Genomic DNA, 43423 nt, shown 5'->3' with positions numbered 1-43423 from the left:
CACTCAGCTGCGCATCGCTCAAGCGGAGTAAATCAGGATAGCTCGTCCCGGTTGCTTTCAGCTGTCGGACATAGTAATTTACCGTATTGCGGTGTATGGCTAAACTTGAAGAACAGCTGCGGTTGCTTTCTCCTTTGATTTTTAACTGAATTAATTGTCGTACATCCATGATATCTATCTTCTTTGCGGCCATATCCCTGATTTAAGTTTCAGCGATAAGATAGAAATCATTCCTTTCAAGAGCCTAAATGCACCTAAAAAAGTGGCACAACTTCGACCGAAACGCCTGGCACAACTTGAACCGAAATGGGTGGCACAACTTCGACCGTTTTATCTACGTAATGATCCTATTGCTCCGGCTCCCTTAATGGGAGCTTTTTTTATGCCCTTATAAATACCTGCGCGGAGGCAGAAAATTGGGCAGTTTTGAGTTGGGTGGACAGTTGGGCGAACAGTTGGGCGAACACTAGAGGGTATCTAGGCACCGCATTCAACCCCCAATACGTTACATAAAAGCGGTAAATAGTGCCTTGATTTGCTTATTCGCTACCCTTTAATACACGAAAGCGAAATTATAAAGCAAACGCGCAACAACTGTATATCAGCGTTATGCATGAGTTTAGCGTAAATTGGATGGGGGAAAACTAATGTTGGAACTATCTATGCTTCTCTTTGCTTAATTGAGATGTTGGAGTAGCACAATGCCGAGCACTCGGATTATCTTTTTTTAATTGATCTATTGTGGATTCCAGTCGACCAATCTCTTTGTATGCCTCCCTCAATTCTGCTTCTTTTTCCTCTATTTTTTTCTCTCTATCAGCTAGTAACTCTTTGTATACAATATTCTGTTTATTACTAGACTCATTAGTATTGACGCTGCTTTCCGATGCAACAATTCCAAACAACATTTTGCCTTCGCCAGTAAGAAGCCATCTAGGATCAATATTCGCATTAGCGAATATGATTTTTTGAATCACTTCAAAGGAAGGATTCCCCTTGCGACTTCCTACTACGTTCTCAATAACAGTTGCGGCAACGCCAATCGACTTTGCAAATGCTCTTTTATTACCAGAGTATAGATCGTTTATTATCAGCCTAAATCTATCCTGTATCGTCATCGCCAGTAAATAAATGTTCGCATATGCGAATTATTCTTTTGAAATATTTTGTAATGTTCGCAAAAGCGTATATGTTTGCATCATGTTTCAGTATGCAAACAACGCAATAAAGATAGGTTAAAATTTAAATACCAACATAATGGGGACAATAATTACAAAACACGGTGAGAAAAAGGACTTGGCAGCGCTGTTTGAGGTAAGCCTTGTGACAATAAGGCGTGCGCTGAATGATGTTAGCAAATCGGAATTGGCTAAGCGTATTCGGAAGGCTGCGATTGAGCGCGGGGGTGCAGAGCAGCCAGATAAGGGTAAGGCGTCACCCCCCCAATGCCAACAGAAATGAGTAGGCGGAAAGTAGTAATACCGTGGCGAAAAAACAGATGTATCCTAACCATTCGCAAAATACGAATAGCCTACGAACGGATGCTGATACGGAGTTCATTTCGCGGTGTTCATGAAGTGCGCTTATCGCTTCTTCAGTGTAATCTTTCCGAGTCCGACTTATTGCATCTATATGGCTATACAGCGCAATGGCTGTTAGCAGGATTCCAAATCCGAGTGCAACAACTGCCAGAGCAAAGCACAAGCGGGTTGGTAGCGTACCAGAGCTTTTACCTTGAAGGTAAATTAAAATACCGAAGAGGGTTGACGCTAGTAACAAGATGTGTTGAGACCAAGCAGATCGCTTTTCAGCAAGAAGATTTGTAAGGTCGGAAAGTGGCTTAAGTATATTATAAGATTCTTTATTCATACTGCTTAACATTTAAGATTAGACACCCTAAAGTTAAGCAAAAACCCAGACTCCCTGATCTCACCACGGAGTAGTAAGCGGCCACACCGGAACCCGCCTGGGAGCAATAGGTCAGTTAAAATTAAACTTGGTATGCCTCACTTCTTTAATAACAACATACTAGTAGTAACCGAACTGGAGTTAATTCCAGCGCATTTCAGCACTTATGATGCGCTAAGAATGGCCATTAAGCGTGCTGAAAAAAGAGGCTACGGGATTACTAGGGTACAAAGTGGAGGGAACGGAAGGCAGCTGCTCATTGACTTTGACAGCCTCCCAATGAGCATCAGGGATGCAATAGGTGACCCGCGCAAGGGTAAGCACGTGCTGGAGCAGTTCTACAAAACCGACAAGGCTACCGTTGATTTCTACACCACCTATAAATTTTCCGATCAGACGACCATTGAGGCGGAGGCCCAAATACGATACATAACCAACGCCAGTGTGCTGAACGCACTCGCGCTGCTAAAAGAGGCACGGGAAGTCAAAATTTCGAGCCTAACTCCAAACAAATCAACGCGCGGAATATGGCATAGCCTTACCTCCGATGTGGCAAGCTTTAATCCGGTGCTGCAGCAGAAGTTTGGCGTTCAGCACACCCTCCCCGAAAGTAAGCGGATGGCACCCCTATTCAAAAAGTTTATGGAGCAGGGATACCCCTCCATTATCAACGGCAACCACGGCAACCGGAACGCTGCCAAGATAACTCCCGAAGTGGTTCATCTGCTCAATAACCTCTTTGGAACCCAGCGCAAAAAACCAACCTACGCCGAAATTTCACGCCAGTACAGCGGATTCCTCGACGGGTATGTGGAGCTAATCAACAACGAAACGGGGGAGCAGTATAACCCCAAGGAATTTAAGACGCTCAGCCGCTCCACCATTTACGAGTATCTCAGCGAGTGGGAGAGCCGCATAGGAACGGTTGCCAAGCGCAGCGGTGATCGCCAGAAGCTGCTATCGGAATTCAGCCCTTACCATAGCCTTGCCCATCCAACGTATGCCGGGAGTATCGTATCGGTAGATGACCGGCAACCCCCGTTTGAATATGCAAAGGGTGAGCGCATGTGGTTTTACCTTGCACAGGATGTGGCCAGCGAGGCCATCACCACGTGGGTATGGGGAAAAACAAAAGCGGAAATGATTCTTGATTTCTACCGCCAAATGGTGCGCAACTATGCCGAGTGGGGGCTATCGCTCCCGGCCGAGCTGGAGGCAGAGAGCAACCTAAACAGCAGCTTTAAGAATACATTTCTGAAGGAAGGGTACATGTTCCAGCACGTGCATATAGAGGCGAACAACGCGCGCGCCAAGTATATTGAATCCGGATTCAACCGGCGCATGCGCTACGGGATAGAAAAGGAAAGCCTGGGCTGGATAGCCCGGCCCTTTGCCAAGGATGAGAGCAACCAAGCAGGCGGCTATACGGTGCCAATTGTACCCTACACCGAGCTGGTAGAATCCCGTCTCCGGGACATTCAAACCTGGAACAATATGCCGAGCCCGCTGGATCCAGCAAAAACCCGCTGGGAGTATCTCCTCGAAAACCAGCACCCGGCTCTAAAACCAACGAACTACAAGGCAATTCTCCCCCACCTTGGGTATAAAGAAGAAACCAGCTGCCATACCGGTATGGTGCAGCTCCAAAACAAGCAATGGCTTCTCGGCGATAACGGCTCGATGCATACGGGAGAACCGCTGCTGGCAATTATGCGCCAGGCAGAGGGAATGGACCTCGATGTTTACTGGCTCGATACGAACGACGGTAAGGTGCTAAAGGCGATGGTATACCTCCGCGGGGGAAGCCAGCTGGTATGCGAGCTGGTGCCAAAGCCGATAGGTGCTAGGGCAACCATTGAGCAAACACCCGAAAGCCTCAAGGCTAGGGAGGATATGGCCCGCTACAAGGCAACCATCGACGGGTATATGCAGCGGCAGAAAAGAGCGCTTGATCCGGTTACGGTTATTGACTCCACCCCAATTACGCTCAACGCAAAGTTTCAAATACCAGGTATTAATAGGCTCATTACTCACGCCGGCCCAACGGAGGTATTGGCAACCCCACAGGATGAGTTTGAACTCGCCGATTTTGAAAATGAAAGGGTGTATAACCACTCTTTAAAGGACAGATACTAACCATAACTAAATACTACCATCATGCTAAACCTAACGAGTGATTTTAAGGAAAAGGTGATTGAGGCCTTGCTGGAAGGCAGGAAGAACTACGATGGCTCCGATGCCGCCTTTGCCCGAAAAAACGGAGTAAGCGCCGCCGTTTACAGCCGCTTGAAGAATGGAGAGCGCGAGCGCCTGCTCAGCGATACGCAGTGGCTTACGGTGGGCCGAAACCTAGGAGTAACCATGAATACGCGCAAGTGGGTTATGGCCCGCACCGACGTATTTACGGTGATTGAGGAGGACATCCTCTTTTGCAAGGAGTTTAGCAAGGGTAAAATATGCGTGGACGATTGCGGAATCGGTAAAACATTTGCGGCTAAGTATCTATCGCGCACCCTTAAGAACGTATTCTATGTGGATGCAAAGCAGGCGAAAACGAAGCAGCGGTTTATTCGGTTGATCGCAAAAACCATAGGCATTGAGGAGCATGGCCGCTATACCGATGTAAAGGATAACCTAAAGTACTACCTACAGATACTTGAAAAGCCCCTAATCATTCTTGATGATGTTGGATACGTGGAGTATGCTGCTTACATGGAGGTACTGGAGCTGGTTGATTCCACAGAAGGCATTTGCGGATGGTACCAGATTGGAGATGACTCGCTACAGGAGAAAATAGAGCGCGGCATCAACAGCAAGAAGGTTGGATTTAGGGCTATGTTCAGCCGCTTTTCAAAGCGCTACACCACCGTGATACCCTTTGAAAACAGCGAGAAAATTCGCTTTTATAAAAAGTTGTTGCGCGATGTAATTTCCGTAAACGCGACCAAGGATGTAGATATTGACAGGCTGGTTGTAAAGTGCCTCCGCTCCGATAACGGAAGCGTAATGGGCGACCTACGCCGGGCGGAAGGCTTACTCATCCTAAACCAGTAGCGCCATGCGGTCACTAAGCATCAGGAATATTTACGACAAGAAGTATATAACCATGCCTTTTACCGGCATATGGGCCGATGCCATGGGGCAGCCTGAACACAATGGCCTATGGATTATTTACGGTCCTGAAAAGAATGGCAAAACAACATTTGCCCTTCAGTTGGCCAACTACCTCACCGCCTTCGATAAGGTGCTCTACGTATCGGCCGAGGAGGGAGCGAGCATGGCGCTGAAGGATGCCTGCCTTCGGGTTGGTGTGGACGCCAACAACAAGCGGATAAACGTGCAGGAGTATATCCCCATTGCCGATTTGGATGAGAAGCTATGCAAGCGGAAGGCTCCCCGGGTTGTATTCCTGGACAACGCCACCATCTATGCCGATGAGCTAAAGGGCGGAATACTCCTACAGCTGGTGGCAAAGCACCCTACCAAGCTCTTTGTGATCGTGGCGCACGAAGAGCGCGGCGAACCCTACACCGCAGTAGCCAAGATAGCCAAGAAGCTGTCCAAGGTAATCGTGAGGGTTAGTGGGATGGCCTGCCTTGTATCCGGCCGCTGCCCAGGAGGAACCATCATGATTGACGAAAACACGGCCACCCTTTACTGGGGGATGAAAATAGCTAGCAATACTTAACTAAACCAAACATGAAAACAAAAAGAAGGAACTACAGCGCGTTTTGGGCCTTGCTAGGCAAGATGTCCGGGAATGATGGTAATTTGAAGGAGCAGCTGGTATCAACGGTAACCGACGGTCGCACCACCAGTCTTCAGGAGCTTAGCGATAAAGAGTATAGCGAACTCGTGCGCTGGATGGCTAATCAAGTTGGTCGTTTCAACAAAACCAAACCAATAACAGAAGCGGAGCGTGAGCAGCGCAGCCTAGTGCTAAAACTCCTTAATAAGCTCGGTGTACACACCATAAACGATGACTGGAGCGCAGTGAACATCTTTCTGCTTGACCCAAAAATAGCAGGGCGGCTTCTTTACGAGCTCGACGAGCAGGATCTCGGGGTGCTGATCCGGAAGCTCAACAGCATTATCGATAAAAACAAACAGGCAGGGCAGCTCTCCTACGGAATAAACAAGATAAGCCTAAACTAAGCGCTATGGACCCTATAAAAGTAACGGTAACCTTCGAGCAGGAAGGCAAAATGGCCACGGTTACCATAAATCAGGTTGGCGATGTAGCCGAAATTACAATGAACTCCACCCCAACCCTGACCGATAGCAGCGATTACGCTCGGCTTGCCTATCTATTCATTGATTTCATTAAAAAACTATAGCCATGATAACTGCACATGAACTCGCTGCAAAGGTTGACGAAATGCTCAACGAACAGCAAAAGTATTTCAAAACAAAGGACATTCTCCAGCTGCAAAAGTGCAAGCGCGTTGAAAAGGAGGTAAGGACCATGGTTCAAACCATTAAATCATTTCAGCATCCCCAAACCCTTAACCTATTTGATAATGAAACCCACCGTTAAGAATTTTTCGAGCACAACCACCCAGCTTTGTGGCGAGTGCAACGGCGAAGGTAAGGTTTGGAAAGCAGGGACTAAGACGCACGGCGAAGACCATAGCCGTTATGTTGAATGCACGCTTTGCTCCGGAACGGGAATGCTAGTAGTAACCAAGGACACTACTGTAACTATTACGCCGCACAAGCCAAAGCCGGTGCCACCGGAAGTGTAACCAACCACCAAACGCTACGCTATGACTACAGAAGCCACGAAACTAAAGGAGATGGATTGCTTAGTAAGAATCATTTATCAAAGAAAAATATGGCTAAACAATCCGGATAATAAGGCCCGAAAAACCTACAACGAGGTTGTAAGGGACACCAACGATATACAGGCCCAGCTGCAGGAGCTGCAGGAGGAACAAAAGAGCAATGAATAACCAATTAAACACAAAATAAGCTATGAAACAAAAGGGAAAAACTTGGACAGATGCAACCGGACGAAGCGTGGACACATGGGCCATTAACCCGGTTCTTAAGGTAGAGGAAAAACATGCACAGCGCATTGCAGACCTTGGGCTAAAGGCAGAGAAGGCGTTGAAGTCGCTCAATAAGGCTGTGGATGATGCCCAGCAGGAAGTTTACCAGATGAAGTTGAAAGATGCACATATAAAGGACTACAGCCGAATGCCTACGCCCAACAGCCTAACCTTCTCCACCTTCGATAAAACCGCTACGGTAGATATTATCACTACCAAGCGGTTGGTGTTCGACAAAACCTACGTGAACATTATAAAGGCCAAGTTTGAGGAGTTCTTTGCCGTATTCGACAAGGACGAAATAGCCAGCAAGCGGTTTTCATTTCTTCGTGAAATGATAAACTCCCTGCTATTCAAGAGCAGTGGGGACCTTGATCAAACGAGCGTAAACGAGATACGCGCGCACAAGGCCACCGCCGAACGAACCAAGGTTCCGGGCTGGGAGCTGTTTGTGGAGGCCGTAGAGCTGTTCGATAAGGCCATTAGAACCGAGACAGGGAACAGGCTATTCTACGTGGAGGTGGCCGAGGGTGGACGAATGCGCCGCGTGGCGCTAAAGTATACCGACGCATAGTATTAACCAGCCCTCATGGAGCAATGTTTCGTGAGGGCACAAAATAGGAAGCCATGAAAAGGAGCATAGAACGAGACCTTAACAATAACCCAATGGAAATGCCCACCGAGGATGATTTCCGGATGAATCGAGTAAGCCAGGCGGAGGATAACCTCCGGATGAAGATCAACAACGAGTACGTTCAATTCGTGCAGGAGCGCCTACACAGAAAAAGGATGTTGCGCCGGGAGTTAGCTGGTATCGCTATAGTAGGAGTTATGCTGGGGGTATTGGTATGGTGCGGTCTCGCATTTGGACTTTTTAACAACTAAAAACCTATGGAATATTTCAACGAGGCCTACGAGGCCATAGTGGAAACCGACAGCAAGCTGTCCGCTGACGAAATTGATGCTTTTTTGAAGCCATACCCAAAGGCAAAGCTAATGCTTTCCTCCTTGATTCAGCTTATTGAGCTAGAGGCGCAGGGGATCGCATGTGTAGACGACTGGGAGTACGATCTCAGCAACGTAGTGTGGCCGGAAGCGCTGGAGGTTAGCAAGGGGAAGAAAAAGCGCAAACCTTCAAAAAAAGCCTAGCATGACGTGCTACACGCTAACTTCAGATAAGTGGGAAGGCGATATAACCCTAGTTTTCCATGATAACGGTTTTCTTGCCACAGCCGAACTGCCAGAGGTATTTGATCTGAAAGCCGCGGAGTTCTTTGCCATACACTTCCCTATGCACGAGTCGGTGCTTAAATTTTACCGGGAGCATAGTAGGGCAAAGATAACCCTACTACAGGCAGATACCTCATTTGATGGCTTTTGGGATACCTACGGTAAAAAGGCTGGAAGTAAGGAGCTGGCGAGGCTCTATTGGGATGGCGATAAAAAGACGATCAACCGTCGCCCAATAACCCTAACCGATCGCGAGGCCATTATGGGAATGGTGGCGCGCTACTCGCGCCGCTACCAAGGGGAGAAAAAGGAGTATCAGCCCTTGGCTACATCTTTTTTGCATGGGCGAATGTGGGAGGCTGAGCTGGAATCAAATCCACGTAAGCAGGAAGTTGATTTGTCAGTGCTCTGGAATAAACGCGAAACGAAAATTTAAACCCAAAACTATGGATTCTATATTTGACGAAATAAAAATGGAAGTTGGAGAGGTTAGCAAGGAAGCGCTTGAGAATCACTTTAGCGGATACTACAAAAATGCGGGCAGGCTCACTAACTATAGGAAGGAATTAGTCCAGGTGGCTGCTGTGGCCGTTGCCATGATAGAGTGCTTGGATAGAAACGATAATGATGGATTTCCTGAAAAGCCTAATATCCGGTCATAAAAAAAGGCCCCGCGCTGACGCTACGAGACCCCCACCCAAGGGCAAATATAATAAAAGTTTCAGCGCGTGGGCTATAATCGAAAAAATATGCTTAGCAGGATAATCGACATTCAGGGCTTAACCCTGGAGCATACCCGTCGCGGCGTATCACAGGAGTGGGTATACAACAATCTCGTGCTTCCGCAGTACCGAATAAGTAAGCGGACATTCTACAACTACCTTGCCTGCTCCGCCAAGCGCGAGCTGGGCAAATTAGAATCATCATTACTAAAACAAGCTACACTCTTTTAGTCATGGATAAATTATTAACCAAAGTGGGGGTGTCATTTGCCCTATTCCTCATGGTATGCGAGCTTTCCTACGTGAACGCGAAAAGCTTACTATACATTGTTGCCGAGTTTGGCTTTGTCGACAAGCTCTTTGCCGTGGTTGGCGCCATGGCCTTCAGCATGGTTACGGTGCTGGTGATGCGCAAGGGCACCCGCCCCTGGATGAAGCTGGTATTCCCCATCTTCGACACGCTGCTCGTTTTTGGCGGGTTTAACCTCAAGTTTGCCGATAACATGCTGGGAAACCCGGTGGCCTTCGGGCTGACCATCTTCATGGCCCTTTTTACCGGATTTATAACCTACTCTCTTGGTCAGATCAACTACACCGACCACGCTGTTGATTCGGAGGCAACCAAGGTCGAAACAAAACGAATCGTCGCGGATCTCGAATCGAAACAGTTTGAGTCGAATCGAATGGTAGAGGTATTGCGGCGGGAGCTAAACGATTCAAGAGGAAACGAGGAGCAGCTAGAAGTAATCATAACAAACCTACATCGAATCAACAACGAATTAACCGAGCGGGTTGCTGATTCGAGCCGTAACGTGGACGAATTAAACCTGTCATTGACCAATACGCTGGCCTCCTTGGATGAATCAAAGCGAATCAGCGCTGAGCTAGAAGCATCGTTGAAAGAAGTGCGCACGGCAGCAACAACGTTTCTGCAGAGCCATATCCTTTACGAAAACTGGATAGGCAAGAAGAAGAGCGCCGGAAACCGTAACGGGAAGGAGGCGCTACTAGGTAAAATGGCGGAGGAGATAAAGGCCGGGAAGGTAATACCGGTTCAGGTATTTCTTGAAAAGGTAAGCGCATGAGCCTACCAAAAACGATGAAGGCAACGGAGTTGACCTGTCCATACTGTAGGCACAAGCATACCTTTAGCGGATACCCGGAAGGGAAAAATAAGGTTAGCTGTCCGGAGTGCCGCAAGATTCACCCCATAAAAACAAAATCGGTTGCTCGTATTCTTAAATAAATAGTTAATTTTGATTACAAACTAAACCTAACGATTATGGAACAATTTATGAATTTTGTTGGAGCATTAGTGCTTATATTCATCGCTATTATGCTTAGTATTGTTTTAGGACCTCTTTATGTACTAGTCGCAATTGGAGTAGCTATCTTTTGGATGCTAATTTTAATTTTAGAAGCCTATAAGAAAAATCATCCGAAATATTAAACCTGAAGATATACTTAAAAGCCTCCAACTGGAGGCTTTTTTTATTTCTGCTTAAAGGTCTCAATATCCGGAATCGGTATTTTGTTAGGAAATGCCTCCCTTAGCCTTCCCCCAGTTAGGCGAATGCTTTCCACCGTCGATTCGGTAAGCGTTGGACGGTGCACGCTCTCGGTAGTTCCATCGATGCTGCAGGTGTAGGTGAGCACATGATAGCGGAAGAATGGTGTAGTGGCTTGCCGTTCGCCGCTATACTTCAGCGGGCTTGAAATATCCGTTGAAAGCATGTTTAAACAGTATTTAACTGCCGCCGCAAGCCGAATATACTCCAGCCCCTCATTCAGCCTTTCGCTAAAGTTCTCGGTGCCGGCACCGGGTTCCTGTAGCAGGTGGAAATCGAGCGATAGCGTATCCGATTCGCTTCCGGATCCAGCCCTTATATCCCACCCAATAAAGAGGGCCGGGCACAGCACCTCGAAGTTTTCGGGATCGTCAGGCTGGCCAATATTGATGTCGATCTGCCTTATTGCGGGTAACCCTCTTTGGGTAAACACCTCGGGATGCGCACGGAACGTATCCACTATTTTTTTGTAAACTTCTTCCATATCATCTCTGTTTATCCAACAATTGCTCGCTGTATTTCTGCCGTCATCATACGCTGTAGCTGCCTATCCATTATGGCCGATGGCCCAATAAAGCGCCTTCGGGGAATTCGCTGGTTAACGGTTCTAGTAAATGCCTTTACCTGAATATCGCCCCCTTTTACTCGAACCGTTTTCGTGGATTCCCGCTTGGTTTTGATGCTGTAAACCCCGGTTCCCTGCTTTTGCTTTCCGTAGCGCGAATAGCTGTGGGCTCTTACCTTTTGGGTAATCTTTCCCCGAAAGCCATCGTTATGCACCTTGGCGTAAGGCTCGTGGGAGCCTATAACGGCATACGTTTCGGCAACGGTAACTACGCGAATGCTTCGGCGTAGCCTTCCGGAATCCACCAAGATTGCCCGTCCACGTCGCTCGCGCTTCCCCCATCCAGACGATTTGCGCTTAGCCCAGGGCTCCGTATTGGTATCCACCCACGCCTGCTGCCGGAACCGATCCTTCGAAAAGTTCACGGCCACGGCTGCCGCCCGCGCTGGGAGGATGCGCATTACCCTCTCTATCCGCTCCATTAGCCGAATAAACTCGCCTAGGTCGTTTGTCATCGCTGGTAGGCCGTATCAACGTTGGCAATAACCCGCATAAACATGTCGTGCAGGTAGGCCTCAATCTGTTTTTCGTTCATCTGCTGTAGGTTGGTTTGTTCTGTATTAATTCCACCCTTTACGAAAGCATCAATGTTTATGGTAACATTCCGAATCTGGTTGGCGCTTCCCGTAATCTTTTCCACGGAATCGCTCCCCACTAGAGAGGTGTTTTCGTCTTTGGATGGGTCGGGTTTTATGGCCTCCTGATCGAGCAATGAGTCATGATTCATTGGCAACTTGCCATAAACCTCCAGCAGTTGTTTCCTGAGCGAAAACAGGGCTTCTGTTGATCCACTGGCACTGTAATATTGCTGACGGCGTACAGAGCTTGGTGTACCCCACGTTCCCAAACCGGATGCCAAATCAGTATACTCATTGTAGCCGGCCTTATAACCTCGGTTATCGTCAACCTTTGACTGGAAGTATGGAATCAATTTGTCGATTTTAGCAAAAGCAGCATCAAATTCAGCGGTTTTGTGCTTGCCTGGATTTCCAATTATGGAAGAAAACATTTCAACTATTTCTTGGGCCCCTGTAGATCTATACTTATCTCCTCTTGAAGATGGACCAGTAAATGCCCAGCTGGTATTGTCTAATGCGGCTGCGGCACCAGAAGCTAACCCTTCTTTATATGGCATCCATGCCTCACCCAACTTAATCATCGATACTTTTAGTTTATTTTCCAGCTGCTGGTTGATGTAGTTAATATCCTCCTTGGCAATGGCCAATGCCTTGTTTAGCCCAAATTCTGAGGCATCGAACGAGCTGAGCGTAGTTTGCAACTGCCCGGTAGAATCCATAGCTGCCTGAATAAATGAGATTAACCCCTCCGACCCGCTAAACTGGTTCTTTAGGGCCACTAGGCTTTTATCATTACTGCCCAGCGCCTTAAACTTCGCGTTGAGCTCCAGCATTAGCTTATCGGCTTGCTTAATCTTGCCGCTGTTGTCGTACATGCTAATGCCTATCTTCTTAAACGCATCAATGGTGGTTTGCTTGGTGAGGTCGTTGAACAGCGACTTGGTAAGCGTAGCCGCCTCATCTGCACTTTTTACCTTAACGGTAAAAAGCGAAAAAACCTTATTGGCCGAAGCAAACTCCTGTTTTGCGGAGGCTGCCGATCCGGCAAAAACGCTCTGGACCTTGGCCAGCTCATCGAAGGTAGTAACGCCCGTTTTTACCGTAGCGAAGGCCGCACGGTTAAACTCATCCAGCTTATCGGCCCCAAAGCCGTAGTTGGCCATAGCTTTGGCCGTTCCTTCAATCCAAGAGTTAAAATCGGCCTGCATCAGCTGGGCAAACTCGCCCTGTTTGGCTACGATCTCCTTTACCTCGCTGCCATACTTTCCGGTAACGGATTGCACATCAAAAAACGCCTTCGTGGTGTTGCCCGGATCGAAGCCTTTCTGAAATGCTGTATCCAGGACAATACCCCTTAGCGCCTTTAAATCCTGCATGGGCTTGTCGATATTGAGCATGGATAGCTGGCGATACCCGTAGCTAAACTCGGCGGCCTGCTTGGTGGAAGCCTGGAAGAGCGCTCCCAGCCCAACGACCGCTGCGCCGGCCAGCATCAAAGGGTTCTTTAGCAGGCCCAGCGCTCTGCCTACCCCGGGTATTTCATCCTTCATAGCCCGGAATGCCTCCACGTGCGATGTTTTGAGCAGGGATAGCCTACTCCGAATTGCCATAAAGCTGGATCCAGAAGCGTGCTCGAGCGTGCGATAGGATGATTTCAGATCGCCCAACTTTCCCTTCATATCCATAACCCCGCTATTTAACCTGGACTTTGCCTGCGATAGTGAGGTTTTCATCCGGTCCTTTAGCTCAAGTATGAGGTTAACCTTTGCCTGTCCGTCCATTTTCTCCTATAATTTGAATCATTTTCAAACTTTTACCGTATATTTGTATCGATGAGGGTTAACGCTGCAAGGCGTTCCCATATCTCCAGGAGCGGTCAATCGGTTTTAATCGGTTGACCGCTCTTCTTTTTTGGGTAAACCGAGCGTATTCCTGCTGTATTTTAGAATACTATCCCCATTAATAACCCAAACCTCTTCCACATACCTTGCTTGCTTAACCTTCCCCTTAACTGCGTTGTGAACGGTTTCGTTTGCAACGGCTTTCGGCAGATGAATAACTACCAAATCTGCTTGCTCCTGACCGTTTTCAATAGAATTATGGATGGCGGTTTTGCTGGATGTTCTTGTGTTTTTTATTTCAGCCAGAACCCCATTAATCTTCGCATCCGGATTCTTTCCCTTCACGAATCCCTTTCCGTAAATCCGTGCCCTTTCCTGATCGGTTTGCAAGATAGGGAGTAGTTCTACCTGATGCCCGGCATCGGCCAGCACCTTTCCTGTGGCAATATTGGTGGGTGCCTCCGCTATCCCGTGCAGGATATGTAGCTTAACCTCCTTTCCCGACGCTTCCGATTTATACACGCGGTTGTAGGCCGCATCCGGAGGAAGGTAGCCTATGGCCTCGCGCAGCGCCTCTGCTGGGACACCGGTATAGTAGGGATGTCCCTTCGGAAATACCAATCCACTGGCCGCAAGGTTCGTTCGAAACATTGGCTGAACCGGCATATCCGGAAGGACTTCGGTTTCTACGGCGTAGCTGGCTGCCAACTGATCGGCGCTGCAGCGGCAACCCCAACCGTTGGGCGGGAAGTAGGTAGCCCAGAACGCATCGGACATTTTTCGGACAGTACCATCCAGCGACCGGTGTGAATCCCGCACCAAACTATCGCCCACGGTGCTGTAGCGGAGGTAGGGCATATCCTTTTCATTCCGCTTGAAGTCGCTCCAGCGTGCCGCCATGGTGGCCGCGCCTACCGCTTGGTTATACTCTGTTTTGAGCCAATCCGCGTTATACTTACTGCCTATTCCGCTCACCGCCTCTTTGAAATCGGGGAACGAGCGCATCTTGCCCTCCGCATCCTTCAGCGCTAGGGTCATATCGCGCAGCTGCTGGTAGCTTTTTGCGGCTCCAAACTGCCAAACGTCGCGCGTGAGGCGCATGAGCATGGCCGCGTCCGGGGTGGAAAAGTCAACCGTTGGGAATCCTTTTCCAAACCCCGCTGCAACCTGCCCCTGCAGCAAGCTGCCAATAAGGTTTAGCAGCTTCGGGCTTGTAAGGCCTCCACCATTCCAAATCTCCCGGGCTAACCCGTTAACTACGCTGGAGAGGTTCCGCGCAAAATCGGCAGGAATAGCAGCTTCCGCCGTGGGGTGCATTCCTCCGCATCGCTTACATGGCTCGTATAGAACAAAGGGGGCAGCCGTTGCCGATGGGCTGTCCCCTACTGAAAATTTGCGGTAAAGGGGGCTTTTGCTGAAGGCGTTTTACCGGAGGGTAACGCGCCAGGCTGGGCCAGTCTTTTTCCCTTAATGGGAACGTTAAAGGTAGTGCTCACCCACTCCTCATCTACCTCGTAGTAGTTGAGCAACTCGTAAACAATATCCCAGTGTGCGGTAAGGCTCAGCGATTCGGTTCTATCGAACTCAAATACACTGGTGTCGGTAAACTTAAAGCCATAGGTGCGCAGCAACGGAATGAGTTTCCCATTGACAAAGAACTCCACCATGCGGCGATCGCTCTCCGCTATCTTATCGTCCAGCGTGCGCTCGTGCACCTCGCTCTGGCTTCGGCTTGATCCGGAATCCACCACCATGGTTCCGCCTACGATGGCCTTGCTCGTTTCAGCATTGGATACCGATATTTGCTCCAGGAATACTTTGTGTGGGTCGCCCTTCTGCGCTTGGTCGTGAATGGTAATTTTCGTTCCCTCTGGTAGAATGGCCTGTGCCGCTTGGCCAAGCGCCCTAACCTGCTTTTCAATTTTGTCCAGGCTCGGCTTATCCGTTTTTGTGGTCTCGGCGCTAATCATTGGGATGCCGAAGCGCTCCGAAAAATCAGCCCACGTTTGCTGCGCATTGCGCTTCCAGATGAGCTGGGGCACAATGTTGTTGAGCAAGCCGTAGGGGCTAAGGCTTTCCAGCGACAGGATGTTACGAGAAAAAGCAGGGTCGGTGTAGTTAACCCCCTTGGTTCCTGCCACCTCAAAGTAAACCATTCCCCGTTGGGGTGCACAGTTTCGCCGGGGGATTAACGCCCACCGCATAGTCACCGGGTCCACCAGCTCCATTACGGTATACTTAAAGAATACGCTGTCGAGCAGGTGTTCCAGCATTTGGTAAAACCACTCTGTTTTCAGCAGGGTGGTTAGCTCCGGGACTTCCTTTCCTGTTTTGGCATCGCGCACGATAAACCTGTTGGAAAGCGTAGCCGCCTTACGCAGGTTAATTACCGCAGTGAGGTGACCATCGGTGAGTAGGTTGGCGTAGAGATCCTGCAGCGTACTCCAGCGCGGATCGTCGGGGTTATCGGCAGCCTCCAGCGCATCGCGCCACTTCCGTATATCCACCCTGGCTCTATCCGAGAACTCGTTCGTTAGCTGCATAATAATGCTGCTATCGCCGTTTCCTCTTTTGACAGGAGCCTTGCTTTCCGCCTTAAATAGGCCAAATAGGTAGCTCTTAGATGTAGTTGAAAAGTCCATAGCTACTTGGTTTTGTAAAGCGCAATTTCGTTTAGCCTCAGCCAGCCAAAAGATTTATCAAGAATTCCCTTCTTGCGCATATTCCGAATACGCCTGGCGCTCATTACACGCAGCGTTCCCTTATGCATAAGCACGTAGTGCTGAAGGTTGGTGGATTGCTGTAGGCTATCTGCCTGCTTTTTCTTCCGTTTTAGCTGCCACTGCCACAGCTTGGCTTTAATTGCTGCTACCATATCGTTAGTATTAGTATTGGTTATCACCTTGTGTTCGTAGTGAGTATATGCGAACATCGCTTACCTCGTTACCTGCGCTATCGGTGTTGGCGGGTAGATCCGCATCCTTGCCATTTTGCACATCCTTGAGCCACTCCAGCGCATCGTTGTAGCGCAGCTCGCGGTGCTTGGGAATATTGTTCGCCGCCTCCTTGCTCCAGAGATGGTATAGCGCGAGGTCTATCACCAGCATTACAACGTACTGGTCGCGGGTATCCGGCTCATCCGCCACTGCTGGAGCGAAAATCTTTGCGCAATCATATCTCCCGGAGAGGTGGTTCCTGATTTGAGCGATGGCCATGCCCTCGGCCCTTACAAGTTTTACCCGGTCCTCCGTGGCATCAATTATGCGTGCAATCTCGGTGCGCAGCTGCACGCTGTAGTCTTCGTCTGCTAGAAACCTCATGCTAGTATCTGTTTTTAGAACCCCTATGCACTTCAGAAATGGGAGTGGTTCTTGTTTCGAACTTATCTATGCGGGCAGTTCGGTTGCACTCGGCAAAGGCCCCCTCCAGTGCGTCGGGTCCGTCCTTGGCGGCGCTACCCCCTTTCTCGAAGGAAAGGAGCTGCTCCTTTAGCTCAATCTGATCGTAGTTGTTGCGCTCTCCCTCGTTGAAGAATACATTTCTTCGCTCAAAAAAAGCGGCCATTGCTTCAATCCGATCATCCTTATCGGCTTTTGGGCGCTTATCAGCCACTACCGGAATGTGGTATCCGCGGCCATCGCCCTCGGTGTCGAAATCGTTCACAAAATCGTCCATGGCAAACAGCCCCTCAATGCGATACTTGATGGCGTGCCTGGCCAGCTTCTTGTCCTCATAGCAATCATACAACCACCGGGCTATCTGTATCCGGGATGATTGCCGTAGGAATCCGTGAATGATGTCGAACTCGCGTCCAAGCTTACCTACCAGCCACAAGCCCTTAAAGCAGGCCGTATCCTTATAGGAAAGGTCACCGTAGAACACTAGGGCGTCGTACCGGTCGAGTCGAAGGGAAGGGCGCCACTGCATGAACTCAAACTTAAAGATCTTCCCCTCCTCTACGTGCACGTGCATGAACTCCCGCATGAACGAGCGGTAAGGGGTATCGCGGAACTTCTTACGCCAGTACTCCGCGGAGGCCTTTTCGGGCCACTCCGGTTCAAAGGTGTTTAAATCCTTTACAGCACAAACCGAGAGCACCTTAAACGATGACTTATCACCATCTTCCTTGGCCTTAGCTTCAGCACTTTTAAAGTAAATTTTAAGCCGGTTCGTTATGCTCTTCTTGTGCGTATTGTTGTTGGCGTAAACGAAGCGCTCCGTACCGCCCTCCATGTTGTCGAAGCAGCCCCATACGTCTTCGGTGATATAGTCCACCGATTCGGACATGAGCTGAGAATTTTTGAAGTGCCGCCGGTTGTCAACGTCATCCACCACGATGTAGTCTGGGCGTTCGCTTCCCTCCCTCGCTCCGCGTGGGTTGGCTCCGAAGCCGATGGCCATGAAGCGAACGCCACCTTTGGTAACAAAATCGCCGTCCGCCCAGTCTCCATAGTTGAACTGCTCCCCGTAATCGTTAATCAGCCTTTTGTTGTGCTGCAGCTGTGCCTGTATCCCGGAGATGAGCTTCTTTGCCTTGACGTCGGTTTCCCCCACCAGGAGCATGAAGTGTAAATCCTTCAGCACGAACAGGAGGAAGAGCGGAATGCCCATATCGATATGAACGGATTTACCGGCACCCCGATACAGCTCTGCCAGTAGGCGAATTACCTTGTTCTTGGTGATTAGGCTGGCCAGCTTCTTGTGAAACCAAGCGCTTTTAACCTTGGCGTAGTTTGGAAAATAGTACTCAAACCACTTGATGTAATCCGATTCCAGCGAGGCGATCCGCTCCATCTTCTGCTTTTCGGATTCGCCATACTTCAGCTCGGTCGCTTTCGCAATGCGCTGGCAGTGCGTGTCGAAATCCGCTATTATCTTTTGGTACTTATCCGTAGCCATTACTGAAAGGTGCTAATGTAGTGCTGAAGGTACATGCGCTGAAACTTGGTGAATTCGTTGGCCTTTGCCGGGTCAATATCCACCAGCCAGTTGTTGAATGACATAAGGGCCGAGCTGATCACGCGCGGGTTTACCGTGCCGTCCAGCTTGTCGATGGCTGCCATTACCTTGCTGAGCGCATCGGCCTTTAGCTTTGGCTCGTGGCCACCGGCAATGTTTAGGGCTTCCTCTAGCAAAACCTCCCGCAGCTTAATCGGCGTAAGATCGTTGAAGGCCTTGCGCTCGTCCCAGGTCTTCTCTCCCGGCTTGCCCTTTTTCCACTTTGCGAGCGTTTGGGCCGAAACATCCCACTCGCCGATGAGTTGCGCTAGGCTGTAGCTTTTATTGATGTAGAGGTCCTCCATGAGCGACCGAATGCGCTCGAGCTCCTTTTTTGTCCACTCCTTCTTACCTGCTGTCTTTTTTGCCATAGGTGTCATTTGTGGCAAAAGTCGCTCACGATTCTCCGAAAACCGAAGAGTTGTGCAACGGTTGCACAAATCGTTGCAACCGTTGCACAACGGCTTGTAATTGGGATTTGGACGGCTTAATCTTGCAGCATCATACCAACGCAACGATGCATGTTTAAGGTCGAAAAACTATCTCAGAAAGCAGTTATCACGGTTTATGGTTTTGTAGGCGGGTATTACCTCGACTACCGAAATGTTTCGGCAGCGCTGGAGGATGTTTCTATGGCCGGCTACTCAAAGCTTGATTTTCGCATTCACACCTACGGGGGAACCGTTTTTGATGGAAACCTGATCTACAACTTTATTGCCGGCTTTAAGGGTGAAGTGGATATATACATTGATGGCGTAGCGGCCTCCATGGGATCGGTCATAATTATGGCTGGCGTTCGAATTCACATTGCAGAGAATGGTTTTATAATGATCCACTGCCCGCAAGGCGGAAGTTACGGAACGGCCAAAGTTTTAATTCAAGGGGCCAAGCTGCTTACCTCTATGGAGAAAAACTTTAAGCAGAAGGTACTGACGCGAACGGGAAGGCCAGCGGAAGAGGTTGACGCATTATTTGATGGAACAGACCACTGGTTTGATGCGGACGAGGCCATTGCCTGGAAGCTTGCCGATGATAAGTTTAGCGCAAAAGTAGCAAACATTCCAGCGCTGAATTCGGACGAGGCCTCACAGCTGGGAGCGCAGGCGGTTTACGATCGCTACACGGCCGCCCTTACTACGGAACACCAAATACCCAAAAATAAGATGAACAAGGAAGATTTGATCAAGCGCTACGCGCTTACTGGCGTTACGGCTCAGAGCACCGACGAGGAGGTGTTGGCCGCTATCGATGCCAAGATTAAGGCGGGTAACGATACCGCCAAGGCCGTTACCACCAAGGCTATTGAGGCCTCAGTAGACAAGGCCATTGAGGAAAAGAAGATCACCACAGAGCAGCGTGCCAGCTACGTTGCTAGGGGTGAAAAGCTTGGAATCGAAGAGTTAAATGCAGTTCTGGGTGATATTAAGGCATACCAGCCAATTACATCGCAGCTGCACCAGGGTGGACCCTCCGCACAAGCGCTAGACCGAAAGGGTTGGACGTGGAATGACTACCAATCCAAGGCTCCTCGAGCACTGGAAGAGATGACCACAAAAGACCCAAAAACCTTCAAGGCGCTATACCGCGAAGAATTTGGGGTTGAACCAGAAATTTAATCTTAAAAAAAGTATGAGGAAGTTTTTTTTCAGTTTAGTTGGCTCCCTGCTAATCATAGTATCAGCAGGTGCAGCGGCGCCGATGTTCGGCGTAAATCCTATCCACGTCATGGGGGTAGGCGGCTTTTTATCCCTATTCCCTTCCGGTATTGCCGGAGTATTGCCGGCTACGGTATTCAAGGAGGTGTGGACCAAGGCCGTTAAGGAAGCGCTTAGCACTTCTGAGGTTGCCACCTTCTTGGATGGCATTGAAGACTTCAGCCAGTATGTGTCCAACGCAGGCGATGAGGCCCAGGTAATTCACATGGTATATATGGGCGTGGAACCTGACGTCTTAATTAATAACACCACGTATCCAATACCCGTTCAAGAGCTCGGCGAGGAAGACATTACAATCTCGCTTGACAAGTATGTTACCAAGGTAACCCCAATCACTGACGATGAGCTGTATGCCCTTTCTTACGACAAGATTTCGACGGTAAAGAATAAGCACGCGAAGGCAATGGCTAAGAATAAGTTTAAAAAGGCAATCCACGCGCTGTCTCCGTCGGGAAATACAGCAGCAATGCCAGTTTTACTAACTACCGGCCCTAATGATGGTACTGGTCGCAAGCGATTAATATGGGATGACCTTGTGATGCTTAAGCGAAAACTCGACGATTTGGAGGTAAACGATTTGGGCCGTAGGTTGGTGTTGTGCAACGATCACGTTAATGACCTATTGCTGCTTGACCAGAAGTTTAAGGATCAATTTTTCAACGCTGCAAATGGTAAACCGTTTAGCCAGCTAGGATTTGACTTCTACAGTTACGTGGCCAACCCTTACTACAACCCAACAACGAAGGTTAAGCTTTCATTTGGCGCCGTCCCTGCAGCGACAGACCGCCGGGCATCTGTATTCTTCTCTTTGGATAGAGCGGCCAAGGCAAGTGGATGGACAAAAATGTATTACTCTGCCGCGTCAACTGATCCACAAAACCAACGAAACCTTGTAAACTTTCGCAACTACTACATAGTAATGCCAACAAGGGAAGAGGCTCGTGGTGCAATTATTTCTGCAAACGTGTAGCAATAAATGAGTCAGACCCCTGCCCCGGACGATATCATAGATAAGAGCAAGCTCTCCCAGCGGGAGCTGCTCATCCTCCTTTCAGATAAGGTGGATAGCATGATAAAAAACGACGATAAGCAAAAGGCGGATTACATAGATCTGCTCGTTCGAGTTACCAAAGTGGAAACGCACATGAAGGTAATTGCGGCTGCGTGGGGGGTGGCTTCTATTGTAATATCGATCATTATTAATCTTCTCAAATAATTCAGGTAATGAATCCAGAAGAAAAAGACAACGGTACTACCACAAAAACAGGTGGAGAAACCAATCAAGGTGCAACGCCTCCGACCGATAACGGTGAGGAGGGAACGAAAGAAACCAACATTCCACCCAAAAAAGAAGGCAAGGATAAGGCTAACACACCTCCTGCAGATAAAGGGAAGGGGAAAGCGGATGAAAAGGCCGCTGAAGGTAAAGGCACCGGGAATAAAGCCGGTGAGGAATCAGCCGCTTCGGCTACCGAATCTTATTCTGCTCAAAAAAGGGCAGCAGCAAAGCAAGAGCTGGAGATGATGGATAAGCTAAAGGTGAAAACCCTATTTAAGAATAGCAAGGGGGAGTATTTCACCGTTGAGAACCTTGCCCATCTTTCGGAAACAAAGAAGGAAAATATCAAGACGGTAAATCGGGCTGAGCTGATTGCTGTCGCTAATACTGCTGAATAATGAGCATCAGGGGATTCGAACTAAGCAAGGGAACCGTAGGCGTTAGCGCAAGCGACCTGGAGGATAATATCTGTGGGTTGCTGGTTAACGGTCCTGAAGTTGTGGCCTCGGAGGGTATTTCCGGCGTGGTTAACGGAACGGTTTACCCCCTCACCAAGGTGAAGGATGCGGAGGGATTAGGCATTACGCAGGCCTACGATACCGCGAATGCCGTGCAAGTTTACCGCCACATTTCGGAGTTCTACCGTATGGCTGGCGAAGGAACAAAGCTGTATCTCTTGGTAGCCCCGGCAGCCAAGACCATGAAGGAAACTATTGAGGCGTATGGCCAAGCGCTTATTATTGCCTCAAAGGGCTCCATTTTCTACATCGGTGTTGCCCACAACCCTGCCGCGGCCTATGTTCCTACCTACGTTGATGGGTTGGAATCGGTTGTTCGGGAGGCCCTTGCTCCGGCACAAGCGCTCCACGACTGGAGCTGGAATACCGATAGGCCGGTTAATGTCTTCCTCGAAGGCAGAGGCCTTAATGCTGTTGGTGCAGCGGCACTCGATCTGCGCAGCATTACTAACGGAGCGGCAGCCTTGATAGGAACGCATATTAGCGTTTGTATAGGTCAGGATTATGGCTACGCAGCCACCCTTACCGGTGCTGGGCAGAAATTTGCGGACGTGGGAACGCTGCTGGGCACAAAGGCTCTGGTGGGCGTTAACCGAAGCGTTGGCGAGGTAGAAAGCCTTGATATTAGCAGCGCAACTAAAAATCGCTGGCTCTCGGCAGGGCTTAGCAACCACAAAACCATCGAGGAGATGGATGCTGACCTTAGCGATTTTGATGCAAAGGGTTACATTTTCGCTATTGCCTATACCGGGATTTCCGGTTACCGATGGAGCGGGGATCCTGTTTGCGCTCCTATCCTGGTAGACGATGACGGCTACATCTCCGTGGCAACGATTGGGCAAGGGGCATCCCTGAACAAGGCTGCACGGTTGCTACGCAAGAAGCTGCTGCCAAAGGTTAAGTCCACCGTTCCGATAGATAGTTCAACTGGGCTTCTGCCTACCGGAATTATCAAGTATTTCGAAGGGTTGGGCAATGAGGCCTTCAATAACATGGCCAATGCGGGAGAGATTAGCGATGGAAAAACCATTGTTGATCCAAACTCCCAGCTGCTCTCCGGTGATAAAGCTCTCCTGGTATCCTTTGAGCTTGTTCCAACCGCCTCTATCGAGAAAATTAAAGGAACCATAAACCTCAAAACCACGCTGTAATGTCGTTGATAAAGAGAAATGGCAGGGCGTACGATAGCGGTGATGTTTACATTGCCATTTTCGGTCGCATTGATTACGAGGTAACAGAGTTTACCTACGCCACCGATCAGGAGCATCAAGCCAACCATAGCCTGGGCTCTAATAAAATGACGAGCTACTCCATGGGGAAGATAAGCAATACCGCAACCATTACCCTTCGGCTGGTCTCCATCAGTATTTTGGAAAAGGCGGTTGGCGGAGCTATCCTATCCATTAAACCATTCCACATTAACGTAACCTACGTGAACGACGATAACGACATCGTGAACGATACCCTTTTGGTGAAATTTCAAAGCCAAGGCAGGGATGTTGGTGGGGATATGGACCTTAAAAAACAGTTCACGCTGTTTGTGCTGGACATTGATTACAATAACGTTTAAATACCATTTAAATAGTGAGTAAAGAAGGAAAAGTAATTCTACCTGATGGTGTAACACCGGAGCAGGTAGCCGCATGGAAAGAGCGCTACGGAGACGATAAGGTAAAAATGGCCGGTCTTCCCAAAGACGATGACGCTACCGATTTTCTGAATGTAATCTGCCGCGTTCCAGATCGAAAAACGGTTGCAGAGTTCGAAAAATGGATTGATCGAAGCCCGGACAAGGCAAAGGATATCCTGATTAACGCCTGCATACTCACCAGCAAGGAGGAGATTAAGGCCAACGATGGGCTTTACTTCGCCGCGGTGGATGCCGTGACCAAACTTTTACCGATTAGGAGCGCGATCATAAAAAACTTGTAAAAGGCTATCCACCCATTGACTTGGTGGACGATGGGGATAGCCTTACAAGGCAAAATGCCAACTACATAAGAAAGGGTAATGCGCTGATAAGTTTCTATCTGCACATACCCTTTCCTGAAGAGTTGGATGATGATGCCTGGATGGAGAAGTATAGGCAGGTAGAATACCTAGCTGAAGTTGGATTACTCGGAGTTAAGACAAACAGATGGGACAAGTTAACCTAAACAGCATTATTGCACGCTATCAGCACAGCTTTGGCTATGTGGCAGCCAACGTAGCCATGATTGCAGCCAACCGACTTTGGGGTAAACTTTACCCCATACCGTTGATCAGTAGACCCACCATAGCAGGAAGCGGCGATGAGGAAACTCAGCTATTTTCAGCAGGGGATGCCAGCTTTGCGGATATGCTATTCACCAACAATAAGAGCGGAAACACCTATGGTTTTGGCTCCTACAGCCTAAATGCATCCAACATTTTTTATGGTCAGGACGGCTGCTGTTTAGCCCCACCACCAATGGTAACCTTTAGCCGGAGCAAAAATGTTGTTCGCACGGCCATTGACCGAAGCGAAACCGAAGTAATTGAGCATTTCGGGTTAAAGCCTTGGTCGATTAAGCTACAGGGGATACTGATTGATCTTTCCGATCACCAATACCCTCAGCAGCTGGTAAGCAAGTTAAACCAAATGTTTAGCGAATGGGGAACCTACCAAGCAGAGGGGCAGCTGTTCCTTGATTTAGGCATCACCGATGTTTTTTTTGATGCTGATTTTGAGATATCGTTTGTTGAAGGGTTTGCCGATACGGTAAAGTTTACCGTATCGGCCATTTCAACGCAACCGGTAAACTTTACCGCGGTGGGCTATGTATAGGGAGCCATGCTGCAGGGTGAGAATAGGAACGGACGCAAAATACCTTGAGTTCAACTCCGTGAATAAGGTTGAGATTGAAGAAAGCGTAAAAACCCTTGGAAATAAGGCAACCCTTACCTTGCCGCGCAACTACAGCAAGTTTAGGGACAAAAGTATCCTTGATCTGCTTAAGTCCGGCGATCAGGTGAGCATCTGGCTTGGGTATGATGGCGATCCGCAGCAAGAATTCAAGGGCTACCTGCAGGAAATAGAGAGCGGTGCTCCGCTGGTGCTCCACGTGGATGATGAGTTTTATCCCTTTAAGCGCAATACCTTTAAAAAGGCGTGGAAAACAATAACGCTCAAGGAACTACTCCAGTTCGTTGCTCCAGGGCTGAAAATTGTTTGTCCGGAGGTTAACCTGGGCCAGTTTGAAATTGAGAATGCGTCAACATTCCGAGTATTGATTTCGCTCCAGGAGCAATACGGGTTTTACACCAGCCTAACCGATGGAACACTTACTTGCCTATGGCCATTTAAGGTTGGCATGTCTGAAAAGACACACACCTACACCTTCTACACGCCAACGGTAAAGAATAACTCCCTCAAATACCATAGGGCCGATGACGTAAAGGTGCACGTGAGGGCAACCTCCAACTTGCGCAACGGAAAGAAGCCTATTATGTATGAGACCGGGAGTAAGGAGCATGATTCGAGCCTTTTCGAAATAAAGATTCCTGGAGCGACCCTTGACGAGTTGAAAAAGTTTGCGGATGCCAAGCTACAGCAGCTTTGCTTCGATGGCTATAGTGGCACTATTTCTGGATTCGGTACACCCAGAACACACGCGGGAGATACAATTCAAATCGTCGATACCGAGGAACCGGATAGGCAAGGCAACTACCTCGTTGATTCGGTAAAGATCACCTACGATTTAACGCAGGGTTTTGAGCGCGAAAACACGTTAAGCTATAAGGTATGAGCATAGAAGCGGTAATAGCCTCAGCAATACGAAAGGCTGTAAGCAGCTCCATTCCGGTATTGGTTACCGAGGGTGTGGTTTTGGCGGTTGATCGCTCCGCCAGAACCTGCGATGTAGAGCGGGATGGGAAAACAGAATTGTTCGCGGTCAGGCTCAATGCTTTTTTGGAGGCAGGTGACGAAGTGATTACCATCTACCCCAAGATTGGCAGCAAGGTGCTGTGCGTAATGGTTGAAAACGACAAAACCGATACTTACATACTCGCCTCTACCGATATTGAGGAGGTAAGCGGAAAAATAGGCGGGATAAAGGTTGAGTGGACCATTGATGGCTTTGTCTTTAATGATGGACTTCTTGGCGGTATGGTTAAGCCTATGGAATTAAAGACTCAGCTGGATAAACTAACCGCCCGCGTTGATGGTATTATCAGCGCAATAACCAGCGGAGTTCCCATTGCCCAGGATGGAGGTATAGCCTTGCAGCAAACCATTGTAGCATCCCTGAATACACTTATCGATAAGGAAGATTTTTCGAGGATCGAAAACGAAAAGGTAAAACACTAATGAAGCGCAACGGAATACTGATTGGTGAAGATGGTGATCTGCTTATTGGAAATGGCAGCCTTCTGGTTGGCGATAGCAATGAACAGCACGTGGATGCCATTATATCCGCAAGCAAGGGCGAGTTTAAGGAGTTTCCAGCATTGGGTGTTGGCGTCGTAAACTACCTCAAAAAGCAGAGTGTAAGCCTGGAGTCGATCAAGCGCGAGATTACCGTTAACCTAAAGGCTGATGGCTATAAGGCCAACGGCTTTAGCATAACCAGCACCGGCGAGTTTAACCTAACATTTGAGTGAAATGATAACAAAGGAAATTTTAAAAAGTATTTGTCCCAGGACCCGTTTGATCACGGTTGCCCAATACGTCTCTTCGCTAAACCTATTTATGGCGAACTTTGAGATTAGTACCCCGCTCCGAATAAGGCACTTTATCGCTCAGCTGGCGCACGAAAGCGGCTCGTTTCAATACGTTCGCGAGATTGCAAGCGGTAATGCCTACGAGGGGCGCAAGGACTTAGGAAACGTAAACGCTGGCGATGGGGTGAAATTCAAGGGCCGGGGGCTTATCCAAATCACCGGTCGCGCCAACTACGAAAAGTGCAGCCTAGCCCTGTTTGGCGATAGGCGCCTGCTGGATAATCCCGAGCTGCTTGAGCTTCCGGATAACGCTGTAAAATCCGCTGCATGGTTTTGGCAATCACACGGGCTAAATGCCCTAGCCGACAAGGACGATATTAGGGCCATCACCAAAAGGATTAATGGTGGGTATAACGGGCTTGTCGACCGTATGGCCTTCTACGATATTGCTAAAACTAGTATTTAAAACCGTCACACCATGAAAAAGATAGTTCAACGCTTTAGAGCCAAAACCCCTCTACTATTTCGGCGTGTCCGAAATGTGTCGCTGGCCATTTCGGGAGCATCTACCGCAGCGGCCGTATTCTACAGCCAGCTACCGGTTGAGATGGTCTCTTTTGTCCCAGCATGGTTCATAAAGGCCTTCGCCATTACCGGTATTGCTACAGCATTCCTGGCACAGCTAACTAAGGTGGACGCGAGCGTATGAAGTGGCGCTGGTTGTTAGCCCTTGTGGTGCTCCTTGCCGGGGTACTTGCGGGTTGGAAGCTAAAGCCAACCCCAGCCCCCTACCCGGTGACCGTAACCAAAACGGTTACGCTGCCCGGTGATAGCATACCCTACCCCGTAGCCGTGGCCGTGCCTATCCCGCGCGACAGCGTGGTGATCGATACCCTTTGGCGCGACGTGGACACGGTAGCCATTCTCCGACGGTTCTTTACGCAGTATACCTACAACGACACCATTCGCGACAGCTCGTTTGTGGCAATACTTCGGGAGGTTGTGGCGCAGAACCAAATTGTGGAGCGGCAGCTATCGGTTCAAAACCTAAGGTCAACCGCGGTGACCTATACCACTACCGTTGAAACGCCACCGCCGCGCTGGTATGTCGGGGGATTTGCAAGCTACGGCGACCAACCATCGGCCGGTATTACGCTACTATACGCACGAAAAAATAACGCCGTTGGCATTACCGCCGATCCGTTTAACCGGAGCGCTGGGGTAGTGTGGCTTCACGCAATACGATAGATGAACGCAGTAAGGGTAGAACCAGGACAAAACCTGCTCGACTTGGCCGTGCAGCACTACGGCACGGTGGAACAGGTGCTCAGCCTAGCGCTTGCCAACGGGCTTAGCCCCACCCAAGCGCTGGTCGCGGGTGAGGAGGTGTCCGTTGGCTTACCGGTGAACAGGGCCGTGGCCAGCCTTTACGCCGTGAACGGCATTAAGCCGGCTACCGCCATTACCCAAGCCGAGGAGCTGCAAACGATTTCCGATGAGGGAGTTGAGTTTTGGGCAATTGAGGAAGATTTTATTATTAGCTAGACTATGGCACGAACGATAGCACAGATTAAAACAGAAATTACCACGGCCTTTACGGCGGACGAAACGGTGGCTGCCCGGTATGGCTTTACCAAGGGGGTGGCCTTTGAGGATACCTTCTCCAAGGTTAGCCTGGAGAGCATCCTGTTTTTCGTGGTGGCCGCGGCCATGTGGACGCTCGAAAGCCTTTTCGACATCCATAAAAAGGAGGTGGCCGAGTTGCTTGATACCAAAAAGCCGCACCGCCTCAAGTGGTATCGCGATAAAGCCCTTGCCTTTCAGCTGGGGCGGTCGCTGGAGCCAGACACCGACACCTACGCCGAACTAGTGGACAGCGAAAGGGTAGTTCGGTACGCCTCCGCGGTGGAGTATCAAGGCCGCCTTTACATCAAGCTGGCCAAGGGCAGCGGCGATAAGCAACCGCTCAGCGGAGCCGAGCAAACCGCCGTTACCGCCTACTTTTCAGAGATTAAGGACGCGGGGGTAGTGCTGGAGGTGGTGAACGAGCCCGCCGATCACATGCGGCTGTCTATGGACATATACTACGACCCGATGGTGTTTGCCCCCTCTGGGCTTCGCCTGGACACCGGGGAGGACGCGGTGCGCAACGCCATAAAAAGCTATTTGCAAAACTTACCGTTCAACGGGGAGTACCGAAACTCCGCACTGGTGGATCGGCTTCAGGCGCTGGACGGGGTGGTTATCCCGGAGCTGCGCGAGGCCTTGACGGTTTCCGATGCCGATTACCAAGCAGCCACAGGTGCTAAGCCATGGACAGGCATACAGGCCAAGTCGCTCCCGGTGTCTGGTTACTACAAAATATACGAGGAGAGCAACCTCGTGCTGGCCTTTAAGGCTTACCAAACCATTGAGAGCGTATGAGCAAGGTTTATGAGGTTGACTTTAAACGGCTGGTGGTGCTTTTGCTGCCGACCTTCCTGCGCAAGCCCCTGCTGTATGCGCTGCTGAAGGCAATGGCACGGCCAGTGGTTAGCACCCATACGGCCTTTATGGCTGCACGTCGACAGGCGCTCTACAAAGCTAACCACACCGGGCAGGTGTGCTACCTGCGCGGCTGCCTAAACGATGCCTTCGACGCGGAGCAACGCCGGTTATACATATCCGACGCCGAATCCCTGGGCTGGTGCATTCTCTATAAAAAAGAAACTTTTCCCCCTGAAGGGAAGGGCAAGCCGATTATCCTCACCGTTGGTGCCAAGCAAAGCAAAACGCTTGTATTTGCCGACGGTAAAGGTGCCCGGTTTGTTTCCAAGCAGGGAAGCGTGGGCGCAGTTGGCGCTGACTTTGCCGTAATGGTGCCCATGGCCCTTCGCGGCCGCATTGACGAAAGCCGCATTGTATCGCTGGTGAACTTTTACAAGCTAGCCAGCAAGCGCTACATGATTCAATACTTTTAAAAAATGGTGCAATGAACAGAATAGACTTACTCAAGTACCCGCAGTTTCCCATGAGCTCGGAAACGCTGGCCTTTCTTCAGGACATGGTTACGCTCACGGCCAAGCTATCCAGCATTGGCGGTAACACCTACATTCTTGAGGGGTGTGAGCTGTTGTCGGGCAATAGGGTGAGCCCAGGAACGCTGGTGATTAACGGAGAAGTGCTGCCCTTTACCGGAGGCCTAACCACCTCCAACGTAAGTATTCAGGAGAGCAAGGATAGCGTTCAGGTGTATGACGAAACCTACGCCGACCTATACATGAACAGGACGGCTGTGGCCTCTACTGGCAGCGGCTCAATTCCGTGGAGCAGCTTTCAGCGCCTGCCCAGCCTTGCGTCCATGGCGCAGAGCCTTGCCAGCTTGGATACCGCCCTTACCGGGCACATTACCGACCACACCGTGGCGTGGGATAAGGTTAGCGGTAAGCCTGCAACTTTCTCTCCAGCGGCGCATAATCACGCCTGGTCTGCTATTTCGGAAAAACCGACCACCTTCCCGCCATCGGCGCACAGCCACGCGGCTGGACCTGTTTTTATTGGATGGACAAATTGGCAAGGGGGTCCGGCAAACCCGCAGGGTGATGGCATGATCCAGGTAGTAGTAACCAAAATTCAAGAGGGGTGTTACAAAATAACGCACAACCTTGGGCATGTGCGCTACATTGTTCTTGGAGGATCAGGAGTTAATTCGAAGGTGAGTATTCGCTCGATGTATGACATCAATGCGAACGACTGCATGATCGTGTGCTCTGACGACGGGAGCGCAAATGACTGTAACCTCTACTTTACTATCATAACCATGTAGGAGCAAGACCATTTTCCTGAGGTCAGGAAAATGATAGCACCATACTTTACCAAAATAACAATGTAATGGCTGTTACTGATAAAAATCAAATTAAAGCCTGGTTTAAGCGCGGTTTAAAACCGCTTGCAAGCCAGTTTGAAGCGTGGCTGGATAGCTACTGGCACAGGGAGGATGCAATACCCACCTCTTCCGTAGATGGGCTAAACGAGATCCTTATCCGTAAAATGGATAACGATGCTGCCGCGGCCATGATTACGGAGGCGATTGGTAACATCTCGCTACCGGAGGGCACCTTAGAGGCGAAGGGTATTGTGAAGTTGTCTAATACTCCCGGACAATCGGATGCTGAGGCCGCAACGCCCAAACTCGTGGGGATGATGAGCGAATCGGCGGTGAACGCCTTTCGTGGCGAGGTATATACCCGCTCGGAAACCGACGGAGTGGCTGCTACCAAGTCAGCGGAGGTAGCCACCGCCCTGCGCGATGGGGTGCCGGCAGAGGGTGATACACTCAAGAAGCTGCATGACCTCATCAGCTTGCTCCAAAGCCTAGTTTCCTCCGACGATGTGAACCTCGATACGGTAAATGAAATTGTGACTTTCATCAAGAATAACAAGGACGTCATCGACACCATTGCCACCAATAAGGTAAACGTTGCCGACATTGTAGACAACCTTACTAGCAGCGATACCAACAAGCCACTTTCGGCCAACCAAGGGAGAGTGCTCGCGCAGCTGCTTTCCTCTACCTCCAGCACCATACGCTTGGCGGTTGGCTTCTCGGTATCTACCGAGGCAGTGACCTACTTTCCCGCAGCGGCCACGGTTAGTAAGCTCTCGTGGAATGCCGCCGATATTGCCACGGTGCAGGTAAGCGTGGATGGAGGCGCGCTATCACCCGTAACTAGCGGTGCAGCCATAAGCCTTGTGGTGGCCAGCGGGGCACCGCTGCTGCTGAAAATTACTTACGCTTCCGGAAAAACCACCGGCAGCATACTGTTGAACGGAACCTATAATTAACAAAAGTATGGAAGCAACTATTGATAAAACAAAAACATTCTCCGAGCAAGCGCCGGAGGTGCAACAGGCCCTTGTAGCGGCATTCTATGGCGCTGCGCTGTTTGAGCCAAACGAGGCTGTTAAGCAGGAGGTTGCAGCCAACGGGCAGCTCGGGCAGGAAGTAGCCATTGCGGAGGCCTCGCGTAAAACAACCTTCGACGTGTTCGCACGCCCAAGGCTGCTGGTGGTGACCTTTGACGGGTTTACCCTGCTGGCAGAGCGCGTTTACATTGATGCGTCTACCTGCTGGAGAATGGACAGGGAAGTATTTACCTTAATTGAGGAGGAGCAGTAACATGGCCTACGCATTAGACTTTCAAAGGGTTTGGATAAACACCAATACTAACTACTGCTACGTTGATAGCTGGGGAGGCGATGACCTTACCGGCAACGGAACCAGCCAGAAGCCTTTCGCATCGATAAACAAGGCGAACTCCACCATGGTCTCCGAGATTGTCTGTAGAGGGGTATTCTCAGAACAGGTCTCCTCCATCAAAAGATTTATTGCCGACAGGTTTGGCGAAGCGCTGTATGACGGCAAGGGACAGTACACAATTGTAGGTGGAATTCTTGGATCCAACGTTAATGTAGAGAAGAATGGTTTAATTTATCTCAATTCGCTAGCGAGTAGCGGGATTGCCTATGGCGCTATCCATGGAAGCGTAGTCATTAACGTTGTTGTTGCGAATATTCTTGACGCAGCCACAATGGATATCCACAAGTTTTCGGTTATTCGAGCCGTGAAAATGGTGAACCAAAATGAGGTTGCGGTGCAGGTTAACGGGGTTATCAACAATCTGTATTTGGATATGCCAAACGCGGTGAGGCGAAACCTCGCCACAATGGTGGTCAGCAGATGTCTCTACGATAACTGCCGCATTTACCTTGATGTAAACGCAACGCTCGCGGCCAGCAGCAAGATGGACACCTGTCTTTTTCGGGCTAGTTGCACGTTTTGGGCGCGCAGCGCAGACGGTAGCGCGGACATTCGCATTGATGCCGATGGCCAAACCGCTGCCCAGAAGTATGCAGCCGTGCAAAGCTGGTTCAGCAATGGCGCAGCTGCCACTGGCTACTCCAAACTGCCGTGGGTTGCTTGCCAAATTACCGACAACCGCATTGTGAACGCTCCGGACGGGGTAACGGATGGCTACGCCCTCGACTATAGCCTAATTTACGGAACAAAGGAGGCGCAGCCCGCCTGCTGGATGGACGGCGGCAAGCACATTGGCCCATTCCCCCCGGCAGTAAAAATTGACTTTAAGGAAACCGCCAACCTTACCGCCTCCCCCTATGAGGTAGAGGTAAGGCCAACAGATAAGCTAACCATTGCCAACGGTAGGGTTAGCCTGAACCCTGACTTTTCCGGAGCCGTGCTGTACTCCAAGGCCATGCCCATGCCCGGAAATTACGTAAACTTCAATGGGGTTAACGTTCCCTTTGTATGCAACAGCGGAACGAGAGGCGTTTTTCTAACGCCAGCGGAGCTGCTCAGCCTAGAGGAGGCAGCTAAAGTAGCGGTAACAGTTGGCGGTGTAGCGCTGGAAAACAATAAGGTTTACGTTGTGAAGTGTGATGACGGTACTTACGTAAGTTACCGCGGGTTTGTATACACGCAGGGAACTGTGATTACGGGGTATGACAACACCTCGCAAGCAACTCTAGGTGGCGCTGGTGCAGCCTATCTTTACCCTATCCGTCGCCCAGTGGTGTTCTCAACCGTTCAGGTGAAGGTGTGGGAGAATGGTAGCCTGCCCGCCGATTTCTTAACCAATGACGCCGCCTACCCTTACCTAACCTCCCCCGCGATGAGTACACCGGGCGATAAGGCTATGGAGACAGGGCTAAGGTGCCTTAGGGTGGGCAATATACCGGCTGGCGCAATAGACGTAGGCACGGACGGCAGGCCGCTCACGAACGCACACCCGGAATACTACTCCGCTGCCAACACCGGCCGGTTAAAGTTTCCAATCCGTGCATCGTGGGTAGCGCTAAAAATTACGATTAACTCAATATTTAACCAACAATGATGCTGCTGGGCACAAGCTTGGGCGTAACTACGCCATCCGTAAGAGCTAGGGATGAGGGTTCGCTGGCCTTGCTTGGCGCAAGCCTAAGCGTAGCCACCCCCTCGGTAAGGGGAAGGGATGAAGGTTCGCTGGCCTTGCTTGGCGCATCGCTTGGTATTACCATAGGGGATGTTCCGACGGGTGGTTTTGTCCAGGTAACTGATCTGATTAGCGGAGCCTGCACGCTGACGTCTACCGGGTAGAGCAGTATTGAATTGTTGGGGAAAAAGAAGCCCCTGTCTTATACCAGCGTATCTCACGCGCTAATAATTAAAGGTGCTAACACACCACGACAGAGGCTAAGGCCTTTGTTCGGTGTGTTAGCACCTTTTTATTTTAGACTTTGAGATGGTGCAAAGATTCAAAACAATGAACAAAAAGAATTACACATCCGCGCCGCTCCCGTTTATGGGGCAAAAGCGGAGGTTTGTAGGTGAGTTTAAGCGTGCGCTTAGGGAATTCCCGGAGGGAGTCGTATTTATTGACCTGTTTGGCGGTAGCGGGTTGCTGTCCCACATTGCCAAGCAGGAGCGCCCCAGCGCAAGAGTGGTATACAACGACTTTGATGGCTACACTGCGCGGATAAGCAATGTGGAAAAAACAAACAGAATTCTACAGAAGCTGCGGGTTATTGTTGCCGATATTCCTACGGATAAGAAGATTCCAAAGGAGGTGTGCTCCCGAATTTTCAGCGTATTGGAGGAAGAGGAGAAGGGTGGCTGTGTTGATTATGTCACACTTTCGTCATCGCTGCTCTTTTCAATGAAGTATGCGACAGGGTTGGACGAAATGAGGAAGTCTACGCTTTATAACTGCGTGCGCAAATCCGATTATACAGCAGTAGGTTACCTAGACGGAGTTGAGACGGTTTGCAGCGATTACAGCCTGCTGTTTGAGCAGTATAAAAACCAACCAGGTGTGGTGTTCTTTGTAGACCCGCCCTACCTTTCAACGGAAGTAGGCGTTTATAGCTGCTGCTGGAAGCTATCCAACTACCTTGATGTGCTCAAGGTGCTGCGCAATACCTCCTTTTTTTACTTCACATCAACCAAAAGCAATATTGAGGAGCTGCTGCAGTGGGTAGAGCAAAACTTAAACTCCGAAAACCCGCTGAGCGGAAGCACCAGGTGTTTGTTAACGGCCTACACGGGCAATAATGTCACCTTTACAGATGTGATGCACTACAAGGTAACAACGACCAGTCTACCAGTTGAGATTAAAACAACGTATAAAAGTCGTTTAATTCGTTTTAAACGATATTTAAACTACACTTGTGTGTGTAGAAAAAGTGCACAATTCGTTTTAGATTTGTGCACTTTTTGTTTTGGCGATTATACATCCCATAAAACCAAAAAAGCCCAAGACACATGCTTGGGCTTTTCAGTTTTCGAAGAAATATTTCGACTTACTTTGTTTCCTTTTTATTATTGGTATAGTTCTCATTCAGACCAACAATTACATCTTTGGTAATATTTAGCCCCTTGTCGGCAAAGAGCACTGGACCACCAAAACTATGGCTTACAACGAAACTGTATTTCTTATTCTGATTATAAACAACCAGATACTCCATAATACTATTAAGGACGTTGCGATTCATAACCTGTTCTTCTTCACCAAGTTCGTTACGAAGTTGCTCGCGCAACTGGTAAATCTCCTGCTGTTTTACTTGCAAACCTTGTTGCATCTGTTCTGCCTGCGAGCGGGTAACTAAGCCCTTTTGAACCTTATCTTGAAATTCTCCGGCTTCCTTTTCAAAGGACTTCGCCTTTACATTAAATTGAGCCTCTTTCTCCTTACCCTTCTTTTCCAAGTCAGCCTTTAGATCGGAAAACATGTGATAATTGCTAATTAAGCTATCGATTTCAACATAAACCACCTCACCTGCTTTAGCAGAAAAGTTTCCGGTAGTATCCGCTTGGCTCAGCGAAGAGTTGCCCGCTTTACCCGTAAAGTAAAGAACATAAAGGACAACAACTGCTACTGCAAGTAAAATGTTACTGATTAGTGATACTTTTTTCATGGGAATAAATTTGTTTTAACTTATTGGCTTTACTTTTAATTACAACACATCAAGATTCTCATTTCGCTGCAAATAACCTCCTGCATAAAACAAGTGAAAAATCCTTACATTAATCACCTAGGCTATACACTACAACTAAACTTTCGACGTGATTACTACTAAAAACAGATCTCAAGCGATAATTGCGGAGACAATTACTGATGCAAAAATAGACGATTACAGATGAAAGACAAGTTTAGAACAAACTTTTTCCAAATTAAATTAAAATTCGGGGCAAGGAACCGCTGCCCACTTCTTTTTTGCTGTAATTGCAAATTCGTAAACCAAAGAAATTTCGTGAGATCCACCGGTCTGATAGCCTAGTTTTGAGATAGTAGCATCGTAACTATACCCAACTTGGAAACCATTCATTCGATAACCCACCATAAAGACCATGGCATCGCTTCCTGGCATTTTCTTAAAGAAAGGTATACCTCTATACCACACACCAGCAATTAATGGTTTTCGATACCAATAAAGACCCATGTCGAGCTGTTTAAAGTCCGCCTGTTGTTTGTAGTGAAAAGCAAACGACACACTTTCGTCGGCAGGGCGAAACTGTATACCGGCTAAAACCAGCCGCATTCCTCCATATACAGACAACCGAAGGGGCGCCCTGGCCGTATTTCCAGTGAACGATCGATTAGGCTCCAACAAATGATCGACTGTGGCGCCAGACCAGAATACGCTATTGAAAACGATTAGAGACGAGGAAGCATCCACATCCTGCACGCCATCCTTGCCTGGAAAGGGATTAACGGACGAACCGGGATTAGGGCTGGACGTTAACTGATCACCAAAAATGAGCTTTGAATAATCAATTGACCGTTGGGTAAAATAAAAGCCTACCCCCGGTCGAAGATTCCACTCCGGACTGATTTTTATAAGATAAGAGTATGCCAGTCCAAGATTCGTTAAACTTAACCGCGAACTACCTGCCACATCGCGCATAAAGTAAAACCCTACGCCGGAGTTAAAGAGTGGAAAATTCCGATCATAGGCAGCCGACAGTGTGACAAATTTTCCCGGAATTGCAGCCCACTGGTCTCTAAAATTTAAACTAAACCGGCTATCTCTAACCCCTCCAGCAAAAGAGGGAGCCAATAACATTGGAGTAGAATAAAACTGAGAGAACTGTGGATCTTGTGCCATGGCCCTCGTTCCATTGAAAAAAATGGAAATCAAAGCAACGAGCACGACCATGTATATCCTTAACCAATGTATTTTCTGTATGACCAATAATTTTTTCATTTGAAAATAGTAATGCAAGTCTAAAATTAATAGTTTTTTTTTAATTGTTTAGCGAATTAATGTTACATCACCAATTTTCTCAAATGATTGTCCATTCGTAAAGCGCCCCACTGCCTTCCAAACATAGACATCTGGATCGCACAACTTTTCCTTATAGTAACCATCCCAACCAATCTTAACATCCTTACTCTCAAAAACCTGCTCTCCCCACCGGTTATATATCCGTAATATATAAACGCTTACACCTTCCCACACTGGATGAAACACTTGATTTTGGAAATCAACATCCGAGTAAGCACCACCAGTAGGTCCGGTGATATTTGGAGTAAACGCATTGGGATAAGCTAGTTTACCCTGTCCTATTACCCGCACAGCAGCGGTTATTGTGGTATCGTCTACACAGTTCCCTTCGTTAGGATCTGTCCACACCGTCAACTTTACGTCATATGCACCAAGTTTCGAGTAGCGATGAACAGGATCTTTGTCGTTACTGGAACTTCCAGCATCATCAAAATCCCATTGATATCGGGAAGAAAACTTCGATGTATTGAAGAAGTGAGCATCGGCCTCGGGCAAAAGCAATTCTTCAGGATTAATTTTAAAGTCGGCGATTGGATTTTGGAAAGCCCTAAGGGTATTATACTTATAGGCAAGACCGCCATCACCAAAAACAGTGAGCTTCGAATTGTAATACCCCGCAGTTGTATACGTGTGTATTGGTTCTGACTCCGTAGATGTATTACCATCACCAAAATCCCATTCAACACGATCGAAGTATGACGAGTTGTTATAAAAATGCACTAAGAAAGGTGCACAAGCAGAAGAAGCATCCGAAGTATAAAGGGCAATAGGTTGAGCAGGCAAGAGATATACAAAGCGGTGAACGGAATCCTTACAACGTCCATTGTCTGATTCAAGAATTACTTCATACCTAAAACCATCAGCCTTAAGTCCCCACTTAGTGTAAGTATACGTCCCCAAATCCTTTACATTCCTGACCTGACCATCGCCCATGCTCCATTTATAGGTCCAGCTGGCAGCTGCAGGTTTAGTCAGATTAGTAAAACCAAAGGTTGCATCTGGAAATATCTTTAGTGGAGGAACAATCTCAAAAGCAGCAATCGGTGCAGCATAAACGGTCACATTCACAGTTGTATCGTGTGCACAGTTATACTGACTCTCAGCACTTAATTTAACAGCAAAAACCCTATCACTCTCCGTATTATTTACAAAACGGTGTGTTGGATTTTCGATACCTGTTAATTGGCCATCGTCAAAATTCCAGGTGTAATAGTAAGCATTCAAACTTGTATTTGCCAAAGTTACGGTCAACGGATTACACCCTGGTGCGATAGGGTTAAAAGCCGCCCTAACCATTGGATAGGTATATACCATTTGCGATGTACTATCCTTGCAACCATAGGCCGTTTCGGTATTTAACTTTAGTAAATAACCAGCAATATCGGACGATACATTTTGATATGGATGAATAATATTGCCTGCATTGGGAGTTATCAAATCGGGTGTACCATCACCAAAATCGTAAGTATAGGTCAACCCCGTTCCCTTCGAAATATTCTGAAGTTCAAAGTTGAACGGAGCGCAAGCAACCGATGGGCTAACAAACTTAAAGCCAGCAAAAGGCTTTGGATAAACAGTAATTAATTTCTTAATAGAATCGACGCATCCATGTTCCGAAGTAGCTGTAAGCGTAGCTTCATAATCCTTATTTAATGTGAAACTATTATTAAAATAGATTGTGGATGGATTCGGATCAAGCGTACTCACCAAGTTCCCAAAATCCCACTTATATGTAGCTGTTCCATTGTAAGAATTAGTTGTATTCGCAAAATTTACAGTAAGAGGCTGACAACCTGTACTATTTAAGTTAAACCCGGGATATACACGCGGATATACATTTACCACTTTGGTAACTGTTGCATTACAGGTGGGATCTCCCGTATAGTACGTTTGTAACGTTAATATATCGGGTTGGAGCGATGGTGGTGCAATGGTGGGGTTAGTTAGCGTAATAGTGCCGGGACTCCCAACATTAGAAAAAGGTGGATTGCCATTTACCTTCCAACTATAGCCGTAAGAAGATGAAACCGTTAGGTTTTCCAGATTAAGAGTGAGCGGTGAGCAACCGCCCCTAGTATTGAGCGCAAAATCGGCCTCCACTAGAGGATGTACTGTAATATTTGTTTCAAGCGAGTCGCGACAACCAAAAACGGTCTCTACAACGAGTTTCATAGGGTATACTACATCACTAACAGTGCTACTATTGACAAATCTATGCAACAACGGATTCTCATCCCTAGCAGAACTACCATCCCCAAAGGTCCAGAAATAGGAGTCGGGCTTAGTGACCGATCCAGTGAGCACTGACGCGTTTGAAAAGGTAAGGTCAAAAGGATTACAGCCTGTCTGAGACAGTGGGGTAAAAATAGCATCCACCTCAGGGTAAACCTGAACCATACGAACCATTTTTTCGTTGCAAACAGGATGGGTATTGCCCACCGTAAGAGTGAGTGGTATGTTTTGAACAGCACCAGTCTTGTTTTCATAGAAATGCCTAAATACTGATGTGACGCTATTCGTGGTGGAGTCTGTAGTTCCATCGCCCTGCCAATCCCAATTATAAAAAGAATTTCCGCTCCACAGTTTATTATCTACATTAAACGACAGCGGTGAGCAGCCAAATACTTTGTCGATAGCAAAATTGGGATCAACCTTGGCATACACAGTCACAGGAAGGTCTACATCATCTTTACATCCAAAATCAGAAAGAGCAAATAATTTTGCAGTGTAAGTAACATCAACACCAGTGGTATTCACGTACTCATGGATGGGGTCTTTAGTGACAGAACTCCCGAAATCTCCGAAATCCCAATTAAAAATAGTGGCCGTAGAATTTCCATTGTAGGTAAAGCCAACTAACAGTGGGGTACAACCAGCTAACTGATCTCGTACAAAACTTGCATGAACTTCAGGATAAACGGTAATCGGCCTGGTTAGAATGCTTGTACATCCGCCCTCGTTGGTAAGCGTGAGCGTTAGGTTGGGAGTTATAGGAGCAACGCTAGGCGGTGCATTTAAATATGTATGTGAGTGATCGCCAGTAGTGTTACTAAGAGCAGTTCCATCGTCATAATTCCAACTGTAGTTGGTTAAAAGACCACTTCTAGAGTTGTTGTCGATTAATATTTTAAAGGGAGAACAATAGCGAGGAGTGTCTACCGAAAAATCGGCCTTAATTAGAGAATAAATGGTCAAGGCCCTAGCAACCGAATCCTTACAACCACGTGGTGTGGTAAGCACGAGGCTTACATTTGGATTAATGGAAGAGTATGTAAGATTGGTGTAAGTATGCAGCGGATTATCCAAACTGTAGGTTCCACCATCGCCAAAGGCCCAAGAGTAGGTCACGGGGTTTGTGGTTGTGGACGATCCAAATTGAACAGCGTGAGGTGTGCAGAAAGCGGTGTCAGGAGGAAGAGGAAGAGGAATTCCGGCATGAACCTCGGCATAGGTGGTTACCTGCTTGGTCATGGACGAAATACACCCATCACTATTGGTTACTGTTAGTGTTAGATTATTTACGATATCGGCAGTAGAAACAGGATTTAAATTATTGTAGGTCAATGAATAGTTTCCCGGTGCAGTTGGACTAGCAGGCTGCGGTCCAGCACCAAAGTTGGACAGGGTCCAAGTGTTAATTTGGCCTGTAGCCTTATTGGTAAAACCTACAGTCAACGGAGAACACCCCGCTGCCTTATCGATGTCGAAATCGGCCTTAATGTAGGCAGACACGGTTATGACTTTAGATGCGGTATCCTTGCAACCAAAGGGGCTGGTTGCTATAAGTTGCATAGTATATGGTGTATTTATGGAAGCCAGATTGGTATATTTATGCGAAACTGGATTTGTGTTTGCCATGTTCTCCGTTACCCCATCACCATATTCCCAAAGGTATGTATCGGCGGTGTTTGTGGTAGAGGTGTTTGTAAAATTAACCGTTTTAGGGGAGCAATGTGGGAGAGCATAATCGTCGGTAAACGCCGCATTCATACTAGGGTATACCAGAATATCTTTTGTGTAGATTGCGGCACATGCGTCGGCATTCTTCACAAGCAACTCTACATGATAGGTTATGGGAAGTGCCGTATTATTCTGAAAGGTATGTGGGTAAACCCCGCCAATTTTTGGATCGGGGAACGTTATTGAAGCGTCGGTATCATAAATCTCATAAGCAGAGCCATCCCCAAAGTCCCACCGCCAGTATGCAACGCCAATGGAATTATCCTTAAAGTTCACGGTAAGCGGTGCGCAGCCAACCACCTTATCGGCAGAAAAATTGGCCTCGAGCTTAGTGGAAACGGCTACCGTTATAAAAGCAGAATCTCTCATTTCACAAGCCCCCTCTACAATTACCTTGTACTGCGTAGTTAACTCAGGATTAGCAAAGGGATTAAAAATAGTATCGTTGCTAAGTTTAATACCTGGAGTCCACTTAAAATTGGTTCCACCAGTAGCAAACAGTTGAACAGGCACTCCATAGCAAGTTTTCAAAACATTGGCTGCGGTACCCGCCACCACCGCCGCAATCTTCAGTTCATTATAATCGGAAAAGTAACCATACATACAGCCAGTTCCACCCCCTCCATTAACAATTCCAAGGTGGAACAGATCTTCTGTATTTCGTAATAAATGCTGGGTTTGAGTAATTTGAGCAAGTGTAAAAGGGCCAAACCGAGCGGCCTTCCATTTTGTTACAGGGCCAGGCACCGTTAGGAAGGCTAGCGGATTAAACAGCGCTGTAGCAGCGGCAGCGCTTCCATCCAACTCGAACTTGCCCTCCGCTCCATCTCTCACCATAAGGTTGATAAAGAAACTCTGGGAGTTGGCACGGGTAAAGGCAACTTGGGTACTTCCCGTACATATATTTATTGGGGGTAGTATTGCACCACCTTGCTCACAACCAAAACCACCAATATGAAAGACATATATTGGATGCGTAATATCCGAGGTAATCCGCATAGTGGCTTGTGGATCGGGAAAGGGCACATACTGCTGTTGGCCTGCGTTGAGAGTATAGTTAAGAACAGTTGCCCCATATCTTACGGTCACATTGGTACCATCCACCGTGGCAGTAATATAGATATGATCCTTAGTTGTCAGTTGGCTACGAATGGCTATATAATCCCATCCAATAATACTAGTTGGCACGAGCTGGTCTCCTACAACATCATAACATCCACCCGTGGTGTGGTTAATTGAGTCATCTTTTAGCGTAATGGCAATGGGTTTGCTTGAAGTAACCTTAGTCCCACCAATATGCGCTGCAGCAGTAATACCTTTGGCTTTCGGAAAAACAGAAAATGTTTGTCCACGATTCAATATTACTGAATAGGTAGACCCTGCAGTGATTACAGTATTTAACAACCCATAAGCGGCATCTATAGGAGGCGTAATAGAAACAACGGTTCCGTCTTCGGTTGCCACTATATCTATGGCCGAATAGGCAGGCGGATTGTGGGCAACATTGGGTGTTTGGTTCTGAAATGGCGTGTAGAATTCCGTCCCAAGCGCGTTTTTCCCTTTTAGTGCCCAAATATCAGAATTGTTCAGATTTCCAACTTCATAATAAGCCGTAATAACGTTGGTTGAAGTAATGTGTAGACCTATATTATTAATCCCACTAGCATTATATGCTTTATTCTCAATCACATTGGCCTCGCCTGGCTCCCCTGCCACGGCAGGAACTTTTCGAACAAATGGAGCCATATCAACGCTTTGTGTAGTATTTGGCAACATATTCACCACAATATCTTTAAATCCTCCAGGATTCAAAGTAGGATGAAACTGATTGGCAGGCATACTAATAGTAACCGTTGCGGGGAAAGCCATTGTTGAAAGACGGAAATTCGCAGGAACCCCGCCTGGAAAGTTATGTGCCCACGTAATTTCGGGAACCACAAACCAAAAATCCTTATCCGTTTGACCAAACGACCGTAACGAGCTACCAAAAAATAAGAAGAGAAAAATAGAGAAAATTATTTTCCCAATGCTATTTGAAATACCTACCCTATTCATGATTTTGTTATTAAAAGCAAGATTCAACTCACAAATGCAACTTGGGTTAACTGATTATATGTTAAGAGGGGAGAGATAAACCCTAGCCTTTTTCTAGGCCGACTGTTAAGAATATCTTCGACCCACTGAACCTGCTCTTGTGTTATCGTTTTAAAGTCCGTTTTCTTCGGGAAATACTGCCTTACCAAGCGGTTTGCATTCTCGTTAGCGCCGCGCTCCCAGCTGTGGTATGGCCGTGCAAAGTAAAAATTTATTTGCAACTTTTCGGCAATAACCTGATGTGCTGCAAACTCCTTTCCATTATCAGCGGTAATAGTGTGCATTTGGTGTGCCAACGGGGATAGCGCCTCCACTGCAGCAGCGGTAACC

At 48.3% G+C, this 43423-nt stretch carries 58 protein-coding genes; 42 read left to right on the top strand and 16 right to left on the bottom strand.

Going from position 1 to position 43423, the window contains the following annotated elements; translation table 11 throughout:
- Window positions 1-193: hypothetical protein (locus BLS65_RS17995; protein ID WP_212590533.1), on the bottom strand; the 193-nt coding region annotated here is incomplete at its 3' end.
- Between the two features lie 463 nt (window positions 194-656).
- Entirely contained in the window at window positions 657-1118 is a 462-nt protein-coding gene (locus BLS65_RS10325) for a hypothetical protein (RefSeq protein WP_092438654.1), read from the bottom strand.
- 139 nt (window positions 1119-1257) lie between these two features.
- Between BLS65_RS10325 and BLS65_RS10320 the strand changes: the two genes are divergently transcribed.
- On the top strand, window positions 1258-1461 hold the full coding sequence (locus BLS65_RS10320) for a DeoR family transcriptional regulator (RefSeq protein ID WP_092438652.1): 204 nt from the start codon (window positions 1258-1260) through the stop codon (window positions 1459-1461).
- Here the strand turns inward: BLS65_RS10320 and BLS65_RS17990 are convergent.
- Window positions 1435-1869: a hypothetical protein gene (locus BLS65_RS17990; protein ID WP_125869836.1), complete on the bottom strand. Its 435-nt coding sequence runs from the start codon at window positions 1867-1869 to the stop codon at window positions 1435-1437. The two genes, BLS65_RS10320 and BLS65_RS17990, sit on opposite strands and share 27 nt — an antisense overlap.
- Before the next feature lie 132 nt (window positions 1870-2001).
- Between BLS65_RS17990 and BLS65_RS10315 the strand changes: the two genes are divergently transcribed.
- The 17 genes from BLS65_RS10315 to BLS65_RS18235 all read left to right on the top strand — a co-directional run bounded on the left by BLS65_RS10315 (window position 2002) and on the right by BLS65_RS18235 (window position 10361).
- A complete protein-coding gene (locus BLS65_RS10315) occupies window positions 2002-4044 on the top strand; it encodes a hypothetical protein (RefSeq protein WP_092438650.1) in 2043 nt (680 codons plus the stop codon).
- 21 nt (window positions 4045-4065) lie between these two features.
- Complete coding sequence (locus BLS65_RS10310) at window positions 4066-4962, top strand: AAA family ATPase (protein WP_092438648.1); 897 nt, start codon at window positions 4066-4068, stop codon at window positions 4960-4962.
- A gap of 4 nt (window positions 4963-4966) precedes the next feature.
- Complete coding sequence (locus tag BLS65_RS10305; protein ID WP_125869835.1) at window positions 4967-5596, top strand: AAA family ATPase; 630 nt, start codon at window positions 4967-4969, stop codon at window positions 5594-5596.
- A gap of 11 nt (window positions 5597-5607) precedes the next feature.
- Window positions 5608-6063 carry a hypothetical protein gene (locus BLS65_RS10300; RefSeq protein ID WP_125869834.1) on the top strand — a complete coding sequence of 152 codons (456 nt, stop codon included), beginning with the start codon at window positions 5608-5610 and terminating at the stop codon, window positions 6061-6063.
- A 5-nt stretch (window positions 6064-6068) separates the two neighbouring features.
- The gene (locus BLS65_RS18245) at window positions 6069-6245 is read left to right on the top strand and encodes a hypothetical protein (protein ID WP_170830073.1); all 177 of its coding nucleotides are present in this window, start codon (window positions 6069-6071) and stop codon (window positions 6243-6245) included.
- A gap of 2 nt (window positions 6246-6247) precedes the next feature.
- The gene (locus BLS65_RS10295; RefSeq protein ID WP_092438642.1) at window positions 6248-6445 is read left to right on the top strand and encodes a hypothetical protein; all 198 of its coding nucleotides are present in this window, start codon (window positions 6248-6250) and stop codon (window positions 6443-6445) included.
- The gene (locus tag BLS65_RS10290) at window positions 6429-6653 is read left to right on the top strand and encodes a hypothetical protein (RefSeq protein WP_092438640.1); all 225 of its coding nucleotides are present in this window, start codon (window positions 6429-6431) and stop codon (window positions 6651-6653) included. The genes BLS65_RS10295 and BLS65_RS10290 overlap by 17 nt, the downstream gene beginning before the upstream one ends.
- Before the next feature lie 21 nt (window positions 6654-6674).
- Window positions 6675-6860: a hypothetical protein gene (locus BLS65_RS10285; protein ID WP_092438638.1), complete on the top strand. Its 186-nt coding sequence runs from the start codon at window positions 6675-6677 to the stop codon at window positions 6858-6860.
- 22 nt (window positions 6861-6882) lie between these two features.
- Complete coding sequence (locus tag BLS65_RS10280) at window positions 6883-7533, top strand: hypothetical protein (protein WP_092438636.1); 651 nt, start codon at window positions 6883-6885, stop codon at window positions 7531-7533.
- Window positions 7534-7586: 53 nt separating this feature from the next.
- Window positions 7587-7844 carry a hypothetical protein gene (locus tag BLS65_RS10275; protein WP_092438634.1) on the top strand — a complete coding sequence of 86 codons (258 nt, stop codon included), beginning with the start codon at window positions 7587-7589 and terminating at the stop codon, window positions 7842-7844.
- Window positions 7845-7850: 6 nt separating this feature from the next.
- Window positions 7851-8108, top strand: a complete 258-nt coding sequence (locus tag BLS65_RS10270; RefSeq protein WP_092438632.1) for a hypothetical protein — start codon at window positions 7851-7853, stop codon at window positions 8106-8108.
- 1 nt (window position 8109) lies between these two features.
- A complete protein-coding gene (locus BLS65_RS10265; RefSeq protein ID WP_092438630.1) occupies window positions 8110-8625 on the top strand; it encodes a hypothetical protein in 516 nt (171 codons plus the stop codon).
- A 10-nt stretch (window positions 8626-8635) separates the two neighbouring features.
- Complete coding sequence (locus tag BLS65_RS10260; RefSeq protein ID WP_212590532.1) at window positions 8636-8851, top strand: hypothetical protein; 216 nt, start codon at window positions 8636-8638, stop codon at window positions 8849-8851.
- Window positions 8852-8938: 87 nt separating this feature from the next.
- Window positions 8939-9142, top strand: coding sequence for a hypothetical protein (locus BLS65_RS10255; protein WP_092438628.1), 204 nt, complete (start codon window positions 8939-8941; stop codon window positions 9140-9142).
- 2 nt (window positions 9143-9144) lie between these two features.
- Window positions 9145-9996: a hypothetical protein gene (locus BLS65_RS10250; protein ID WP_092438626.1), complete on the top strand. Its 852-nt coding sequence runs from the start codon at window positions 9145-9147 to the stop codon at window positions 9994-9996.
- Window positions 9993-10157 carry a hypothetical protein gene (locus tag BLS65_RS18240; RefSeq protein WP_170830072.1) on the top strand — a complete coding sequence of 55 codons (165 nt, stop codon included), beginning with the start codon at window positions 9993-9995 and terminating at the stop codon, window positions 10155-10157. Before BLS65_RS10250 ends, BLS65_RS18240 begins: the two co-directional genes overlap by 4 nt.
- Window positions 10158-10193: 36 nt before the next feature.
- Entirely contained in the window at window positions 10194-10361 is a 168-nt protein-coding gene (locus tag BLS65_RS18235; protein WP_170830071.1) for a hypothetical protein, read from the top strand.
- A gap of 41 nt (window positions 10362-10402) precedes the next feature.
- On the opposite strand, the gene BLS65_RS10245 is transcribed toward BLS65_RS18235, so the two are convergent.
- The 9 genes from BLS65_RS10245 to BLS65_RS10205 form a co-directional block, all read right to left on the bottom strand.
- The gene (locus tag BLS65_RS10245) at window positions 10403-10963 is read right to left on the bottom strand and encodes a hypothetical protein (protein WP_092438624.1); all 561 of its coding nucleotides are present in this window, start codon (window positions 10961-10963) and stop codon (window positions 10403-10405) included.
- Window positions 10964-10974: 11 nt separating this feature from the next.
- Window positions 10975-11559 (bottom strand): phage virion morphogenesis family protein, encoded by a 585-nt coding sequence (locus BLS65_RS10240; RefSeq protein WP_092438622.1) that lies wholly within the window; start codon window positions 11557-11559, stop codon window positions 10975-10977.
- Entirely contained in the window at window positions 11556-13463 is a 1908-nt protein-coding gene (locus BLS65_RS10235) for a phage tail tape measure protein (RefSeq protein ID WP_092438620.1), read from the bottom strand. The genes BLS65_RS10240 and BLS65_RS10235 overlap by 4 nt, the downstream gene beginning before the upstream one ends.
- Before the next feature lie 105 nt (window positions 13464-13568).
- Window positions 13569-14840 carry a phage minor head protein gene (locus BLS65_RS10230; protein ID WP_092438618.1) on the bottom strand — a complete coding sequence of 424 codons (1272 nt, stop codon included), beginning with the start codon at window positions 14838-14840 and terminating at the stop codon, window positions 13569-13571.
- Window positions 14841-14905: 65 nt separating this feature from the next.
- On the bottom strand, window positions 14906-16165 hold the full coding sequence (locus tag BLS65_RS10225) for a phage portal protein family protein (protein ID WP_092438616.1): 1260 nt from the start codon (window positions 16163-16165) through the stop codon (window positions 14906-14908).
- Window positions 16166-16167: 2 nt separating this feature from the next.
- Window positions 16168-16398: a hypothetical protein gene (locus tag BLS65_RS10220; RefSeq protein ID WP_125869833.1), complete on the bottom strand. Its 231-nt coding sequence runs from the start codon at window positions 16396-16398 to the stop codon at window positions 16168-16170.
- Between the two features lie 10 nt (window positions 16399-16408).
- Window positions 16409-16843, bottom strand: coding sequence for a phage protein Gp36 family protein (locus BLS65_RS10215; RefSeq protein ID WP_092438611.1), 435 nt, complete (start codon window positions 16841-16843; stop codon window positions 16409-16411).
- Between the two features lies 1 nt (window position 16844).
- Window positions 16845-18422: a hypothetical protein gene (locus BLS65_RS10210; protein ID WP_092438609.1), complete on the bottom strand. Its 1578-nt coding sequence runs from the start codon at window positions 18420-18422 to the stop codon at window positions 16845-16847.
- Window positions 18422-18892 carry a hypothetical protein gene (locus tag BLS65_RS10205; protein WP_092438607.1) on the bottom strand — a complete coding sequence of 157 codons (471 nt, stop codon included), beginning with the start codon at window positions 18890-18892 and terminating at the stop codon, window positions 18422-18424. The genes BLS65_RS10210 and BLS65_RS10205 overlap by 1 nt, the downstream gene beginning before the upstream one ends.
- 150 nt (window positions 18893-19042) lie before the next feature.
- Between BLS65_RS10205 and BLS65_RS10200 the strand changes: the two genes are divergently transcribed.
- From BLS65_RS10200 to BLS65_RS10090, 24 genes are all read left to right on the top strand, one after another.
- Complete coding sequence (locus tag BLS65_RS10200; protein ID WP_092438605.1) at window positions 19043-20137, top strand: head maturation protease, ClpP-related; 1095 nt, start codon at window positions 19043-19045, stop codon at window positions 20135-20137.
- Window positions 20138-20150: 13 nt separating this feature from the next.
- Window positions 20151-21206: a hypothetical protein gene (locus BLS65_RS10195; RefSeq protein WP_092438603.1), complete on the top strand. Its 1056-nt coding sequence runs from the start codon at window positions 20151-20153 to the stop codon at window positions 21204-21206.
- A 6-nt stretch (window positions 21207-21212) separates the two neighbouring features.
- Entirely contained in the window at window positions 21213-21452 is a 240-nt protein-coding gene (locus BLS65_RS10190; RefSeq protein WP_092438601.1) for a hypothetical protein, read from the top strand.
- Window positions 21453-21460: 8 nt separating this feature from the next.
- The gene (locus tag BLS65_RS10185) at window positions 21461-21913 is read left to right on the top strand and encodes a hypothetical protein (protein ID WP_092438599.1); all 453 of its coding nucleotides are present in this window, start codon (window positions 21461-21463) and stop codon (window positions 21911-21913) included.
- A complete protein-coding gene (locus BLS65_RS10180) occupies window positions 21913-23184 on the top strand; it encodes a DUF2586 family protein (RefSeq protein WP_092438597.1) in 1272 nt (423 codons plus the stop codon). Before BLS65_RS10185 ends, BLS65_RS10180 begins: the two co-directional genes overlap by 1 nt.
- Window positions 23184-23603, top strand: coding sequence for a hypothetical protein (locus tag BLS65_RS10175; protein WP_092438595.1), 420 nt, complete (start codon window positions 23184-23186; stop codon window positions 23601-23603). Before BLS65_RS10180 ends, BLS65_RS10175 begins: the two co-directional genes overlap by 1 nt.
- A gap of 14 nt (window positions 23604-23617) precedes the next feature.
- Complete coding sequence (locus BLS65_RS10170) at window positions 23618-23965, top strand: hypothetical protein (protein ID WP_092438593.1); 348 nt, start codon at window positions 23618-23620, stop codon at window positions 23963-23965.
- Window positions 23966-23985: 20 nt separating this feature from the next.
- On the top strand, window positions 23986-24189 hold the full coding sequence (locus BLS65_RS10165) for a hypothetical protein (protein ID WP_212590531.1): 204 nt from the start codon (window positions 23986-23988) through the stop codon (window positions 24187-24189).
- The gene (locus BLS65_RS10160) at window positions 24171-24839 is read left to right on the top strand and encodes a DUF6046 domain-containing protein (RefSeq protein ID WP_092438589.1); all 669 of its coding nucleotides are present in this window, start codon (window positions 24171-24173) and stop codon (window positions 24837-24839) included. Before BLS65_RS10165 ends, BLS65_RS10160 begins: the two co-directional genes overlap by 19 nt.
- 16 nt (window positions 24840-24855) lie before the next feature.
- On the top strand, window positions 24856-25800 hold the full coding sequence (locus BLS65_RS10155; protein ID WP_125869832.1) for a hypothetical protein: 945 nt from the start codon (window positions 24856-24858) through the stop codon (window positions 25798-25800).
- A complete protein-coding gene (locus tag BLS65_RS10150) occupies window positions 25797-26363 on the top strand; it encodes a hypothetical protein (RefSeq protein ID WP_092438585.1) in 567 nt (188 codons plus the stop codon). Before BLS65_RS10155 ends, BLS65_RS10150 begins: the two co-directional genes overlap by 4 nt.
- Complete coding sequence (locus tag BLS65_RS10145) at window positions 26363-26656, top strand: hypothetical protein (RefSeq protein ID WP_092438583.1); 294 nt, start codon at window positions 26363-26365, stop codon at window positions 26654-26656. Before BLS65_RS10150 ends, BLS65_RS10145 begins: the two co-directional genes overlap by 1 nt.
- An 88-nt stretch (window positions 26657-26744) precedes the next feature.
- A complete protein-coding gene (locus tag BLS65_RS10140) occupies window positions 26745-27182 on the top strand; it encodes a glycoside hydrolase family 19 protein (RefSeq protein ID WP_212590530.1) in 438 nt (145 codons plus the stop codon).
- Between the two features lie 12 nt (window positions 27183-27194).
- Window positions 27195-27425, top strand: a complete 231-nt coding sequence (locus tag BLS65_RS10135) for a hypothetical protein (RefSeq protein WP_092438579.1) — start codon at window positions 27195-27197, stop codon at window positions 27423-27425.
- Window positions 27422-27964 carry a hypothetical protein gene (locus BLS65_RS10130; protein ID WP_092438577.1) on the top strand — a complete coding sequence of 181 codons (543 nt, stop codon included), beginning with the start codon at window positions 27422-27424 and terminating at the stop codon, window positions 27962-27964. Before BLS65_RS10135 ends, BLS65_RS10130 begins: the two co-directional genes overlap by 4 nt.
- Complete coding sequence (locus tag BLS65_RS10125) at window positions 27965-28261, top strand: LysM peptidoglycan-binding domain-containing protein (protein WP_092438575.1); 297 nt, start codon at window positions 27965-27967, stop codon at window positions 28259-28261.
- A gap of 3 nt (window positions 28262-28264) precedes the next feature.
- Window positions 28265-29140 carry a hypothetical protein gene (locus tag BLS65_RS10120; RefSeq protein WP_092438573.1) on the top strand — a complete coding sequence of 292 codons (876 nt, stop codon included), beginning with the start codon at window positions 28265-28267 and terminating at the stop codon, window positions 29138-29140.
- A complete protein-coding gene (locus tag BLS65_RS10115) occupies window positions 29137-29676 on the top strand; it encodes a hypothetical protein (RefSeq protein WP_092438571.1) in 540 nt (179 codons plus the stop codon). The genes BLS65_RS10120 and BLS65_RS10115 overlap by 4 nt, the downstream gene beginning before the upstream one ends.
- Window positions 29677-29687: 11 nt before the next feature.
- Window positions 29688-30521: a hypothetical protein gene (locus tag BLS65_RS10110; protein WP_125869831.1), complete on the top strand. Its 834-nt coding sequence runs from the start codon at window positions 29688-29690 to the stop codon at window positions 30519-30521.
- 65 nt (window positions 30522-30586) lie between these two features.
- A complete protein-coding gene (locus BLS65_RS10105) occupies window positions 30587-31540 on the top strand; it encodes a tail fiber protein (protein ID WP_092438567.1) in 954 nt (317 codons plus the stop codon).
- 7 nt (window positions 31541-31547) lie between these two features.
- Window positions 31548-31874: a hypothetical protein gene (locus BLS65_RS10100; protein ID WP_092438565.1), complete on the top strand. Its 327-nt coding sequence runs from the start codon at window positions 31548-31550 to the stop codon at window positions 31872-31874.
- A 1-nt stretch (window position 31875) separates the two neighbouring features.
- Entirely contained in the window at window positions 31876-33609 is a 1734-nt protein-coding gene (locus BLS65_RS10095) for a hypothetical protein (RefSeq protein ID WP_092438563.1), read from the top strand.
- A complete protein-coding gene (locus BLS65_RS17985; protein WP_125869829.1) occupies window positions 33606-33851 on the top strand; it encodes a hypothetical protein in 246 nt (81 codons plus the stop codon). The genes BLS65_RS10095 and BLS65_RS17985 overlap by 4 nt, the downstream gene beginning before the upstream one ends.
- 166 nt (window positions 33852-34017) lie before the next feature.
- Window positions 34018-35118 (top strand): DNA adenine methylase, encoded by a 1101-nt coding sequence (locus tag BLS65_RS10090; RefSeq protein WP_092438658.1) that lies wholly within the window; start codon window positions 34018-34020, stop codon window positions 35116-35118.
- Here BLS65_RS10090 and BLS65_RS10085 read toward each other — a convergent pair.
- The 4 genes from BLS65_RS10085 to BLS65_RS10070 form a co-directional block, all read right to left on the bottom strand.
- Entirely contained in the window at window positions 35054-35668 is a 615-nt protein-coding gene (locus tag BLS65_RS10085; RefSeq protein ID WP_092438561.1) for an OmpH/Skp family outer membrane protein, read from the bottom strand. The two genes, BLS65_RS10090 and BLS65_RS10085, sit on opposite strands and share 65 nt — an antisense overlap.
- Before the next feature lie 261 nt (window positions 35669-35929).
- Window positions 35930-36910 carry a PorP/SprF family type IX secretion system membrane protein gene (locus BLS65_RS10080; RefSeq protein WP_262507985.1) on the bottom strand — a complete coding sequence of 327 codons (981 nt, stop codon included), beginning with the start codon at window positions 36908-36910 and terminating at the stop codon, window positions 35930-35932.
- A gap of 96 nt (window positions 36911-37006) precedes the next feature.
- Window positions 37007-43054 (bottom strand): PKD domain-containing protein, encoded by a 6048-nt coding sequence (locus BLS65_RS10075; RefSeq protein WP_092438557.1) that lies wholly within the window; start codon window positions 43052-43054, stop codon window positions 37007-37009.
- A 23-nt stretch (window positions 43055-43077) separates the two neighbouring features.
- Window positions 43078-43423: IS30 family transposase (locus BLS65_RS10070; RefSeq protein WP_125869828.1), on the bottom strand; the 346-nt coding region annotated here is incomplete at its 5' end.

The sequence above is a fragment of the Williamwhitmania taraxaci genome, assembly GCF_900096565.1.
GTDB lineage: Bacteria > Bacteroidota > Bacteroidia > Bacteroidales > Williamwhitmaniaceae > Williamwhitmania > Williamwhitmania taraxaci.
The sequence above is the reverse complement of the archived record's forward strand: the minus strand, read 5'-3'. Positions and strand labels throughout refer to the sequence as shown.

What these genes read in the sequence shown, in the direction of transcription:
- BLS65_RS10140 (WP_212590530.1), top strand. Translation starts at nt 26,745, where the DNA reads ATGGCGAACTTTGAGATTAGTACCCCGCTCCGAATAAGGCACTTTATC.
- BLS65_RS10210 (WP_092438609.1), bottom strand. Translation starts at nt 18,422, where the DNA reads ATGGCTACGGATAAGTACCAAAAGATAATAGCGGATTTCGACACGCAC.
- BLS65_RS10300 (WP_125869834.1), top strand. Translation starts at nt 5,608, where the DNA reads ATGAAAACAAAAAGAAGGAACTACAGCGCGTTTTGGGCCTTGCTAGGC.
- BLS65_RS10185 (WP_092438599.1), top strand. Translation starts at nt 21,461, where the DNA reads ATGAATCCAGAAGAAAAAGACAACGGTACTACCACAAAAACAGGTGGA.
- BLS65_RS10250 (WP_092438626.1), top strand. Translation starts at nt 9,145, where the DNA reads ATGGATAAATTATTAACCAAAGTGGGGGTGTCATTTGCCCTATTCCTC.
- BLS65_RS10125 (WP_092438575.1), top strand. Translation starts at nt 27,965, where the DNA reads ATGAACGCAGTAAGGGTAGAACCAGGACAAAACCTGCTCGACTTGGCC.
- BLS65_RS10285 (WP_092438638.1), top strand. Translation starts at nt 6,675, where the DNA reads ATGACTACAGAAGCCACGAAACTAAAGGAGATGGATTGCTTAGTAAGA.
- BLS65_RS10235 (WP_092438620.1), bottom strand. Translation starts at nt 13,463, where the DNA reads ATGGACGGACAGGCAAAGGTTAACCTCATACTTGAGCTAAAGGACCGG.
- BLS65_RS10090 (WP_092438658.1), top strand. Translation starts at nt 34,018, where the DNA reads ATGAACAAAAAGAATTACACATCCGCGCCGCTCCCGTTTATGGGGCAA.
- BLS65_RS10190 (WP_092438601.1), top strand. Translation starts at nt 21,213, where the DNA reads ATGAGTCAGACCCCTGCCCCGGACGATATCATAGATAAGAGCAAGCTC.
- BLS65_RS10305 (WP_125869835.1), top strand. Translation starts at nt 4,967, where the DNA reads ATGCGGTCACTAAGCATCAGGAATATTTACGACAAGAAGTATATAACC.
- BLS65_RS10320 (WP_092438652.1), top strand. Translation starts at nt 1,258, where the DNA reads ATGGGGACAATAATTACAAAACACGGTGAGAAAAAGGACTTGGCAGCG.
- BLS65_RS18245 (WP_170830073.1), top strand. Translation starts at nt 6,069, where the DNA reads ATGGACCCTATAAAAGTAACGGTAACCTTCGAGCAGGAAGGCAAAATG.
- BLS65_RS10270 (WP_092438632.1), top strand. Translation starts at nt 7,851, where the DNA reads ATGGAATATTTCAACGAGGCCTACGAGGCCATAGTGGAAACCGACAGC.
- BLS65_RS10280 (WP_092438636.1), top strand. Translation starts at nt 6,883, where the DNA reads ATGAAACAAAAGGGAAAAACTTGGACAGATGCAACCGGACGAAGCGTG.
- BLS65_RS10275 (WP_092438634.1), top strand. Translation starts at nt 7,587, where the DNA reads ATGAAAAGGAGCATAGAACGAGACCTTAACAATAACCCAATGGAAATG.
- BLS65_RS10195 (WP_092438603.1), top strand. Translation starts at nt 20,151, where the DNA reads ATGAGGAAGTTTTTTTTCAGTTTAGTTGGCTCCCTGCTAATCATAGTA.
- BLS65_RS10220 (WP_125869833.1), bottom strand. Translation starts at nt 16,398, where the DNA reads ATGGTAGCAGCAATTAAAGCCAAGCTGTGGCAGTGGCAGCTAAAACGG.
- BLS65_RS10080 (WP_262507985.1), bottom strand. Translation starts at nt 36,910, where the DNA reads ATGGTCGTGCTCGTTGCTTTGATTTCCATTTTTTTCAATGGAACGAGG.
- BLS65_RS10265 (WP_092438630.1), top strand. Translation starts at nt 8,110, where the DNA reads ATGACGTGCTACACGCTAACTTCAGATAAGTGGGAAGGCGATATAACC.
- BLS65_RS10245 (WP_092438624.1), bottom strand. Translation starts at nt 10,963, where the DNA reads ATGGAAGAAGTTTACAAAAAAATAGTGGATACGTTCCGTGCGCATCCC.
- BLS65_RS10135 (WP_092438579.1), top strand. Translation starts at nt 27,195, where the DNA reads ATGAAAAAGATAGTTCAACGCTTTAGAGCCAAAACCCCTCTACTATTT.
- BLS65_RS10240 (WP_092438622.1), bottom strand. Translation starts at nt 11,559, where the DNA reads ATGACAAACGACCTAGGCGAGTTTATTCGGCTAATGGAGCGGATAGAG.
- BLS65_RS10075 (WP_092438557.1), bottom strand. Translation starts at nt 43,054, where the DNA reads ATGAATAGGGTAGGTATTTCAAATAGCATTGGGAAAATAATTTTCTCT.
- BLS65_RS10100 (WP_092438565.1), top strand. Translation starts at nt 31,548, where the DNA reads ATGGAAGCAACTATTGATAAAACAAAAACATTCTCCGAGCAAGCGCCG.
- BLS65_RS10175 (WP_092438595.1), top strand. Translation starts at nt 23,184, where the DNA reads ATGTCGTTGATAAAGAGAAATGGCAGGGCGTACGATAGCGGTGATGTT.
- BLS65_RS18240 (WP_170830072.1), top strand. Translation starts at nt 9,993, where the DNA reads ATGAGCCTACCAAAAACGATGAAGGCAACGGAGTTGACCTGTCCATAC.
- BLS65_RS18235 (WP_170830071.1), top strand. Translation starts at nt 10,194, where the DNA reads ATGGAACAATTTATGAATTTTGTTGGAGCATTAGTGCTTATATTCATC.
- BLS65_RS17990 (WP_125869836.1), bottom strand. Translation starts at nt 1,869, where the DNA reads ATGAATAAAGAATCTTATAATATACTTAAGCCACTTTCCGACCTTACA.
- BLS65_RS17985 (WP_125869829.1), top strand. Translation starts at nt 33,606, where the DNA reads ATGATGCTGCTGGGCACAAGCTTGGGCGTAACTACGCCATCCGTAAGA.
- BLS65_RS10150 (WP_092438585.1), top strand. Translation starts at nt 25,797, where the DNA reads ATGAGCATAGAAGCGGTAATAGCCTCAGCAATACGAAAGGCTGTAAGC.
- BLS65_RS10230 (WP_092438618.1), bottom strand. Translation starts at nt 14,840, where the DNA reads ATGCACCCCACGGCGGAAGCTGCTATTCCTGCCGATTTTGCGCGGAAC.
- BLS65_RS10225 (WP_092438616.1), bottom strand. Translation starts at nt 16,165, where the DNA reads ATGGACTTTTCAACTACATCTAAGAGCTACCTATTTGGCCTATTTAAG.
- BLS65_RS10130 (WP_092438577.1), top strand. Translation starts at nt 27,422, where the DNA reads ATGAAGTGGCGCTGGTTGTTAGCCCTTGTGGTGCTCCTTGCCGGGGTA.
- BLS65_RS10215 (WP_092438611.1), bottom strand. Translation starts at nt 16,843, where the DNA reads ATGAGGTTTCTAGCAGACGAAGACTACAGCGTGCAGCTGCGCACCGAG.
- BLS65_RS10115 (WP_092438571.1), top strand. Translation starts at nt 29,137, where the DNA reads ATGAGCAAGGTTTATGAGGTTGACTTTAAACGGCTGGTGGTGCTTTTG.
- BLS65_RS10180 (WP_092438597.1), top strand. Translation starts at nt 21,913, where the DNA reads ATGAGCATCAGGGGATTCGAACTAAGCAAGGGAACCGTAGGCGTTAGC.
- BLS65_RS10315 (WP_092438650.1), top strand. Translation starts at nt 2,002, where the DNA reads ATGCCTCACTTCTTTAATAACAACATACTAGTAGTAACCGAACTGGAG.
- BLS65_RS10295 (WP_092438642.1), top strand. Translation starts at nt 6,248, where the DNA reads ATGATAACTGCACATGAACTCGCTGCAAAGGTTGACGAAATGCTCAAC.
- BLS65_RS10105 (WP_092438567.1), top strand. Translation starts at nt 30,587, where the DNA reads ATGGCTGTTACTGATAAAAATCAAATTAAAGCCTGGTTTAAGCGCGGT.
- BLS65_RS10290 (WP_092438640.1), top strand. Translation starts at nt 6,429, where the DNA reads ATGAAACCCACCGTTAAGAATTTTTCGAGCACAACCACCCAGCTTTGT.
- BLS65_RS10325 (WP_092438654.1), bottom strand. Translation starts at nt 1,118, where the DNA reads ATGACGATACAGGATAGATTTAGGCTGATAATAAACGATCTATACTCT.
- BLS65_RS10160 (WP_092438589.1), top strand. Translation starts at nt 24,171, where the DNA reads ATGGGACAAGTTAACCTAAACAGCATTATTGCACGCTATCAGCACAGC.
- BLS65_RS10310 (WP_092438648.1), top strand. Translation starts at nt 4,066, where the DNA reads ATGCTAAACCTAACGAGTGATTTTAAGGAAAAGGTGATTGAGGCCTTG.
- BLS65_RS10095 (WP_092438563.1), top strand. Translation starts at nt 31,876, where the DNA reads ATGGCCTACGCATTAGACTTTCAAAGGGTTTGGATAAACACCAATACT.
- BLS65_RS10120 (WP_092438573.1), top strand. Translation starts at nt 28,265, where the DNA reads ATGGCACGAACGATAGCACAGATTAAAACAGAAATTACCACGGCCTTT.
- BLS65_RS10260 (WP_212590532.1), top strand. Translation starts at nt 8,636, where the DNA reads ATGGATTCTATATTTGACGAAATAAAAATGGAAGTTGGAGAGGTTAGC.
- BLS65_RS10255 (WP_092438628.1), top strand. Translation starts at nt 8,939, where the DNA reads ATGCTTAGCAGGATAATCGACATTCAGGGCTTAACCCTGGAGCATACC.
- BLS65_RS10110 (WP_125869831.1), top strand. Translation starts at nt 29,688, where the DNA reads ATGAACAGAATAGACTTACTCAAGTACCCGCAGTTTCCCATGAGCTCG.
- BLS65_RS10085 (WP_092438561.1), bottom strand. Translation starts at nt 35,668, where the DNA reads ATGAAAAAAGTATCACTAATCAGTAACATTTTACTTGCAGTAGCAGTT.
- BLS65_RS10205 (WP_092438607.1), bottom strand. Translation starts at nt 18,892, where the DNA reads ATGGCAAAAAAGACAGCAGGTAAGAAGGAGTGGACAAAAAAGGAGCTC.
- BLS65_RS10200 (WP_092438605.1), top strand. Translation starts at nt 19,043, where the DNA reads ATGTTTAAGGTCGAAAAACTATCTCAGAAAGCAGTTATCACGGTTTAT.
- BLS65_RS10145 (WP_092438583.1), top strand. Translation starts at nt 26,363, where the DNA reads ATGAAGCGCAACGGAATACTGATTGGTGAAGATGGTGATCTGCTTATT.